This window comes from Enterobacter cloacae complex sp. 6730903, assembly GCF_048283985.1.
In the GTDB taxonomy this organism is placed as follows: Bacteria; Pseudomonadota; Gammaproteobacteria; order Enterobacterales; family Enterobacteriaceae; genus Enterobacter; species Enterobacter hormaechei_C.
In genome coordinates, this window is sequence record NZ_JBLVXX010000043.1 from 1 (window position 1) to 47443 (window position 47443).

Here is a 47443-nt window from a genome sequence, read left to right on the forward strand (position 1 = left end):
ATCAGCAATAGCCAGAGCATTGCCGATAATTGCTTCGGCTGTCTGCTTATTCGAACCCACGGCAGCAGCCAGGCCATCGGCGTTCTCCTTAATTGCATCAGACAGTTCCGCGAATTTAGCGCTACTATCGACCGCATTTTCAATCAAATCCTTAAATACGTCAGAGTCTTTAATCTCCTCCAGGATTGCATCGGTAATGTCGGAAACATCGATGCTGGCCTGTCCCCGCACCCATTCTGTGTAACCTGATTCGTTGCCGCTGCGGTCCACCAGCTGCGCGCGGAACCAGAAAATCTGCCCAGCCTTAAGGCCCATCTGCTGATATTTGCGCTGCGGGTAAGGCACATCGGCCAGCAGCATCGCATCGTCTTCAGAACCGGTCAGGCTGTACTGAATTTCCGTCTTCAGCGTGTCGTCGGTATTCGCCGGGAATCCCCAGTTTAGCTCGATGCCGAAAACCACATTTTCAGAAGCGATGAAGCCAACCGGCTTCGGTGGATTGCCCACTTTACCCGTAAGATTTACTTCTGGTGATGTCGCCCACACTGATGAAACGTCGCTGGCGTTCACCGCCCTGACGCGGACCAGATAGCGACCCGAGTAGATACCCTGCACTTCAAAGCCGAGAGAAGACGTTCGGGGCACACTAATCCAGTTGCCGCTGTCACGCCGCCATTCCGCCTCGTACGCAACTGCACCCTGAACAGCATCCCAGGCAACGCGCATGGTGGTAATCGCAATGTTCTGGTTAACCGTAGAGTAACTGTCTACGACGATATTTCCTGGGGGAGCCTGAACCCCTGGCGGAATGACACTGACTGGCCGCTCGTCCAGTCTTGCGCCGGTATCAACAGCGGAATAGATATCAGGGTTGTAAGTCGTCCCGGTGACCTCGAAAGTACCGTCGTTGTTGTCCCGCGTTCCCGTAACACGGAAAAACGCTATAAACAGATCGTCAGAGTCCACACCCCAGTTACATTCAGCCTCCGGCGTTTCGCTGTAGGGTGTGGTGACAGTGACTGTGTTTCCGTTAACGGCCTGGACGGTTCTGGCCTGAGCTGTGCCTGACGGAAGATTCAAAAACAGCCTGTTACCGGCTTTCACATCAGCAGCGCGATCGAGGGTTATGTTGCGGCCGTTAACCGCACTCACCCTGCCGCCGATAGTTCTTCCGGCCAGCTCGTTAGCAGCCACGCCGATCACCTCACCAACAGGGGGGACGTCCATGCCTGTGCTGAAGGTCACCACCTCGCCGATACCGTTGGTAAGCAGCGCCCAGCGCCCCCGCCGGTTTGCCTCTGACTGCCTGGTGCAGCCGATCGCAGTCATTTCGAGCTGACGATAATCGAAGCGCATGGCCAGATCGCTATCGTAAACAGGCTCAGGCGTATCTTTGTAGTGGTTGGCAGGGTCTGACCAGTTCACCAGCGCGGCAGTGTTTCGGGTGGTTTCACTCGGGTCCGCAAAGGTAAATTTACCCTCAACTACGCTGGCGTGGTTATAGATATGCCACACATCGCGGGGCATATCAGCCAGGACATACATCTTATTGTCACCCCAGTACGTCATGCCGCGAAATATACCCGCCAGATCACGAAGTACGGTCCAGGCGTCATTACGGTCCTGGATATAAACGTTGCAACGAAAACGCGGCTCCGTCCCGCTGCCGCCCTTGCCGTCTGGTACCAGCTGATCGCAATACTGGGCGATGCGATAAAGTTCCCACTTGTCTATCTGAGTCGCATCGATTCTTTGCCCCAGCCCGAAACGCTCGTTCAGAATGATGTCGTAATAAATCCAGGCGGGGTTATCCGTCCATGCCCATTTAAACACACCTTCCCATGTACCAGAGTAAGTGCGGGTTTCAGGATCGTAGGTATCAGGTACACGGATGATTCTCCCCTTCGGATTGCACACAACCTGAGGAATGCCATTAGGGAACTGCTTTGCGTCAAACTCTACATACAGCAGCGCTGTGTTAACGTAGCGAAGTTTGGCGTCAATAATTTCAGTTACAGCTACAACGCGCATGGTGTCCACGATATTCACGCTCGTGGAATCCGGCGTGATTCTGCGAACCCGTAACTGCCAGCCAGTCGAGGATTTTGGAAGGTTAACGCGGTGACTGCGCTCATAAAGCGACGTGGTTTTGTCATCAACAGCACCGTTAACCACCGTTTCATACGGCCCGCCATCGACCGACAGATCGATAGCATACTCGACGCGGGTGCCGACTTTATCACCGTTGTTTTTCTGGAGTAAAAGAGTTGGCCATCCCAGGCGAATTCGCAGCGCAGAGAGCTGCGTGTTGGATACCGCGCGCACGTACGGCACAGCCTGTTTCAGCTCGTATGAAACCTGAAGTTCGTTTTCAATGCCGGGGAAGCCCTGAATGTAGTCCTGGTCCTGAGTACCGGAACGGAACTCATATTTCACATTATTGAAGTTATAACTTCCGTCGGCGTTCTGAAGAGGCGTGTACGAAGATGAGTCACCAAGAAAAATGTTTTTACCATCAAGCCCGCCAGCGAACTCACCCTCTCCAAGCGCAATCAGCACCTTTGCCCTTGCAATGGACTGAATGCTGTCCGGTGCTTCAACGGGTGTTCGGGTCTGATTGCTGCCACCTTTACCGCGGCCTTTGATGATCGTCGTCGTCATATCGCGTCCATAAAAGAAGCCACCGTCAGGTGGCTTGAAATGGGTAGTTTGGTTTATTGCTGATCTTCTGCATAAATCCCGGCTGAGATAATCGCACCGCCTATTTCCCTCTGTCCGTAAAGCAAAGGAACGGGGTTACCGGATGCCGTAGTATTGACGGGTCCGCCAAACGCATAGGAAGGCTTATTATCTGGGTCCTGTCGCATCCTCAGACCAGCAACCTGAGGGGAAAGCATTTGCACTACACCACCCACAGCCATAGAACCAGCTGCGGCATATAGCGCCATTTGTGTACCTGCTGCCCATCCTATTGGGTTCCACCAGGTAAAAGCCGCAATTGCGGCGGCAGTAACAATTTGAAAGAGGCCAGCCCTTTTACTGCCGCGTATTACAGGGATAATGCGAAGTTCATCGCCAGGTCCAAGAAGATCAAACTCTTCCTTTCCTATGTTTATTTGGTTTCGGAAGATGACAAAGTCCAGCCCCTTCGCTCTGGTCTCACGCAGGTAGGCATCAAATCCATCAATTGTGTTAGATAGCGCCCTGAATACCTCACTGGCAGACGTTAACGCGCGGCGGTGGGTCCTGCCAAATCGCTGAGCCATTGAACCACTGAGTTTAATGACGGTTTTTCTTTCCATTACATCAAATCCTTATAGCGCAGAATTTTGATGGTACGGTCACGATAATAGCCACCGTATGGAATGCGCTGACTTAGCTGGCCATACATGTGGTGAAGGAGCACATTACCCTCAAGCAAAATACCCGCGTGGTTTGGGACTGCGGACTGTACCTGCATGATCACCATGTCACCTGGCTGGGAAGGCCCGTCGAACTCCCTGAATCCACACTCATACCAGTTGTCCATGTAGAGGTTTTCGCCCTGCTCCCACCAGTGGCGATCTACGCTGTAGTTGGGCAGTTCAATGCCGTGCTCGATGCGGAAATAGTCCATGATGAGAGACCAGCAGTCTGCATACCCGAGTACAAACTGGCGCCCTGTGAGGGGACGGTCTCCGCGAGGCATGACGGTGCGAATGTCGCCCTCCGGCCACGATGCAATAATCCACGGCAGTTCCGTGGCATCACACATCAGCATGTCGAGCTCGCTCGGTTGGGTTGTTGCACCGTCGCCGGGGTGACTGTGGACGATCGCCACCACAGTGCCCTGCTCTTCGGCGGCCGCATAATCCTCAGGATTGAGTTCGAATTGCTCAGTCGGCGACTCAGCATTATTTTTGCAGGGGATGTACTTCTCCACCCGCCCCTTCTGGATAACCACGCCACAGCACTCTTCAGGGAAGGATGCGGCGGCATGTGCCAGAATGGCGCTAACTGTTTTGTCGCGCATAATTATCCTCTCAGAAGTGAAGCCCCAGGAAACCCGCCATAATCCAGCTGTTCATTCTCTCCGAAGCGAGGTTTACAGCCTGTTGACAGCAGTCCGGAGCAAACATCCTGTGAAGGATCGTCCACCCGGTTGCCGTCTTTATCGAACCAGCCGTTTTGCCCGGCGTAGGTGCAGCCGTTCCCCGTTTTGTACCAGCCCCGCATGCACCACGTGCACATTGGCTGAATTTGCCGGGTCGGAATGAGTTGCCCGCGCAAATCGGCTGGACTGGAAAGCTCAAACTCTACGGTTTCATCGTCTGATCCTGATTTACGGTCGATGTAATAAACCTGTTTGCGCTCCTCGTTGGGATTCGCAGTTGGGTTCCCGTCAGGAAAATTTCTTGCGTCCAGGTAGTGGGCGAAAGTGTCATGGATGATCACCTTTGCCTTAGCCATCCCCTGAAACCTTCGGCACAGCGCGCCAATCGTGCCACTGATGTTTGCCACGGTGAGAGACGGCCGTGAACTCTGGCCGTCACTGCTTACAGATATGCCGGTCAGTTCATACGGCCACGCGCCATACTCCTGCCCCTGCCACCACACCGACTTCGGCTCAAGTTTTGACTCGTCGCCGCCTGCGGCGATGATTTCCGCCTCGGTATGCGGGATTGTCTCGTTGTGAAAGCGAAGAATACCCGCACCGAACGCTGAGCCGTCCACCTCGATCAGGCGGACGCGCTTACCCGGTTCCAGTTTCTGGACATCAGATGAAATGCTCATGGATGGTATGCCTGTATGAATGTGCTGCTGAGGGTGTATTTCTTGTTGCCGTGGGTAGATATCTGGAAGGATTCCGCGCGCCATAAGCCTGAGGGCTCAAGCGGCGGCTTCCAGATAAATGACTTCCACCCTGCATGTCTGTTGAGAAAGTTTTTAATGGCCTGAATGTAAGCCTCGTCGCCGGTAAAGCTCACGCTCCACTGAGGTGTTACCGGGTTGATGCCGTCCCCGGCCACCTGTGTATAGCCATCACCAAACTGCGCCTTTCGGGTACGAAAACTTGTATCAACCTGAGAGGCAACCTTTGGGCACCAGCTGAAGGTTTCGACTGCCATGGTTAAACTCCCTTGATTAATCGCCACAGAGGCGAGCCCGGCATGCTGGCCTGTTCGTTAATGACACCAGTGATGGCATCCTTAAGCTGCCTGCCTGCTGCTCCGGCAGTACCCTGACTGGACGCCTGTGGAGATCCGCCCTGAATATTGATATCGCCGAAGTTAACTGAAGGCACACCGCCAGAGACCTGCGGCATCCCCACTGCGCGAACGGCAAGATCACCATTAGGTGCCCGCGTGAGGGGCATGATTGCTTCAGGACCTGCCTCGCCGAAAATCCCTGCGCCTTTAGCAAAAGCAAACAGCTGAGGTGTCTGAAAAACGCCATTGCTGTAAGCGCTCAGGGACGGAGAGTCGTAAACATTACCCTTCGCATTAAAGGTAAAGTTCGCGCCGGCATTCTGAATAGCGGTACCGCTGCTGGCGGTTGCGGCTGACGAGGCGCCAAAACTGAACAGTGATCCAATTGAGCTGACGCCATTAGCAACAGCCATGTTGACCAGAACGTTCTGGATAATCTTCAGTACGCTCACGCCCCAGTCCTTCCAGCTGTCAACGTTGCCATTGAGCATGTCGGTGATCGTGGTGACCGCGCCACCCATGGCCTGCTTCATGCCGTCAGCAGCCATGGAAGAATAATCAGTAGCTTCGTCCACCCAGTTCGCATACCCCTCAGACAAGCCCGTCATCCAGTCGTCACGCTGCGCATCAGAAGCGACGTAATATCCCTCCTGGTCGCGCAGGCGCTCTTCGAGGTAGCGCTTATTAAGTGCCAGCCCCTGCTGATAGAACGTCTCGTCGATTTCACCAGCCTGGCGCTGGCGAAGAAGATCGGTATTCTTCTGCTCGAACTCCTTACGCAGGTTGAACTGCTCCTGAAGTCTTTCCCGGAACCGGGTACCCTGCCCGTAACCAAGCAGTTGCGCTTCATTAGCTGCGCGGGCGCTGGCGTTACTGTCGGCAAGGTTGGCTTCGTAATTTCGCAGTTGCTCACGCAATTTAACCTGGTCAATCAGCGCTGCATTCTGCAATACCGTCTTTTTCTGGGCTTCCGTCAGAGAAGCAAGTTCGCCCTGGCTGACCTGATATTTAACCTTCGCCAGTTCAGTATTCTGACCTTGCAGGGCGATCTGCTCTTTTTGCTGCTTGATAAGGCGCTTATACACATCCTCTGTTTTCTCTCCTTCGGTTTTACCGCCCTTCGCCTTGGGTTTGTTGGCCTCATTATTCCGCCATTCAGCCAGACCGTTATTAATCAACTCCTGACGTCCAGTCTGGAATTGTGGATCACTGGTTAACCCCAGGTCATCGGCTGCATAACTCAGCCGCAGGCGCTCTTTGGCCTCCCCCTTCAGGCGTGACAACTCCAGATCCCGGCGGCTCTTTTCGATGGCATCGGTTTGCTTTTTGTCGAGGTCTGCCTGCGGGAGTCTGAGCGGGACGTTAGCCAGCCCCTGGCGAGCCATGAGAAGTTGATTGCCCAAACCAAGAAGTTTATTAAATTCAGTATGCTGCCCATTCATCATAATTAGTGACTGATATACAGCATTCTGACGCCAGGCTTGCTCACGTATCAAATCGTTACGACGCCGCTCTATTTCTTCGAGGGCCTGCTGAATTCCGCGAGACTTATCTCGCATATCATTCAATTTTCCCTCTTCAACCGCGAGTTGATCAGTAACAATCGCGATAGCGCTTAAAATATTGGCATCGTTCTCGCTGGTAATGCCCGGCTTACCACGGGAGGCATTAAGATCGTCAATTTGAGACTTCAGGTCACCAACCTTCCTTGCTTGCTCATCAATCAGACGATTTTGCTCGACAAGGGCTCCAACAGTCCTACCACGGTTGTCATCCGTTTCCGATAAGGACATGCGAGATGTTTTCTCTCTAATCTCGTCAATTTGACTGGCATACTCCTGTGCAGAACGACGAGCCTGCTCCTGATTCTGATACATCGCATACCAGGCGCCTGCTCCCAGCATCACCAGCCCAGGCACGCCACCAATCAAGCCAAGCGCACCACTCATCAGCCGAGTACCGACAGATGTTACGCTATTGAGATTGCTCTGAGTCGAAACGCGGTTTGCAAGGTTCCGGCTTAAGGAGGCCTGTGTCGCGGCCAAACGCCTTTCTGCAACAGCCTGGGCATCGGCGTTTTTTGCGGCCACCAGCCCTGCCTGTGCACGTTCAAGCGCAGTTCTGGCTCTGACTTTTTCCGTAGCGGTGCCAGTTGCAAGAGCAGTAGTCAGCCTGGCTTGAGCTGCTGTAACCTTTGCTTCCGCTGCCGCAATTTTCTCTTGCTGAGCAGCTTGGACATCTGCGCTTCGTGAACGCTGAACAGCTTGCTGGGCTCGATAAACTTCAGCCCTTGAAGCTGCAACAGCAGACTGAGCCGCTTTATCCTGCGCAACAGCAAGTGCGACCTCTGACTTAGCCGCAGAAATTAGCGCGCCGGTTGCGCTCGTGGCGCTAGTTACTACTCCACTGAGATACCTTGCCAGCCCAACACCAACAAGCGCACCCGCCACTGTTGTGATCGTGGACATATTGTCTGCAACATCACTCAGTGCGCCACTTACTGCCGATGATGTAAATGAATCAAGCGTTTGGGCAACCCCGTCCAGGCCACCAGATAGCGCATCGGTAGCACCTGTAGCCTGGTTGACACCGCCAACCCATGCCATGAACGAGTTTGTGACTTTTTGCAGGGATCCGGAAACTGTTTGCGGCATGCTGGCAAACTCACCCTGTAATGAGCCCAGCTGGCTCATTAATGCAGGTACAACCTTATCAATCGTAAGTTGCCCCTGGTCAGCCATGCTCTTCAGGTCTTTTCTGGCCACGCCCATTCCGGCGGCAAGTGCGCGAATAACACGATCACCTGCTTCGTTAACGGCGTTGAATTCTTCACCACGAAGAACGCCTTGTGCGAGCGCCTGACTGAACTGAGTGATAACAGAACTCGCCTCCTGAGTGTTAGCCCCAGAAAGCTTAAGACCGGTAGAGACAGCTTCTGTAATTTTCAGAACTTCGTCAGAGCTATAACCGTACTCGCGCATTGAGGCAGCTGCGCGAGAAAAAAGGTTTGCGTTATCTGAAAATGCCGTGCCGGTTCTTTGGCTTATTTCCATTAACTGCCGCTGAGAGGCAGCAAAATCATCAGCAGAAGATGAGGCCTGCTTTAGACGAGCGTTTACTGAATTCCACTCATCGGCAATCTGAACAAGTTTACCTGTCGCAAAGGCAGCTGTAGCAGCGGCTGCTGCTCTCCCTACTGATGCAAATCCATCAGTCAAATCGGATAGAGCCCTTTCGCTCTCACGGGCGGCGGCGGCGGCCTGTCGTCCACCATTTTGCATGGTACGGTAATAGTCTTGCCCCATACGTGAGGCGCGGGAAATTTCCGTCTGGAATGACTGCGAGTTAGCGGAAATTTTGATTATTAATTCGCGTAAGGTTGCCATCACATTTCTCCAGGCGAAAAAAACCCCGCCGGAGCGAGGTTTAATTTGTTGCTGCTGTGCCGGGTGCCTCCCGGTGAGTCCTCCAGTCAAAGAACTCGCGATCTCGTTTACGTTTCTCATCAGAGAAATTTGACTGTACGCCCATCCGCATAGGTGGATTCACAGCAGCAACATTATGCTAACTTAGGAGTTCGTATCTGACAAACTCATTTTGAACAAGTATTGGATTTGAAATTATTGGCTGCGACCCACTGCCAGTTAAACGGATAACCAGCTCGATACTGAGTTTGTTCAACCACCTTACGAATGCCATAAATTTGCACCGTTGTTTCTTGTCCGCCAACCATGGCCACACCAGAACAAATAGGGTCCTGTTTATCAAGCAGGCCGGCACAACCTGAAAGCACGCTAGAGATACCCAGGGCCAAAATAAATCGTTTCATTGCACATCCTCTTAGTTTTTTCTCAGATTAACAGCAATTTATTTTGGATTAAACTCGTGTTAAAGCAGGCTCGGGATTGTAATCACCAAATTTCTTTAGCCAGAGAGTAAAAAGAATGTTCTTACTGTGTCGCAGCTGTAAGTGCAGCCTCAAGTCCTGCAAACGGGTCTTTTGTTGCTGATTGCTCGTCACCACCCCAGCGCAGGATCGCATCGTCCAGCGGTACTTTTGCCCCCTGTGATCCGTAGATGGCAGAGACGAGCTGGGCGGCCTGAATGTCCCCGCGAATATCGCCAACCGGACTTTGCCTGTCGAACTCAATCCACATCAGAAGCTCGCTTGCCGTCATGTTCTGCCGTAGTTCTGATAGCGTGCGCCCCATCCGGAGCGCAAGCGACATCAGAAACTTTATGCCGGGGGTTGAGACTTTTCCCGCGCTTCGTCCGCGTTGTTAATCAGGTCAAGCGCCTGTTTGAGCAGGCGTGAGTGTACGGGTCCGTAGATTTCACGCACCTGCTCTTCTTCATCTACGCTGAATACCGGTTGCTTATCGGTGTCACACAGAACGTCAATGAAGAGCACAACGTCAGCGCAAAGATTACGGTGTGCCTTTTCCGATATTGACACATTTTCATCATCAGCACCCGCTTTCACCACTTCCTGCCAGCGCAGCCAGGCTTCACCTGACGGCTCACGGAGAACCACTTTGACGCCTTCCCACTCAGGAACGGCGACCGTCTTATGACGAAATCCCGACATCTTAGCCAGGGCGAGATTTTTAATATTCTTCATGAGACCTCTCAGGAGCCAGACTCGATGTTTTCAGGCTTACCTTTCAGGCGCAGGGAGAACGTTGCCGCCACTACGCCGTTGGTACCGGAAGACCAGGTGTGCTGGCGGATTTCAGCCAGGAACTTAAAGCCCTTGCCGGACGGGAAGATAACCTGGAAAGCGTAGGTCGTATCGTTGTCATACGCTTCACGCAAGGCGTCCTGCGCCGGATTCTTGTAGAAGTTACCGGATAGAGAGATTTCTGACGGAGAAGGCAGGCCGTTGATGTTCTCCTGCTCGGTAGAGCAAAGCGTTGTTACGTCGATATCCTGCTTCTGACCACCGGTGAACTGAATTTCTTTGATGGTGCAACTCAGATCGAGGAAGGTTGCGGAATCCATCGTTTCTTTGGTGGCTGGCAGAGAGGAAATAAGGATCTTCGTCAGCTGCGATTTTTCATAAAGTGCAGACATAGCTGTCTCCTGGAAAAAGAAAACCCGCCATCAGGCGGGTTCGTTGGGTGAATTAATTGTCAGGGGGTAACCCTGAAATCGAGGGTCATGCGGTAGAGTCGTCGATGGGGCTCGTATCCGGGGAGCCTGGCGACCTCCGTCGGGTTTAGTGGCCGTAGCGCCACTAGAGCATCTTCCACGAGCGCGCGCGCCTCTTTGATGGAGGTTGAGTAAGCATCTACCTGAATGGAAACCCTGCTCTCTGCCTGGCCACACAGCACGTCAGCGGAAACATCATCGACGATGGAAAAAATAATCCAGGGTGGCGAGACAGACGGCTTTCCGTCACTACCTAATGGTGCAACGTAGGGATATACCCGTCCTTGCGCCAGGGGAGAAAGCAAGGCGTAGATATCATCTTCATTCACTTGCTCAATACCTCATCAATAGCCTGATTCATTCTGGCAATAGCGACGCTGGCGGCCTCTTCCTCGCGCGTATCGTAAGCGGGTCGCACAAAAGGATGCGCAGGCATGTTGGCCGTTCCCAGCTCCACAAAGCGCCAGTAAAAGGCGTTTCTCGGGTTATTCGCCTTCATCGTGTTATCGCTGTTACCGGTGCGCGGGTTAACCACACGAATATGGACGCCGGAAGAAATCTCCCCTCGGCGGCGGCTTTTTTGGGTAACCACCACCACGTTTTTTTTCAGTTTCCCGGTGCGCACTGGTGCGCGGGCGATCACCTCTTCCTTAAGCACTTCGGCGCCAGCGCGCGTGGCATCACGCAGGACCTTGTTGTTTTCAGCGCGGCTAAGCGCCTCCAGATCCTTTGCTATGTCATTTAACCCGGAAAAATCGAGGCTCGTCTCAATCATTTTTCGATCCCCTGCTTACAAAGAATTTCGAGCTGAATACCGCGAGAATCAGGTATCGGTGGACCAACGATATTCAAAATGGTCCCTTTGAACGGGCCAGTCATAACCCTGAGTCTGGACGCAGCAGTTATATCGTTACGAAATCGAGTCCATACCCTGATAGTGGCTACGGCCGTTTCTGCACCAGCGGCTACTAACTCACGCCCACTGATGCCCTTAACTTCTGCCCAGGTTTCTGCGCAGTCATGCCACGTTTCAACAGGCTGACCAGAAGGGTCTCTGGATGTTGTTATGTTCTGAATAACCACCCTGTCTCTCAGTCTTCCGGCCTGCATAACCCCTCCTACACTCCGTAAATTCGGTATGGCTGAAGCAGGGATTCAACTGCAAGCGGGACCTCTGCAACGGTTTGCCCGATGGCAACGGATTCCCGGTTTGCATACCAGTGACCGATAAGCAGTAGCATGGCTGCCTTGACATCATCATTGAGCAGGATCGGGTCCGGGTCGTCAGCGTAGCCAGGGCTGCTTTCCTTTTCATAGAGCGTTCGGCGTGTCCATGTCTGGACGTACCGGGCCGCCGCACCTGTGTAAATCTCCAGCAGAGCATCATCACCCGTAAAGTCGGTATCAATGCGGCAATGCTGTTTCACCACATTCTGATCAAGCATTTGTTTGCCCCGAAAAAAGCGGCCCGAAGGCCGCAATAGTTATCAGCTACCCGCGCCGGTGCTGAATGAACCGTACACGAACGCTTCAGGGCGTTTCACAGCCAGCGCCAGACGTTCTTCGCAGCGAATGGAGATCATGTTTTTCTCGAAGTCGTCGGCGTTTTCGGTGGAGATAACCACGTTGGCATCTTCACGATCGAACAGTTGAGCTGCGGCATTGAATGCGCCTGTCAGGAATTTGCCCTGGAAAGCTGCTGCCTCAGTTGCTACCACCGGAAGCCCCCAAAGCGTAGGGCCAGTCAGAGATGCCGGGTTAGCCAGGATATAGCGGCCCAGACTGTCTTTCGTGAGCTCAATTTTCGCCCAGTCGATGAAGTGCAGAACGTGGCCAGATGCAGGGAAACGAGCCAGTTGAGCCTGAAGCATTGCCAGGCGCAGATCATCAATCCCGTTCTGGCTCTCAACAGAAAATGCCGGGTCGAATGCTGAGGCCTGAGGAACGATGCCGTGCAGGTGCACACCAGTTCCGTCGCCGAACAAGATTTCCTGTTCCTCAACATATTTCAGGCCGTAACGCATCTCAGCGTCAACCGTAGACTGGAGTTGAGCGAAATCGTCAAGGATCTGCTTGGATGCCTTAAACATGTGCGCGATGGTTGTCACCGGCGTGATTTTAGTTGCGAATTCAATATCGCTGTAAGGTTTGGCAGTCCCCTCTGCAACGACTTTCGCTGCATTGGTAAAGCCCGTTTGCTGCACCCAGAAAATAGCCGGTGAAGATGTGCGGCCAGGCGCAATCAGATCACGAATGAAGAGACGCTGTTTTGGTGCTGTGTCGATGCCAGGCAGTCGCTGTGGTTCAACCACGCCATCTGCAACATCTGTAGAAAGCAAGGCCGCGTGAACTGGGACGCTTACGCGCTTATTGCCTTCAACGCTCGCGGCAAAGGCCTTCAACGCCTCGCTATTAATCACCACCTGTCCAACAGTTTCGGTAACTTTAGCAGCGTTGTTCAATGGCATTTGGGCAACATGCTGTTCCAGCTCACCAAGGCTGGCCTTAAGGGTTTTTTCAGCTTCCTTAAGAGCATTGAGCTCTGTCGCCATTTTATCTACAACATCTTTGGTCTGAGCTGAGAGCTGACCATTCTTTTTCGCTTCGGTCAGTGCCTCTTCTGCTTTCGCGTTGAATTTGCTGGTTGCATCTTCAATGCTGGCAGTGACTTTTTTCAGAATTTCGTTTACTTCAGACATAAAGGGTCCTTATTTGACTAACGCCGCAAGAGCGCTTTCAAGTGAATTGAGGGTTTCAGGTTTGATCTCTTCGGCAGCGCCCGGCGTACCGTCGTTGGTGGTGACAGCGCCAGGCATGCCACCGGATAAGGCTTTAATGAGTTTTCTGCGCTCAGAGCGCGGGGTGTTGGTTTTAGCCAGCAGCGCATCAAGTTTTCGAAGCGCGGCCGCGGGTGATTCATCGCCATCACTGACCGCATCAGCAGAAAGCAGGCTGTCTGCCAGTCCCTTCGCCACAGCGTCACTGCCACCGATGTAACTCTCGGCATCCATCAGTTTCTGAACGGCTGCCATATCAAGGCCGGAACGCGCCGCGTAGATGTCTGCCATAGCGTTATCGAAGGGCTCCAGAGACTGTGCCAGTTCCGCGAAGTCATGGCGGTTACCCATCGCGTAGAACCAGCAGTTGTGGATCATCAGGAAGGCACCACGACCGATCTGAATATCATCCCCGGCCATCGCAATGACTGAGGCAGCGCTGGCGGCGATACCGAGCACCTTCACCGTCACACGGCCTTCGTATTCACGTAGAAGGTTGTAGATTGCCAGGCCTTCGAACATGTCACCGCCAGGGGAGTTGATATTGACCGTGACGTCGGCGCCATTCATCGCCCGTAGCGCACCGGCGATACGTTTGGCTGTTACGCCTTCACCCCAGTAGTCCTGCCCGATCACATCAAAAACAGAAATACTGTTGTCGTCGGTGGACGCGGCTTTGATCCCGCCATCCCAGCGATCCAGGGCGGAGGGTAAAGTTTCACAGGTGACTCGCGCGCAGGGGCGACCCGCCGGTGCTGCCGGAAGTTGTTTTTTGCTCATCAGGAAAGTGCTCCTAAGCGGCCTGTTTCAGCGGAGATTGTTCAAAGGAAATATCAGGGAATATGTGGTTATGCAGTTCTCTCAGGGCCAGAGCCTGAACAGCAGGATTGCTGCTTTCGAGATTTTTCAGTTGCGTCAGGTTGAGCTGAACGGTGTAAATGTCACCCCCTTCAATCGGTGGCATATTCTCAAGACGGCGCACGTCATTGCGGGACATCCACCCATTCTGGAGCGCGCTGGTATAGTACGCAGCACGGCCCGCGCTGTCGGCGCGCAGCAGTCCTTCTACAGAGAACTCCGCGAACACCTCATCATCGCTGTCCAGCAGGCACCGCCCTATTTCCTGCTCTATGTTCACCAGCAGGGGGCGCAGGGTATGTGTCAGGAACTGGAGGTTCATGCCCTCCAGACTGGATGCCCAGCTGCTTTGCTTCGTGGTGTGACCGACCATGAAAGGCGGAACGCGAAACCAGCGGCAGATCTCCTCAATGCTAAAGGCGCGGCTTTCCAGCATCTGGGCGTCTTCGGGATTCATGGTGACGCCCTGGTACTTCAATCCGCCTTCAAGCACCATGATTTTCCCGGCGTTTTTTGAACCGGTAAATGCAGCCATGTAGCTGCGAAGTCTTTCACGTTGTTCGTCAGTCAGCGCATTCTCAGCGGAGAGAAAACCTGAACTCTGAAGCCCCTGTTCAAATATCTTCGCAGCAGACTCCTCAACCGCCATTGCAGAACCGATCACATCCCGGCCTGTTTTCATCGGCATCATGCCGCAAACGCCGTCAAGACCGAACCCGCGAATGTGCATGATGTTTTTGACGGGAATGACTCGCTCGTTACCGTTTTCAGTGTATTTGTATTCCAGCGCCCCGGTCGTGAGACGTTTAACCACCATGTTCTGCGGCAGCAAAGGCACCAGCGAAACCAGGCGGTTTGCGATGAATTTCTTCTCAATGAAGGCGTTCCCGCGCAGGCAAATACTGGCGACCACCATCAACATAAATCGTGATGGTGTCATTTCTGAATTGGGTCGGCGGCATAGTATCGAGTAGGCCGGATGATCGGTTGCCGCTTTACGCGAACCGTCAGGCTGTCGAACGTATATTTTCAGCGGAAGTGTTGAAATAGACTCGCTTAACAGCCTTACGCATGCCCACACAGCCGATAGCTGGATGGCCTTATCGGCCGTTACCACCTTTCCGCTGCTGCTGGTACCAAACCATTCCTCCCAGAACGTGCCGGTAGTCAGGCTGATAGGCACACCAAGCCAGTTAAGCAGAGCACTTTTAACCCTGCCTGGCCGTTTGTTTTTTTTCATCAGAAACCTACCATGATGGGATTATTGAAGAATCCGGAGAGATCCTGCTGGTCGTTGCCACCGTTAACCAGAACGCGGCTCATTGCTGTGAACAAGGCCGCAGGGCCATCAATCTTGGCCTCAGGTGTGGACTTATTCGGGAATATGTTCTCGTTCCGGTCCGGTTTGACGGTTACGTTGGACATCATCCAGTTCATCACCGGGTGATCGCTGTGATGGAAGCGGCCACCGTATACCAGCGCTTCGACCTCTTTCATCGCCTCAGAGAAATTGCGAACCGTCTGCGGCACTTCCACCAGCGGCAACCCTTCTTCTGCCAGCGCAAGGCTGAACTGCGTCGCACTCCACGGGTCAAAGCCGATTTCTTTCAGGCTCTCGCCAGCAACCCACAGCTGTAGCTCTTCCTTAATCTGAGCATGGTCGATTACATCCCCGTCGGTAAGGATCAGCTTGTCCATCCCGGCCCACTTACGATAGAGCTCTGCCATCTGGCGTGAACATTTCTCAAGGCGTCCTTCCGGTAGCCAGAATTTGAAATCCGCATGAACGTGGCCATCTGGCGCCCGCCAGACTTTAGCGGCCGCACAGATATCAATTTTGTTTGACAGGTCAACGCCCACCCAGGAGGGATAGGTTTTAAGTTCGTGCAGCGGGGCGATAAACTCGCATTTCTCCCATTTCATCATGTCCATCCAGGCTGACTCAGCGGTAACCCAGATATTCATGTGCTTGGTGAAAAAGTTAATTCTGGCTGAAACCTGCTCTTTCGCCTTTTTAGCCAGGCGGCGCAGGTCATCCCAGCGCTTACAGATACCCAGCCCCGGATTCGCCTTCTGCCACACTTTTTCATCAAAGGGATCGTCACCTTCATCTAAGGTGTAGATGATGGCAAAAAACGTATCGTCTTTTACCAGTCCACGCAGCACCTTGATGGCGTAATCACGCAATTCGTAGCAGATGCCTTCTTTGTTGAAACCGGCAGTGGTGATACCGAAAAGCAGCGATTGCAGACGCGCGCCGGTTGCCGTCTCCAGAACGTCCCAGACGTCACGGGTTTTGTGCGCATGCAGCTCGTCGACGATGGCGCAGTGGATGTTCAGTCCATCGAGGTTGTTCGCATCTGATGATAATGGCTCGAATTTGGAGGCCGTTTGCTCCTGGTAGATAGCGAGCTTGTTGAATTCGAAGATCCGCCCAAGAGTGGCTTTCGCCTTCTTGACCATATTCTTCGCGTCTTCAAAAACAATTCGTGCCTGGTCACGGGTGGTTGCAGCGGAATAAACCTCCGCACCGCCCTCGCCGTCGGCACCAGCCATATAAAGCCCCACGCCGGAGCAAAGCGTTGATTTGGCATTTTTACGGGCCACCTCAACATCTGCTGTACGGAAGCGCCGAACCATTACTGGACGACCGCTGCCGTCGTTACGCAAAACGGTTTCTCCCGTTTCCTCGTTAACCAGCGGGATAACAAAACCAAAAATATTAATCAGGATGAAAACATGCCAGTCCATCAGCTCAATAGGCTGGCCTGCCAGCGCGCCCTTTACGTGAGGCACAAACTTATAGAAATTCAGGATGTGCTGCGCGCGGGGCTCACTAAAAAAAATTCCGCGCTCTTCGCCGTGTGCCAGATCGTCAAGAAAACGCTGACAGGCAAGACGCACAAACTCACAGGCAATAATTTCCCCCGCCACCACCCTCTCGGCGTAGCGGATGCCTTCTGCAACCTTAGCCATTAATCCCTCGCTTTCATAAACTCGGCCAGCGGATCAACCGCATCAGGACCTTTTGCATTCACTTTAGAGCGGCTGGCTGGCGTCATGCCGAACTCACCGAGCATGGCGCGCAGACGTTTCCAGGCATCAGCTTTCATAATGGCGGCCGGGTGAGCCTTGATCATGCGAATCTCTCGCTCTTTGCCTTCGTCTGGCTCTTCGTCGCTATAAACGGCGTAGGTGTAGCCTTCTCTCTCCAGCGTATCGCAGTGATGCCGGTACTCGGTGTAAACCTCAACCAGAAGCTCAAGCGCTCTCGCGTCCAGCTGCGACATGACGCCAAGCGCATCGAGCTCTTCAGCCATACGCCTGAACCAGTATTTCCCCTGCTTGTCGAAATGCTTCGGCGTTGGGGGTACCCCTGGAGTTGGCTTTGGTTCGTTTTCATTAATCGGGCGTTTTGATGGGTTACCCCTCACCAAACGTAGATGGGTCGGGGTTTTCGGTGGTCCAGACATAATCGAAAACTCCTATTAATCATCGAGTGGGGGACCCCATAAAAAAGTTTTCTAACCTGCGGCGATGTGAAAAGAGGTTAGGCGGCGGTCCTTTGGCGCGTCGTTCCTGAACTTTCAACCCGCCCTCCCCCCTGGCTGATTCAAATGATAATTGATGTCATTTGAGTCTTTCGACCGCTGTCTTCGCCCTGTGGCAGGGCTTGCAGAGGCTTTCGAGGTTGGACAGGTCATCGGTCCCCCCATTTGCTTTGGCGGTGATGTGGTCCACCGTCTCAGCGGGTGTATACCTTCCATTTCGCAGGCATTCCTGACAAAGGTGTTTATCTCTGTCGAGAACGATTGGGCGCAGCCTGTCCCACTTGCTGCCATAACCTCGCTGATGCCTGCTCTGTCCTCGCTGATGCTGCTGCCAGCCTTCATTAAGGTGCCTGGGACAATAGCCTGAGCGGTCTGTGGTTGTGCCAGGGCAGCCACGCTTGCGGCATGCTCTCGGTATTAACGCAGGCATCAGGCTAACCTCCACGCCCTGCGGCGCTCTGTGCGTGGTGCTGAGTCAGGGTGACACTCGACTGATTCAAAGTCTGCATGGTCCACCAGCGAGTAACACGGATAGACAACTGCACCGCCCCAGGCATCACCAACGGCATAATCAGCGGGCTTACTGCTGTCCCATCGAGACAACACGCGGTTGATATGTTGCGGAGGTACGCTATAGCACACCCCGTGTATCAGTCGCGGCAGCGTGATGTAGTCAGCATTGGTTTTATCAGCAAGAATCAGCCGCTCGGCTATCTGCATTTGATACTGAGGTGGGCGGCCAGTACCGAGATAAAAACTCACCAGAGAATCAGGGAAGCGGTTTAGCCAGTGACCTATCACCAGTACAGTAAGACTGCTTGAAGGCTGAGCATCATCTTCAACAACAATTACCCGGCATGTTTGTTCTGCTGCCCATTCAAGCGCACGCCGATGATTCCAGTTAGCGCCGTGGTTACCGTAATCAATAAGCAGATGAGCATCCAGCAGCGCCGCAAGTCGTTGCGCATGACCTATGCGAGAGTGATGGCCAACCACAACAAATTTCACTTGTGTTTCCACCATGCGGCCTCCTTACCGATACCATGAGTTTTGAACACTGTATGCACCAGAGGGCCGGTGACCAGCCTGCCAGCAAATGACTGCGCTACAATACCGAACGCCAGCATGTCACCCACCGCGGCGCCAGCCTGTTCTTTCTTCCAGAAACGATAACTTTCGATCCGGTAGTAAAGACGGATGATGCCGTGAGCGAACGCCATTACATCAGCGCGTGTGCCACCCAGCAGGCCAGCGTTAAGCATCACATCGCCGCGGTGCGATTCAATGAATTCCTGATAGATGCGCTCAGGATGATTCTGCTTTGCCCAGGTGTCGGAGTAGGTCTTCGGTTCAGAACCGACATACACCTTTCCGGGTTCCATTTCTTCCCACGGCGCGTGAAGCATTTCGACATCGGTACCATCAGTACACCAGACGAACCGGTATTCAGGGTGATCTCGCAGGTGCTGCCAGATGTGCAGCCAGCGACGAAAGTAGACATTCATCTTCACGTCAGGTACGAGATACAGCTCAACATCTGCCGGGGCCGTCAGTAATTCATCCACCAGCGCAATACGGCCACAATTCCGAAGCGATGCCGCCCACCTGGTCAGCATGTCAGGCGAGGCCGTCATTTTCGTATCGCGCTGAGGGTCAGGCTGGCTGGTCAGTAACGTAGTGATAACTACGTCACGCTGACGCCGATATTCAACGTAACCGGTAAAGCCGGTATCACGTCGTTCGTTGTGGATCTTCACATTACGTTCCACCAGCGCCTGGCGGTCGGGCCTCGGTACCGAACGATCCACAGCTTCATGCTCATCGAGAGAATGGATCAGCTTTTCGGAGCCTTTCACATCGGCATAAGCCCAAGTAGTCAATCCAGCGTTATGAATGCGCAGGGCGAGGTCGCTGTGCTCGTACATGCCGCGACCATAAACCGGATCGAATCCGCCCACCTTCTCGATAGCGCTGCGGTGGTAATACAGCATCACGCCGCGCTGCCCGGTATACGCCACATGCTGATCGTCACGGTAAAGCACCGAAAGGTCATTCAGCTTATTGCGGCCAGCCAGATCGAGAAACTGATAAGCCAGGTGTGGCTCGGGTGATTCGATGTAGGGAAGATGCCAGTTATCTGCAATGGGCCAGGCATCATCATCCCACAGAAAAAGATGCTCGCACCCGGCATCCATCAGGGCTGACAGACTGGCGTTCTTCGAAGCAACAATGCCTAGGGATGTTTCATGGCGAAGCAGCTGAACGCCGTCTGGAACTACCGCCGCAGGTTTTGAACCATCATCGATAACAACCACCAGCGCGCCGGTTGGTAAAAATTGCAAATGTTGAATCAATGCGCGGCTCAGGGCGTTAGCGCGATTATGCGTGGTTATGGCTATACCAATACGAGCATAAGAATTATAGACGGGGGCATACTGGACACCGTTAATTGTGACATTCATCGCAACTCCAGCGATTTAGCATTTATGCAAAAATACAGAAAGGATCTTGCATTGCGGATAGGGTAAAATTTTTAATCTCAGTAAGACATTATTACTGAAACCCCACACAGCATTAACTAAGAGATAATCGATATGGTCAAAGCTAGACTTTTTGGTAATGTTTTTATTGATAATGGTGTTGGAATTAAAGCTTCAGGTGATGTAGACATCGAATCACATGGTTCCATTTTTCAAGGCAATGGCAAAGCGATGGAGCTTGATTCAGGTGTGCCTGAAGAAGTTTTAGCTTTCTTTAAGCAGGGTGTTAACATTCAAAAATTACGTCTTTTGATTGAAGAAACCCAAAAAACAGAAGACCCGAAACCTGAAACCTTAGCCCGAAAGCTCAAGAAATCAGGTTTAAGCGCCTGGATAGCTAACGGAGCAAACACCGTTACTGTTGCCACAGCGATTATTGAGTTCATTAAATTTATCTCACGATAAAAAACATATCCCCTTAAGAGGATTAATTACTATCTTTACGAGGGGGTATATTTATTTCACTCTGGCAGTTAGCCTGCCACGCTTTGTTATGCGCCAGGATGTCTTTCTTCGTCTGGCGGTCAAGAACGTCGATGTCGTGATCGGTCAGGTAGATTGGCTTTACCCAATCACAGGCGGTATCAACCACCACCGGGACGCTTCCACGTGTCACGCAGCTCGCGATCAACATCGTCGCCAGGCATATGGTTAACAGTCTGCTGTACATTGCTGGCCTCTTTCGTTGTCTCTACCCTGCGTTCTGCTGCTGCGACCGTTGCCGCGGCCTTTTCTTCGGTGCGCTGCTGGTCTGCTTTGGCTTCCGCTTTGCTGGTGCCTCGTGAATGACCAATGCCAAAGGCACCAGCTATAGCAGCCATGACCAGTGCAGCAATACCGATAATCGTTTCTAATCCCATATCAACCTCACACCAGTAACGTTTTGGCCTGCCCGAAGCGAGCGCGACGATCTTCCAGTCCATTCGTTCCGCCGTTGATAATCTTCGTCACCTGCAGCAGGTTATCTGAATAGTTCAGGCATCCCTTTGTAACGAAGAACCATGCCGCGCTTCTGGCTGCATAAATGGGTTCGGCTAACAGCTCAGGCTGCTGAACCAGATCAACCTTCAGGGCATTGCCGCAGTCACGATAGTTATCCAGGAACGTGATGCCAATGAGTCCACGCCCACGGTATTTCCATCCATCACCTGGCGCGTTGTTACCGTAGCGTTTGCTGTATACCAAGTTAGCAATGGCACGCTGACGCTCAATTGGTAATGCTCGTTCATCAGGTCGGCGCCCCAGCGTATTAGCCTGGTCCTGTGTGATGCGTCCAGCTCGAATGAAGTTTGCCAACCCGACTACGCTGTAATTGAAGTTTTCCTGCAGCCGGGTGAATCCTGTCGACTCATGCCCAGCCTGCGCAATGAACATGGCCTGGTCTACCGGCTTGGTGATGCCGAATTCTTTCATCGCATCACTTACTGGCTGAAACCAGCGCGCAGCTAACTCGGCGCTTAGCCCTGCCGCCTTTTGAAATTGTGATTGGTTCATTAGTGCCTCAGTGCATCAACCAGGCGCGCTACATTTCCCCGAGCCCAGAGAACGGCGGCGCAAATGAGGACGTTCACCAGCACCACGAACCAGTGTGATTCATGGTACAGGCCGAACAGGTAACGGAAAGGGACGCTGGCGTAAACCAGCACCGTGAAATAAGCCATCAGCGATATCAGAGGGCGATGTCTCGCCCCGCCGCGCTGGTAGAACATCAGTGCAATAACGATAACAGCAGAGATAATTGCGTTTGCCATCGCACTCGGATCACTTGTTACCATTGCTGGCCCCTCCACCACGTAAACGCGAGAGAATTCCAAACAGGCTACCCAAATCCTGGCTGTTGACGAACGTCAGCAGCTTAATAGCAATAGCGGCTACGATTACCGCGCCCAGCGCATCAAGTGGCCTGTCGCTATACCCCGTCCACTTGGAGAAGTAAGAGCCAAGCAGTGGAGCGCCGATAACGCCGAAGATGAATGAGGTGATGAAGTAGCCCACCAGCTTAAGTCGGCTGATATTAACCGCCGTAGCGACGTAGAACACCGCACCAGCGAATGCGCCAAACACCACACCGTAGTCTATGCCGGTTGCCAGGCCGAACATGCTGGCTCCCATCAGACCACCAGCCGCTACTGTAGTGCCAGAAACAGGATCGGACATTTAGCCCCCTCTTATTGCCGTGAGTCCTCTCAGAACGAGGGGAAACAAAAAAGGCCGCCCGTAGGCAGCCCTTAAAATAAAAAACCCGCAGCAGTGGCGGGTTTATGTTTTGTTCTGTTGCTCAGTACGCTTTACTGTCCCGAGCCTAACACAATTTAAGCACTTTCTTGCTCACTCTGCAACTTAAATCTGTCGCTATTTGTGCCAAACGCATCACAAAGTGGAGCGTACAGGATCGATTCTGCCAAACTTACCCATGTGTCGATACGGCGGCGGCAAGTGATTAGGGTCCAGTCAGGGTGTTTTGCATTCAGCTCATTTGCCATCTGCAGTTTGCTCTTGCGCAGCCGGTGACGGTCAACTATTACGCCATACAGCCCACGGTATTCATCATTCATCAGGACCGAAGCAATAACGCCATCCACCTTCAGGCCCTCTTCGTCGGAACAGAACGCCAGCCCACTTTTGTTTTTGCTGTCGAGGATTTCGCGAAGGTATGCTTCCAGTTCAGGTTTAGTGATACCGGATTTCTTCATGCGGCGAAGCGCATCGTTGATTGCTGTCTTAGTGATTTTCCCGGATGCAAGCAACTGGTTAAACATGTTTCCGCCAGAGCCGCCACCGATATAAGACCAGCGGCCCCACATGCGGAGCTTACCCTGTACCCAGATGCTTTCGAGAGTGCGAAGGCGAACCATCTCGCCTGATTTGCCAACTTCTGAAGGATTGATCATGTTGCGTCTCCACTTACGCCAGTACGCCGATTTCCAGCGCACGATCTAAAAACCGAAACAACAGCACCAACTGGTCGCCGTGCTTCGCTTCAAATGCCACAGGATCAGCGTGCAACTCATCGTGATGCGCTCTGCACAGCGGTATCACAAACAGGTCGTGCGCTTTGGTACCCATTCCACCCTGCCCGTGGCCTATTAGGTGGTGGGGGTCGTCTGCCGGGTTATTGCAGCAACTGCACTGCTGCGACTTCACCCAGCGGGTGTATTTATCGTTCTCCCAGCGGCGGCGCTTTGGCCTCAGCATGAAAGATTCCGGTGATTCAGGGTCTACCTTAACGGAGACAACCTTTTTCACCTTCTCCTGGAGGATTTCAGTCGCCGGTAACGAAGGAATAATGTCACTTTCCCGCATTACGGAACTATGCGATTCAGGCTTAATCCTGAGGGCTTTGCTCGCCACTGACTCAGGAATAAGGTCAGCCAAATCGTTGCGTACCATCCACCAGCAGAACTCCGGCAACGTCAGGGTGTGGTCAGCACTGAAACCCAGCATAATATTCACCCTTTCGAGTAGCCATTTTACCAGGTTCTGCATGGCAATTCCTGCCAGTCTTTCAGTCGTTTGTTCACGCAACTGGTTATCACATCCCCAGCAAAGGCGAATGCTTCCTGGTGCGTGACGCATCACCGTAAAGTCTTTTGAGTGCCAGTCATTGTGGGGCCACTGACATTCGAATTTTCTTTCCAGCCAGGCATCAAGACTGCTGAGCCCACCAGCACGCTGAATAACCCGATCGTTCAGGAATAGCTCCTGCATACTGACATCATCTGTCAGTGGCTGATGCGCTTCAGGAATCAGGCCAGATGGCAGGTGCTGGATTGCCTCGGAAGGCGTTTCAATCACCACCCGGCCACGACGAAACAGCCACAGCAATTCGTTACCTGGGCGGAACAGTACCACCCCGGACATTGGCGCTACTTCAGGTGTCAGTATGGCTCTCACGCAATTTGCCCCTTAGCGATATGTTCAGCCCACAGGCCACCAATCCAGCGCACGCCCTTCGCGGTGAAGCGAGACTGATTGAATGCGTAGTTGGTCTGATTGGTGGTTCCGGTCTTCACTTCAAAGCGCCCTGCTTCGATGTGCTTGCTCTTCGGAGTAAGCACGCGGTTCAGGCGGTACATGATTCCGTTCTCAATGAGGAACATTGCGAACTCTGGTTCTTTAGCGTTCAGGAGCTTGGCAACCTGCCGGAAGGTCATTGAGCCAGTTGCTTTGACGTAGCGATCAACAAATTCTGCCTTTGGCGCGGCGATGGCCAGCTCTTCACTCAGGCGCTGTTTCTGTTCGGCAAGATCGGCGGCCAGGCGGAGTGCTTCAGGTAAAGTTTGAGGCACAACAATCCCGGCTCCGCTCTCCAGTTCCTGCCAGCGGTCAACAAGGCGGGCGGTAAACTCAGGGCAAAGCTGCGCGACGATAACGTAGCTATCGCGCTTGTTAACTTCGTAGTAATGGTAAACCTGCTGGTTTTGAGGGTGGGTGTACTGCATTGCAGCATACCCCCCAATGACACCAGAGTTCATGAGGCGCTCAATGGTTACGCAGACGTTGCTATGACGAGAGTCGACCAGCTTAGCAATCTCACGGCTGGACATAGTTATTTGCTGTCCCATCGCGGCGACGGGGTGAGTAGGACACATTACGGTGATATTCATCTGATTCATGCTCTTCTCCACTTATCAGGCGGCTGCACCCGCCAGAGGTTCATGTTTCTTGATCGATATCTCTACTCGTCCACCGGGTACTTTAGGGCCCCACTCCACCAGCATTCGCTGCACCTGACTGTCATCCTCCCAGATGCCAGCGTGAGTAAGAGCGTCAAACAGAGCCTTGTTGTAGTTGTCGATATCGCGGCGGCGTTCATCTGGTGGGTACAGCATAATTTCCACGGCGGCCGGTGCTGCTGAAGGCTTTGGAAGGAAGCGAAGCTGCTCGACGATTGCCACACAGGCAGCGCTTTGATATGCCCTGCCTTTGGCGCTGATAAGATGGCGACCTTTTAACGGCCCCTTGTTCGGGGCTCGCCAGTATGTGTTTACGCTCGGCGGGAACGGGAGCACTAGTTTCATAAGGTCACTCCCTGCTTTTTCAGCCATTCCACCGCGTTATCTCTGGCCATGTCTCCACCGGATAACAGGCCTTTAATGATCGCTACCGGATCAGCATCCAATTCTGTTTTGACGACGGTAATGCCTCTGGCAACGCCAGGAGCAATGGAGAGGTAACCTTTTTTCTTTAGCGCCTTCACATGCTCAGCAGCAGCGTTCTGCGATGAGCAACCAATCAGTTCAGCAAGCTCTATCAAAGTTGGTGGGAAGCCAACCTTCTCGATGTGAACCTTGATAGCTTCATACACTTCACTTTGACGTGGCGTTAACTCGTTCATAAGTCCTCCCCAATGCGGCCCTTGTAGCGGCCAAAGCGACCGTTAAGCCGCCCGATGATGCTGTAGAACATAATTAGGCTTACCCCCATGGGCTTAACCTTCTCGTGATATTCCTTCAGGATCGGCGTTGCTATTGAGTTCCACCCTGCTGAGGGATTATCAGTGATGGCTTTCTTAAGCGCGGTGCTGCATTGACGAGCAACATCACGAACCGCGTTATCCTGCTCGGTTGATAGTTTCTTCATGCTGCATGCTCCCGGTTAATTGCCACCGGAACAGCAATGCCGGGAATCAATTCAACTGCAGCTGACTCGGCCTGATTACCCCAATGGTCCCAGCCAGGCGCGCCACAACGGCTGAAGAGTTCGATGCGAGGAACACCACCGTAAAGCTTCTCCAGACGGAAACGCGCCTCTGCAGGTTTCTGGCTGTGCTCACCGAGTGGGCTGTAGATAACCTGCTTGATGCTGGCGCACTTCCGCTCAAGTCCGTTCCCCCTGGTGGCGATTAGCATATCTTCGGTGTTGGCTCGGGTGTAGTTTCCGCCGTTCATGCGGGTCTGCTCGTTAAGCAGGTGTAGGAAGTCGTAAAAGTCCTCTACTCCACCAGCCTGAAGAGCTTTGTTGATGTGCTGCTCTGCTAGCTGGTTGAGCTTCACCCAGGTGAAGCCCTTCATCGTGCGGACCTTAAAGCCCCACGCCTCAGCAAGCTCGATTGCCTCGCGGGTATGCGTGCCGGTGAACCACATGGCCAGAACGGCATCATCTGCAGCAAGGTCCCAGACCGGAAGACGCTTCATGTCGATAAGCTTCATCGTGCCGTAGTGATTAGTAGCCGCGCCGTTGCTGACGGTGTTGCCGTATTCCCAGGCTGGGTCAGCGTAAATCAGAGAGTATTTCATCAGACGTTCCTCGCTCGGCCAGCCAGACACCAGCCATCACCGGTGGTTTTAACCCTCGGTGCCATACTCAGGCAGCGCTTACGCTCTTTGAGAATTTTGGCTCGCATGGTTTCGTTCTTTGAGCGATTGAATGCCTCCATCAGAACGGTAGCAGCACGCAGATAAAGCCCCTTGTCAGATAACTCTTTAGCCTTGTCCATCATCGCAATGACAGCTTGGTTTGGTGCTGTTTCCTGTTTTGGCTCAGGGATTACTTCAGCTTTTTCCATCGGCGCGCGTGGGATGATCGGCCCAATAGGTCCTGTCGGAGCTTTTGCGTAGTAACGGAAGTTAGGACGCACACCTTTGCGCTCTGCGCGGTTAAGCATGACCAGGCGGCATACTGCGCGCTGAACACTGTGCAATTCGTACTCTGGCAGTGCTGCGGCGATCTGCTTGTTCGTCAGTCCAGGATTTTTGGCTACGAACAACTGAATTGTTTTGAGAAAGCTCATGAGTTCGCTCCTCTGAAACCGTTGGGGATTTTGCTGTAGTCAGTGTTCTGGAAGCTGGAACGGAAAACGCCATCTTCTCGGGCCCACTCTCCGTTGACGCGTAGAGGACGCCCAGCTTTGGCCCAGCTGTTCGCTGACTTCAGATAGCCAGGGAACTTTGTTGGCTGGAAAAGAGTCTGGGGACGAAGGTAGGCAGACATCGTCAGGTCTTCGCTCCACTTTGCGTTGCAGTAGTCCACCACCAGCGATAATTCGTCAACGGTGTAACCTTCCCCAATTCGGGCACGAATGTTTTGCAGCGAGGTTGTTGAAACCTGATAACGCGAACTGGTCACCTGGTTCAGGTGGGTTAAAACCTGTTTAGCCTGATCGGTGATCAACACATCACCGTCTGGTTGCGGCGCAACCGGACAAATAGGGTTTTTAATATCTGTAGTATTCTCTGTTGTATTCTCTGTAAGAACATCAGTGCAATTTGACCTGATGAGAGCGGTTCGTTTTGACCCGATGGAGCGTTTCACTTTGACCTCTTCCATCGGTTCATTTTGACCTGATGGAAGAGTGCAATTTGAACTCTTCGATTTAGTCACTTTGACCTCATCTAAAAGCTCACTTTCGTAGTTGATCGTGTAGTAGTTAGTCATGTCGCGCTGAGACTTATTCAGCTGCTCAACTTTGAGCACGCCGAGGTTCTTCAGGCGGGTGAATGTGCGCTTCAGAGTAGACTCAGACCAGAACGGGAACTGCTCCAGCCACTGCTCGTTGGTGTTGTAAATCCAGCGCACGCCGTCACGCTCCAGTCCGGAGGTGGTTTCTTTAAGCCAGTAGTTAACCTGCTGCAACGCAATGGCCTCATTAAGGCCAATGCTGTACGCAAGGTCAGGGTTTATCACTATTGGCCGGGATGGCATCAACAGGCTCATGGTCGTCCTTTAACTCTGTAAATTTACGCTGGAATTGTTCAAGAGGGCTGAAGCACTCATGATCGTACCCTTCTCGAAGGTATATAACGCGTCGAGTCTGTGGCTCCCACCTGACGACGTGGACGGGGATGCCTCTGTGGTCTCTGAATCGCCGGTCAACTTCAGCCATTCCTCACGCCCCTTCTCGTTCATCTGAGCAAAAGCCTCTACCATCGCGTTCTCAGGCTGGTAGTTGTTCGCACAAGCCTGGTCGTTTAATCTCTCCACATAGCCGAACGGGGAGTCTTTTCCCACCAGTGGAAGGCATCTGAATTGCTTCGCTGGTCTCAATCGGTTTAAACTGTTCATGCGTTAGTTTCTCCACTGAATACGACACGCCACGACGCCCGGAGCTGCACACTCGCGGGCGTCACTTCTTTTGGCTTTTCTTACGGCTAAACAGCGCGACAATCGCGCGGATTTCTTCTTCACGCGCTGCCAGGTGACGGCGGTGATGTTCGTGAATCTCATCGGCTTCATGCGGTTCAATCACTCCGTCTTCCAGGGCTTTCTGGATAATCTGATCAACCTGACCGCGCGCTGCCGCAGTTCTCATTGCGCGGGTAAACAGATCGACACGGTCCAGGTCTTCAAGTTGGGGAACGTCCACCAGCAAAGCGCCTCGGCGTTGAGCGAAGTAATCCGCCAGGAGAGATGTGTTTGAAATATCTTCCATCGCTTCCAGCTCGTTCACTTCGAAGAACCGGCAGCCATTCTTTTCGTACAGGTTGTTGTTGAATTGCGTTACTGACATGCCAAGAGCACCGGCCATAGCCTCACGGCCACCGGGGTACGCTTTGCACATCGCTTTCACTACTTCTTTCAGGCTTTGCTCTACCATGTTGTTTTTCCTTTGGTAGTTACGTAATGCTGGTTGCTGGGTTACGGTGTTACTGCAACGTCAGGATCAACAGGTTTGTTTTTGTTAGGGAATGGTCGAACTTCCTCGGCTTCAATTTTCCCGTCTTCGTTAACCAGGATATTTACCCGGCGATTACGCTTGAGGGCTTTACTGATGGCGCTTTGGTATACCCCAAGAGCCTCAGCGGTTTTGGCCTGACCGTTTTCCAAAACATATTCAGAGAGCGGAATAATCTTCATTGGTTTTCCTCGTGGTTTGCACATAAGGAGTATCACTGCTAGTGATAAATATGTCAACACTAGCGGTGATTGGTGATTATGCCGTGCGGTGATAAATTATGAGAATGAAAAAGAAACCATTGACCGCCGAACAAATCGCCGATGCCAACAGGCTGAAAGCTATCTTTGAGTCCAAGAAAAAAGCGCTTGGGCTCTCACAGGAGACTTTGGCTGAGCAAATGGGTATGGGACAAAGTGGTGTCGCTCAGTTACTGAATGGCACAAATGCTATCAATGCTACTCATGCCGCGCAGTTCGCTAAAATTCTCGGAGTAAAAGTCGATGATTTCAGTCCTTCCCTTGCAGCTGAGATATCAGCTATGTTTGAGGCGATTGCGAACGGAAGGAATTATTCCTCTGTATATGAGTACCCACTGTTAACTGAAGTGCAGGCGGGCTCATTTTTCCCTGTTAATTCATACACAGAACGCGACGCGAAGGAATGGGTCTCAACCACAGTTAAAGCCAGTGATTCTGCCTTTTGGCTTGAGGTATCTGGCCATTCAATGACTGCGCCTCCAGGAGTAAAGCCAAGCTTTCCTGAGGGAATGCTTATACTCATAGATCCAGAACAGGACGTTGAGCCTGGTGATTTCTGTGTTGCTGGTATATTCAACGATTCAGAGGTGACTTTTAAAAAATTTGTTCGTGAAGACGGTAAGCCCTGGCTCGAACCTCTAAACCCCAGTCCTCGCTATCAGGCCATTGAATGTAATGAGAATTGCAGGATAATTGGCAAAGTCGTCAAGGCACAATGGCCTGAAACCATCTTCGAATAAGGAGCCAATCGGCTCCTTTTTTTTGCCTATTTTTTCATATTACTAATCATAAAGTTAACACTAAACGTGATATTTTTATCACTACAGGTGTTGACCATTTAATTACTATTGGTGATACTCATTATGCGCCGGGGTGATGAGGTTTAAGACCATCGGTAGTTGCAGTACGGCATATGGCACATGTGCCGCAGCGGTCCTGGGATTCCTTAGGCAGTATCCCGATCCAGCGGGTAGCCGGAATGTGCAAGCCAGTTGTGTACGACAGCCAGAGACGTTTCACCAGCGTGGCGATCAGGTGTGACACCTCGGAAGAGACGAGGATATCAGCCAATCACGCTAAGCATCTCGACGGGTGCTTAGCGGGACTGGAAGAGTTACCACTTGGAGACGGTCCCTTTAAATGTCCTGGACAGTGGCGCTTCGGCAGCGATAACCGCCGCGACAAGATTATGCAAACGGGAAAGGTCGTTAAAACTCGTTAGGCCGATGAGTTCAAATGGCAATAAAGAACTGACAGCCGGGAAAGACCGGCACACAACATGAAAGCGCATTCCTCTTTCACTGATGGGGATCGGTTTGTTAACTGGCGGAGTGCGCTTCCAGTTGTGGTGAATGGCGGGGCTGACCGTCAAACGGTTGAGAAAAGATAAGCAGGCGAAACGTTCTAAGCGAGCATACGGACTGATCAAACGCGGATGGAACGGGCGGTTACGATATTGAAACACCGCGCCACTGAGCTGGAGTTCAGCACCAGCCACCACAAAAGAATCACGTTAGGACCGTGGTAAACCGTAGTAGCTGTACCAGATGCTGTGTGTAGTCTTGGCGGTCGGCAGTTGTGAATGTCCTTAATGTCGACCGCCCCTTTTACACAACTGAAAGCGCGTTCAGCCGGTTCCTTGAGAGGCCGCAGTCGTTAAATCAACTCAGGAGAACGCGCTCTCAATTGTGGAGAAGTAACGTGTCGGCATTGCAGTGTCGATTATGGCTGCCAGCCTCAAGCATCCTCCGGGTGCTTGGTGATGGTAATAACGCCATCTCAACCAACAGGAGACGATGAGCCTGTTCTGGTTGGATTGGAAAAATGTTATTAGCCCGCTCAACGGCGGGCGCTTTTTCTGGAGGTAGCATGTCTGCAAATGATTTGGCGGTTAAGTATGGTACTTATCAGCCCGAAAATTTACTGGTCATTCTTCCACTTGAAGAAGCTTCAGACATTATTCGTGAAAGTCTTCGCGCTGAGGTTCGCCACGAACTGGAATATGAATACGATGACCGTATTTCGTCTGCTGAAGAAGAGGCATCTGATTGGGAATCACGGGCAGACAGCTACGAATGCGATGCGATTAATTTTGCCCGAGCGATAGAGAAAGCCTTGCTTGCACCAACCTTGGATGAAGCAAAAATTATTCTCGAACGCGTTCGTTCTGATAATCGCGAATATTTTTAATACCTAATGAATAAATACGAATTTGGCAGCATTTAAGTGCCGGGACTCGTGCAACCAAAATTCAGCGCTGTGCAGAGCGCGTAAAACACGGAGAAACTAACCATGACGAACACACAGAACGTCACCGAGTTACAACCACGCATGACCAGGGAACAACTGATCGACGCAGCACGTACCGCAGCAAAGTTCCTGCCAATTGCATCAGCTCAGCTTATGAATGAGCTTGCCAACCGTCTCGACTATACGGGCGTAGCGCTTTGCGAAGCGATGGCACAGCGCCAGACACTAATTGACGCTTTAACCACCATAGCCAATTCTGAGCCGCTTGAAGGTGAAACTGTAGTTTGTGATTTTTCTTCATTGGTCTCTGTGGCGGCAGGTGCATTGCACAAAATCTACAACAGCCAATGCAAGCAAGGCATTGAAGAGGTCACCAACAATGGCTAACTCATTCAAACAGATGACCCGTGACGGGAGCATTAAGCGTACCGACACCGGGATGTTTATCGCCCTGTCTGATATCCATGTGCGGGAAGGATTCAATAAGCGTGAAGACGATCAGCGCACCCGCCAGGCTGATGATGACCTGTTTAACTACCTGATGAACGGCGGTTCCGTTCCGCCACTGGAAGTTATCGCCCGCGATGAAGGTGGTGTCTGGGTTGTTGAAGGTCACCGCCGCCGCCGTTGCTATGCGCGCTGTGCTGAAGCTGGTAAGCCAGTAGACCGCATCCACATCATGCCGTTCAACGGTAGCGATGTTCAGCGCCTGGCACGCATCATGACCAGTAACAACCAGCTGCCTCTTTCAGATATGGAACAGGCAGCAGTTATTCAGGAGCTGCATAACGCTTTCAACCAGACCACCAGCGAGATCGCAAAACTGGTCAATAAGTCAGTGGTCACGGTAGAGAAGTTGCTGCTTCTGAGCACTGCTAACCATGACGTTCAACAGGAAGTTAAATCAGGTGCGGTGTCAGTCGACGTCGCGGTTGATCGTGTTATGGAGTATGGCGAACAGGCCGGAAAAGTTCTTCAGCACGATAAGGCTGTAGCGGCTGCCCAAGGCAAAACGAAAGTTACCCGCAGTTCTATCGCTCCGGAACTCAGCGTAAAGAACGCGCGCCGTTTCGTTGAGCTGATGGCACAGGCAACCATCAGTGATGAGGGTGTATTCACTCTTGAAGGCGCTGCCCTTGCCGAAGCGCTGGCCATTATGGACGAGCACAAAGCGATTGCGGAAGCGCGTGAAACATACCGCCTTTCACAGCCAGTGCCTGAAACAGAGGTAGTAGGCAAAACGCTTTACGTGAAACTGGAAGGCATTGAGATCGGTACAGCTCAAATCTATCGCGGCAAAAACGTCATCCTGAATGGGGTCGTCACTAGCCAGTCAAAAGCTGTGGCCCACTTCGTTAAGCAACACAAACTGCAGCAGGAAAATAATCATGACAGCCAATAAACCAATGACCGGCGAACAACTGGATGAGCTGATGACTGCTGCAGTAAACATGCAGCGCGATGCTGAGACAGACTGTAACCGCCCTTCCGCTATTTTCGCTTATGCAGTTCAGGTTGCTGTTCTGGAACTGCGCAAAGTTCGTGATGATTCTGCGGCGCTGGCTGCGGAGAATGCGGGGCTGAAGGACTTTGTCAAAACCTGTTTCCGCGCAGCGGCTGATGGTGCATCGCTGGATGGTGCTGATATTCAGGAGCTTGGCGAACGTCTTGGCTTGTTTGGGCGGGAAACCTATCAGCCTGCACTGCATGGTTACATCTGCGGCCATGAAGCTGGAGAAGATACTGTGTACGTCATGAAGAAAACCCCAGCGATCGACGCTTTTCTGGCTGAAGTGCGGGCGCAGGGCGTGGAAGCAGCTATCGCAACAGCAAAAAACGTGGTGGCTCAAGAGTTTCAGTACAAGGACTTCGAGAAAGCACAGCGTGTTTGCAGCAAATTCCCGGAGTCTGACCTGGTTGGCAAGGTTGAAATGGTTGAGTGGCTGGAAGACTTCGCCGACCAGCTTCGCAAAGGAGTGCAGCCATGAGCAAATCACTTAATTCTCGTTGCATTCGTCGGTGGGAAGTTGAGTTTAAGGGCGTCTGCGATTCGAAGTTAAATCCATGGTGGCGCAAGCGAGACCTGCGCGGTTATATCCGCGATGCTGCGCTGACAACCGCTGACTGCATGGTTCAGAGCATGGCCGAAAGAAATGCCAGGGTTGATTTTTGTGGTGTCGATAACGGATGGTCTCCGGAGTTCTCTGCCTGGTATGGCGAACGTCGCGAACAATACCTAAAAGAGGCGCGAGACTACCTCAACGAAGAAGCCAGCAACGATGAAATCGACGAAGAGATTCAGAACGAGCTGGAGGCCTGGAATGACTAACCTGCAGTTAGCTGTTAACGGTGAATACTTCGACCAGATGAAGTCTGGTGATAAAACAGAAGAGTATCGGCTGGTAAATCGCTACTGGTGCCGCAGACTATCCCATGGCCATAACCAACAATTACCGCGTCGCTTTGATCGCCTGATAATCACCCGTGGCTATCCAAAGCGCGATGACGCGAGCAAGCGCATCGACATTCCGTATGACGGTTACGAAGTGAAGGTGATAACACATCCGCACTTCGGCCCAGACCCGGTGAAGGTTTTCGCTATCAAGGTGAACATCCATGCCTAACCCATTCGACGCAGTAATGTTCGTGCTGCTGGTCATCGGCGCACTTCAGGGTATGGTGTGGCTGCCATGGTGAGCAAACTCAAACAGCGGCGCGTGCGCCGCCTTAAAGCCGACGTAACCTGGTGGCGTGAAGAGGCAGAGTATTGCCGTTCCCGCATGCTGGAGATGGCCGGGGAGGTCGACAGGCTCAAAAAGCTGGTTATCCGCGTGCCGATGCCGGTTCTCGTAACGAAGGAGATGGTCCACCAGCTTTATTACACCGAAACAAAAAGATGTCATACCTGCAATGATGGGCTCCGTGGTGGTTGCTCATCTTGCATTTTCTATAAGAGATAACCGGGTGCAGCCGGTTAAGTGGAGAATAGCCATGGCCAAGTTGATGAAAGCGAGTCTGTGGGGTAAGCGAGAGTTTGAACCAGGCTCTGTTCCAGATAACAGAACTATCCGACGCTGGATTGAAAACGGTAAGCTTCAGGGCCGTATCGTAGATGGTACGATCCTGGTTAGTTCCTCAGAAAAATGGGGCGTTGACTCAATGGTCAGTGAAAGAGTTCGTCAGTTAATTCAAGAGGATTAACATGGCCGCAAGACCACGCAAAAGGGAGAATCGCAATCTCCCTGATTTCCTGCTTTTTGATAAAGCAACCGGGCAATATCGCTTTACGCTTATAACCGGCAAACGTAAAAGCATTGGAACTGATCGCGTAATGGCAATCGCTATTGCCAAAGAATATAACCTCAGAATGAGACCTGAGAAGGTGCCGTCGGTAGAAAGCTTGATTAGAGACTCGGGCGGACTTAATGGAGAAGCCAAACCATTCAGTGACCATGTTGATCGAATTATGGTCCGCGCCGTTGCCGATGAAAAACCATCACCAAGTACCTTGGATGATTGGAATAATGACGCACTCCGGGTAAAAGAATTTTTTACCGACATCCCGGCTTGTGACATTGAACTTGAGCATGTGAACCAATTTATTAATCGGTACCATGCTGATGCATCCGCTAACGTTCAAAACAGAAAGGTAAGCTTTCTCAAAAAGCTGTTCTCTTATGCAGTTGATGAATCATTAATGATGGATAACCCGGCATCGCGTAAAAAAATGCGTCGTGTCGAAGAGAAAAAGCGTAAACGCCTTCCTTTAGACGTCTTCATTACCATGAGAAGCGCTGCTGAACCATGGTTAAGAACAGCTATGGATTTAGCACTGCAGACGACACACGCTCGCCTCGAAGTTTCGCGAATTAAATATTCGATAAGAGAACCGAAAAACGGGGTTTGTGGATGTGTATGGTTAGATGAACCTGAAAACGGGATATACGGTACGTTGTACATCCATCGTCAGAAGGTTCAAAAGAAAGAGGCATCACACGTTGCGATCCCAATTGGAGGGGAGCTGAAGAGGATTATTGACGATAGCCGGGATAGTGTTGCCAGCCCGTATGTCGTACACCGAATACCAGAACGAAATAACAAACGTAGTAAAGAGGTTTCACATCCTACTCAGGTAGCACCTGATTATCTTAGTCGTTCGTTCTCTTCACTGCGTGACAAGCTTGGATTATGTGATCATCTTCCGTTGGATGAGCGGCCAACATTTCACGAGATAAGGGCACTGGCTGCGCATTTGTTTGATAGCCAGGGCATCGATCCTCAAGGCAGGATGGCCCATAGTGACGCCAAATCAACGAAGATTTATACCAGTAATCATATCGACTGGGTTATGGTTCCACACGGTGAGATCAAGGCAGGCTAGTTAATGGCGAAACTACCCCCTAACTCATTGATGTGTATAGTGCAGATAATGCATAAAAACCACTGTTTGTTTAAACAGTGGAAAATCCTACAACCCAGTAACTATGCGGCTTAGAAGCATTTTACGCAGGTGACATGGGGTGTCGGGGGTCGGAGGTTCAAATCCTCTCGTGCCGACCAAAACTACACAAAAAAACCAGCCGCTTATGGCTGGTTTTTTATTGCCTGTCTCCGCATGCGCAATGCTTAGTGTTTTTCACGCCCACCGAGAAAGAAAATCCCCAGCGGAATCGCCAGCAGCACGGTGAACACCAGGCTGTAAACAAAGATCATCGCCGATTGCAGGACAAACATGCTGGTTGTCCAGGCAGAGAGCGGGATGTTGTACTGCTCAATCACACCGACAATGGTTGCTCGCCCCACGCATGCAGCAGCAATCATAAACACAACCAGTAACGCCAGCAGGAACTTGCGGCCTTCAGGTGTCTTCAGTTTTTCCCGTACCATCTCCCCTCCCTTTACAGATGAATAACAATAATTAACGCGTAAAATAACACGATTGCCGCATCTACTCCAACACAGCATTAAACACCAATAAAGGAACATAAAAGCAGTGCATTACTCCATTTAAAATGAAAATGTGAGTAAATTACGCCAACCATTCACGTACATTATGTTAGTCTTTCCAGGATCGTTTTAACAAAAAGGAATGACAGTGAAAAACGCACCTAAATTTGCCATCGCCCTCATCGCCGCTGCGTGCGCCAGCACCAGCGCTTTTGCCAGCGAAACCCGGAAAGAGCAGCCGCTGGAAAAAGTTGCTCCGTATCCGCAAGCGGACAAAGGGATGAAGCGCCAGGTTATTCAGCTCCCGGCTCAGCAGGATGAAGCAAATTTCAAAGTTGAGCTGTTAATCGGCCAGACGCTGGAAGTGGACTGCAACCAGCATCGCCTGGGCGGCCAGCTGGAAAGCAAAACGCTGGAAGGCTGGGGCTATGACTACTATGTCTTCGACAAAGTAACCTCGCCAGTCTCCACCATGATGGCGTGCCCGGACGGCAAGAAAGAGAAGAAATTTATTACCGCGTATCTGGGTGATAACAGTCTGCTGCGCTATAACAGCAAGCTGCCGATCGTCGTATACACGCCGGAAAACGTGGATGTGAAATATCGCGTCTGGAAAGCGGATGAGACGGTAGGACAAGCGGTAGTTCGTTAAAAATAAGTCGGGTGGCGCTCTCGCTTACCCGACCTGGAAAGGGTGCGTTCTGGTGCCCTCACCCCAACCCTCTCCCACCGGGAGAGGGAGAAAACACTAAAAACGGTAACAGATGTTACCGTTTTGCGTTTACCTTACAGCGCGATATCCGCTACCGGCTTGCTTTCCGCCTGAGGCTTCAGCTCTGCCTGTGGCGCAGCATCCGCAGCCTGCGGTTTGACGTATTGCAGTTGCAGAACGCGGCTGGTGTATTCCAGCTCTTGTTCCGTGGCTTCAACGTTACCGTTCAGCTTCGTACCGTAGGATGGAATAATGGTTTTCAGCTTCGCCTGCCATTCCGGGCTGGATACTTTGTCCTTAAACACTTTTTCCATCAGGTGCAGCATGATTGGCGCAGCGGTAGATGCCCCCGGAGATGCCCCCAGCAGCGCGGCAATGGTGCCATCCTTATCGCTTACCACTTCGGTACCCAGACGCAGCACGCCGCCCTCTTTCGGATCGCGTTTGATGATCTGCACGCGCTGACCCGCCTGCCACAGACGCCAGTCTTCTTTCTTCGCCTGCGGATAGTACTCTTTCAGCGCCTCGAAGCGCTCTTCATCAGAGAGCATCACCTGGCTAATCAGGTATTTCACCAGATCGAAGTTATCCAGCCCCACGTCCATCATTGGCTTGACGTTTGACGTCGTGGTCGCGCTCAGCAGATCCCACAGGGAACCGTTTTTCAGGAATTTGGTGGAGAATGTGGCAAACGGCCCGAACAGCACTACGCGCTTACCGTCCAGCATGCGGGTGTCGATATGCGGAACGGACATCGGTGGTGCGCCCACAGAGGCCTGACCGTACACTTTAGCCAGATGACGGTTAACCACTTCCGGGTTTTCCGACACCAGGAACTGGCCGCCGACCGGGAAGCCCGCGTAGTCGTCCGCTTCCGGAATACCGGACTCCTGCAACAGTTTCAGCGCCGCGCCGCCCGCACCGATAAACACGAACTTCGCCTTAATCACATGCTCGGCTTCGTTGTTTTTCAGATCGGCAACGGTCACGCTCCAGCTGTTATCCGCGTTGCGCTTGAAACCACGCACTTCGGAGCTGAGTTGCAGGTTAAAGTTCTCTTTTTTCTTCAGAGAGGCCACCAGCTGACGGGTGATTTCACCGTAGTTAACGTCAGTACCAATTTCAGTGCGGGTCGCCGCTACTTTCTGGTTCGGATCGCGGCCTTCCATGACCAGCGGCGCCCACTCTTTGATTTGAGCATGATCTTCAGAGTATTTCATCCCGCGGAACAGCGTGCTCTGTTGCAGGGCAGCATAGCGCGCGCGCAGGAAGTTGACGTTTTGATCGCCCCACACAAAGCTCATATGCGGTACGGTGTTGATGAAGGAGTGCGGATTGTGCAACACACCGCTGTTCACCTGGTGAGACCAGAACTGGCGTGAGATCTGGAACGCTTCGTTGATCTCTACCGCCTTCTCGATACTAATGGAACCGTCCTTTTTCTGCGGCGTATAGTTCAGTTCCATGAGTGCCGAGTGCCCCGTCCCGGCGTTGTTCCAGCCGTTAGAGCTTTCCTGTGCCACGCCATCAAGGCGCTCGACCATGGTCATGGACCAGTTCGGCTCTAATTCCTGAAGATATGTTCCCAGCGTGGCGCTCATGATGCCGCCACCAATTAAAAGGACATCCGTTTCCTGCTCTTTTGGTGCGTCAGCCTTCGCCGCCAGCGAGACGGCGTTCAGCCCCACGGCCAGAGAAAAGAGCACGGCAGTCATTTTTTTCATCATTTATGCCTTAGTTGAATAGTGCTTGATGCGTGGAAATTACAGGTGAAACACGCTGCGGTGGCACGGTAGCAACTTTTAAATATTGTTTAAAGGTTACGAAATTATTGTAATTGTGAAATTTAATGATGGATTGTTTGTAGGGTTTTGGCAGACAGGCTGGCACCCGACGATTTTCCTGGCTATGATGCTGCACTTTGTGATCGCGCGCACGGAAGCCTGCCCCTACCAGCGAATTGTTATGTCATTACCCCACTCGTCTGTACCTCAAGAAGGCCATGTCGCCACTGTTTTACGTTCGCCTCACCGTCTGATGCGCGAAACCCTGGCCGGTGTGATTACCGCGCTGGCGCTGATCCCGGAAGTGATTTCGTTTTCCGTAGTCGCGGGCGTGGATCCGAAAGTGAGTCTTATCGCCTCCGTGGTGCTCTGTTTCGCCCTTTCCCTGCTCGGCGGGCGTCCGGCCATGGTGACGGCGGCGGCAGGTTCCGTCGCGCTGGTGATTGGCCCGATGGTCCATCAACACGGCGTACAGTACATTCTGCCCGCGGTGGTGATGGCAGGCGTGATTCAGATCCTGTTCGGCGCGCTGGGTATGGCGCGGCTGATGCGCTTTATTCCCCAGTCGGTGATGACCGGGTTTGTTAACGCCCTTGGCATTTTGATTTTCTTTGCCCAGGTGCCCCATTTCTGGAGCCGAAGCCCGCTGATTGTGGGCCTGTTCGTGCTGACGCTGCTGATTGTGCTTTGGGTGCCACGCTATATCAAAAGCGTGCCCTCCCCGCTGATTGCCATTGTGCTGCTGACTTTGTTCACCGTCACCAGCGGACAAATTCTGCCGACGGTAGGGGATGAAGGCTCCATGAGCGGCGGTTTGCCAGGCTTTACGCAACTGCTGGTGCCGCTCAATCTGGAAACCCTGAGCATTATCTGGCCGTGCGCACTTAGTATCGCTTTCGTTGGCCTGCTGGAATCCTTGCTGACGGCAAAACTGGTGGACGAACTGACCGCTACCCCCTCAAGTAAGCGCCGCGAGAGCATCGGTCTGGGCGTGGGGAATATTATGGCCGGGTTCTACGGCGGCATTGCGGGCTGCGCGATGATTGGGCAGACCATCGTTAACGTGGAGATGGGGAAAGGCAGAAGCCGTATCTCCACCCTTGCGGCGGGTATCGTACTGCTGGTGCTGGTTACGGCGCTCAGCGAGGTGATGGCCAAAATCCCGATGGCGGTACTGGCGGGTATTATGGCCATTGTGGCCGTCAAGACCTTTAGCTGGCATAGCGTTCAGCCCGGAACGCTGAAAAACGCGCCGGTGGCTGAAACCGTCGTGATGCTGGTGACGGTTGTGGCAACGGTTTCCACCGGCAACCTGGCGATTGGCGTGCTGGGCGGGATTGTGATGATGTTCATCCTCCCTGCCCGACTTAAGCAAAAAGCGCTGGCTACAGAAGAAAAATCGTCGCCAGTCCAAGAAAAATAAAGAAACCGCCGGTATCGGTAATGGCGGTGATCATCACGCTCGACCCCACCGCGGGGTCGCGCCCCAGCCGGGTCATGGTCAACGGGATAATCACGCCCATCATCGCCGCCACCAGCAGGTTCAGCACCATCGCCAGCATCATGACCCCGCCCAGCGCCATATCATCATACAGCCACCAGGTAATGCCGCCCATGATGCCGCCCCAGACCAGGCCATTAATCAGCGCAACGCCCATCTCCCTGAAAATCAGCCACGAGAAATTACCCGGCTGTATGTTTTCCAGCGCCAGGGCGCGAACGATCATGGTGATAGTCTGGTTACCGGTGTTCCCGCCGATCCCCGCCACAATCGGCATCAGCGACGCCAGGGCCACCAGCTGGGAAATGGTATGTTCGAAGCCGTCAATAACGCGGGACGCCACGAACGCGGTGCATAAATTGATGGCGAGCCACGCCCAGCGCGTTTTGACGGCCTTGCCGACGGAGGCATGAACGTCATCTTCGGCACTGATCCCGCCAAGGGCACGCAGGTCGTTATCGGTCTCTTCATAGACCACGTCAACGATCTCATCGATGGTCAGACGCCCCATCAGCTTGCCCACCGAATCCACCACCGCCGCGCTCACCAGGTCATCACGTTCGAAGGTACGCGCCGCTTTTTCGGCATCGTCTTCCGGCGAGAAGACCATCGGCTCGGTTTCCATGACCTCACTCACCCGCTGCTGGGTGCTGTTCAGCAGGATCGTTTTCAGCTCCAGCTCCCCGAGCAGGGTTTTATCCCGCGAGGTGACGAACAGTTTATCGGTGTTGTCCGGCATACTGCCCAGGCGACGAAGATAGCGCTGCACCGTACCCAGGGTGACGTCCGGGCGCACGGTGATGACGCCAAACTCCATGATCGCGCCGACGCTGTTTTTCTCGTAGTGCATCACCTGACGCACGCGCGCCCGCTCTTCAGCAGGCAGGGAAGCCAGCAGGCGTCCGGTCAGGTTGCGCGGAAGATGCTGAACGAGGTAAATCTGCTCATCGATATCCAGCGTTTGCAGGGCGTCAAGGATGTCCCGGTCGCTCATCTCATCGATAAGGTCATCCCAGACGTTTTCCGAGGCTTCAAGCAATACCTGACCGCGCTCGTGATCCTGCACCAGCCGCCACAGGGCGTGGCGCTCCTCGGAAGGCAATGCCTCCAGGGTGTCCGCCAGGTCCGGGGGCGGTAAATGTGCAACCAGCGCACCTACCTCAGCAATATCGTCGGCCAGCGTGCCGACATCATATTGCTCAGCCAGGGTTAGCTTACCCAATAACGTTGACGTGACCGCTTTATCGGTCGTCAGGAGCCAGATGAGCCGCGCACGCTCCTGGTCACGCTGCCTGGCGCTGTTTTTCTTTAATACCGACATCAATCATAAATCCATTAAATGAGTTGGCGTTAAGCATAGCGCGGGGATATGTAAATAAGAATAAACGGCGGGTCGGGATGGAGAAAAAAACGGCATATATGAAAAATTAGTGTGCCGGGCGCCACCCGGCACAATTGCAATCAGGCCGTACGCGCCACCGCGTCCCGTGACGCCGCATCGCGCTCATCGCCGGTCAGCTCGCTCAGCTTGCCGTCGCGCATCTCCAGCAGACGGTCGGCGTGAATGAAGTAGTGATCGTCATGGCTGATGGCAAAAATGGTTTTTCCCATCGCCTGCATCAGCGGCAGCAGGACCTGATAAAACTCGCGACGGAAGTGCGGGTCCTGATCGGCGGCCCACTCATCCAGCAGGATGATGTCACGCTCCTCGGCCAGGGCCAGCAGCAACGCCACGCGCTTCTTCTGCCCTTTCGACAGCTTCAGATTCAGGATTTTGCCATCCTGGAGCTCCAGCTTGTGCGACATTTGCAGGTGCGCAAGCCACTTCTCCACCAGCGCCGGATCCGCCTGCTGCCCTTCCGGTCCCAGCAGCCGGTCGAACAGCCAGACGTCGGTAAATACCGCCGAGAAGAGCTTGCGGTAGTCCTCCGGTTTCTCCGCGCTCAGCGCTTTACCATCCAGCAAAATTTCACCCGCCTGCGGCTGGTAGAGGCCCGTCAGCAGCATCGCCAGCGTAGATTTGCCGCTGCCGTTGCCGCCGATAAGGAACAGCAGTTCGCCGCGGTGAATGGTCAGGTTTATCGGCCCTACGGAGAAGGCGTTATCCTGATAGCGGAAGGTAACGTTACGCAGCTCCAGCGTTTGCCAGTTCGGGAAGGCCTGCGGGCGCGGGAACTCAGCCTTAAACGGCGCAAGGTCGAATTTCTTCAGCTTGTTGAAGGCCACCTGAGCGCTCAGCAGCGTCGGCAGTGCGCCAACGGCCGACAGCAGCGGCGTGCGTAAAAACAGCAGCGTCAGGGAGTAGGTTGCCGCCACGTTGGTATCGGCCCACCCCAGGCTGTTCGCCATCCAGAACACCAGGCCAATCGCGCCCAGCATCATGATATTGGACCAGTTCACGGCGCTCAGGTGGAACGTATCGGCGCGGATAATGTGATGACGATATTCGTGCGCATCCGGGATATAGAGATGGTTGAAGATATGCTCGGCACGCTCGCGGTTCAGTGTCAGCTCTTTGCGCCCTTCCAGCACCGTCTGATAATCGTTATAGAGCTTGTCTTCCGTTTCGCGCAGCACCGCCATGTGCTTATAGACGCGTGATACCAGCAGGAACCCGCCCCAGATGGTAATAACAATCCACAGCGTCGTCACCGCCAGCATTTTGCTGGAGAGCCAGGCGAGATAGGCTGCCGAGCCAAAGGTCAGGATGATCCCCTGCACCAGCTCCGGCAGGCGCACAAAGGCGATGGTAATGGCGCGCACATCGCTGGTCAGCCCCGCCAGCAGAGAGGCACTTCCCAGCTGTTCGATGCGTTCCACCTGAGTATCAAGAATACGTTTGATGAACTCGCTGCGCAGACGGAAAACGAAGTGGTGGCCGAGCGCGGTCAGCGCCAGCTGTGACCCGAGCGTGACCGCCATCAGCAGCAGCAGTAAACCCAGAAATTCCGGCAGGACGGAGAGTGACGTGTCGACCATTTCGATCAATCGCACGTTAATGAAGGCAATCAGGCCGATCCCCAGCGCCGCGCTGGCAAGGCTTAACGCCATCACCGCGATAAAAGGCCAGCGATACTGCCGCCAGACAAGAAGAAGTAGTTGCATGCAGAGCAATCCGGACAAGAAAAATCAGCCAGCAGTGTAAACTGCCTTTCACACACATCAAGAATAATTCTTATTTTTATTCTCTGTACGCTGCCTGGCGGAACGTGAGGTTGTAGCGAAATGCCCCCGCCACCGGGTGATCGCCAGGTTTAAGCGGCTGAATACCGTGATAAAAAAGCCGTGATTCACCGCCCCAGACCACCACATCGCCATGCTCCAGCATCAGCCGTTTGAGCGGGTCGTTGCGCCGCAGGCCGCCAAACTGAAAGACAGCGGGCAGCCCAAGGGATACCGAGACGATCGGCGCGCGCAGGTCCGGCTCGTCCTTATCCTGATGCAAGGAGAGCTTTGCCCCAACGGCATAGCGGTTGATAAGACAGGCATCGGGTCGAAAATCAGGATAGCCGGCCGCCACGGCGGCAGCATGACACAGCGCCTGAAACGCCTCCGGCATCGGCGGCCACGGCTGATCCGTCAGCGGATCGTTCGCGGCATATACATAGCCCCGCGCATTCGTCGCCCATCCCAGTTCGCCGCAGTTGGTCATCGCCACGGACATGGTATACCCGCCCGGCGTAACCATATGGCGAAACGGCGAACGGGCGGTGACGGCATCAATACCGTCGAACAGCGCCGCCGCGCGGGAAAGCGCGAATCGTCTCAGGATCGTCGCCCCCGGCGCGAGCGGCTCCTGCCAGGGTTCAGCATCAGCAAAAAGATCGAGCATTATCCCTCCGGGTTGTTCGCCTCACGTTTTAATAATAGTACCTTACGCGCTGCCCCCCAGCGATAGCCCGAGAGCGCACCGTCGTTACGCACCACGCGGTGACAGGGGATGACTATCGCCAGTTTGTTGGCACCGCAGGCCCCCGCCACGGCACGTACGGCATTGGGTTTGCCAATGGCCTTTGCGACCTGCTGATAGCTTGCCGTCTCACCGCAGGGGATAGCCCGCAGCGCCTGCCAGACCTGCTGCTGGAAGGCGGTACCCCGGATATCCAGCGGCAACGTCAGCGGCGTCGCGCGGCTGTCGACAGAGGCAATAACCTGCCGAACACGCCCGGCAAACGCGCCTTCCATCGGTTCACGGACGGCAAGCGGAAACAGTGACAGCAGCTCAGCCGTCAGCCCGGCGTCGTCATCACCCAGCAGTATTGCGCAGATCCCGCGCTCGCTTTCCGCCACCAGACAGCGGCCCAGCGAGCAGTCACTGATGGCATAGCGGACCGCAGCCTCTCCGTTGCGGTACTGTTTTGCCGTCATGCCCAGCGCGCCATCGGCTTTACGGTAGTAGCTGCTGCCGTCCGGGAAGCCAGCCGCCAGTACGGCGTCGGTGATTTTACCGCCCTGTGCAAGCAGACTGCGCAGGCGTTGTTCACGCGCGGCCTGCTGCCATGCTTTCGGCGTCATGCCGGTGACGGATTTAAACAAGCGGTGGAAATGGAACGGACTCATGCCAACCTGCTGCGCCAGTGCCTCCAGGTTCAGCGCGGCATCCTGTTCAAGCAGTCGACAGGCCAGCGCAATGCTGGCCTTTTTCTGCGCCATAGGGTCGACCTGGTCCGGCCTACAGCGCTTACAGGGGCGGAAACCCGCCTGCGCGGCCTGGTGAGCATCAGGATAAAAGCAGACATTTTTACGCAGCGCGTGGCGGGCGCGGCAGGACGGACGACAATAAATGCCGGTCGTCTGCACGGCAAAGACAAACTGGTTATCCGCACGCGGATCGCGGGCCAGAACGGCCTGCCAGCGATCCTCATCGGTAAGATAGGTTGTGTTTTTCATCATCGGCTCCTCTTACAAGCATACGCTCAGCTTGCCTGAGCGCCACCGAACAAAAACCCGCAACCTTGCTTTTTAATTTTTTTCGCTCACCAGGAAGCTGTTGAACTGCGGCGAACTCCAGGTTTTAAACCCGTCAGCCTCTTTGGTGATCATATAGACGGCCAGCCCTTCCTGACGCACCACCTCTTTGGCTTTCTCCGTGCCGAGCACCATCAATCCGGTATCCCAGGCATCCGCCTCCAGCGCGGTTGGGGCTATCACCGTCACGGACACCAGGTTGTGGGTAATCGGACGTCCGGTTTGCGGATCAATCACGTGCGAGATACGTTTGCCATCCAGCTCGTAATAGTTACGGTAGCTTCCGGAGGTGCTGATACCGTGCCCGTTGATGTCGACAATCGCCTGCACCGCGTTCTGCTGATCGGTTGGTTTTTGGATGGCCACACGCCACGGCCTGCCGCTGGCGTTCATGCCCCGGCTGACGAGCGCGCCCCCGACGGAAACCAGATAACGGGGAATGCCTTCCTGCGCCATCAGGGCCGCGAGATGATCCGCAGCATACCCCTCGCCTACCGTGGAGAGATCGACAAACAGGTCGGGAATATCTTTTTGCAGGTATTGCTGACCGTACTGGGAGATCACCGCCAGATGCTGTAACCCTGTACGCGCGCGGGCGTCGTCGATGGCGGCTTGATCGGGTGTAGTCACCGGCTGCTTGTTGGGGCCAAATCCCCACAGGTTCACCAGCGGCCCCACGGTCACATCCATTGCGCCGTTGGTTTTGTAGCCCACGCGCATGGCTTCCGTGACGATATCGGCCATCGCTTCGCTCACCGGCCACAGCGAGGTGCTGCTGGAGCGATTGAAACGCATCAGCGCTGAGTCATTTTTATAGGTAGAGAGTAGCTGATCGTCGGCATCCAGCTGCGCCTGAATTTTACCGCGTAGTTCTTCAGCGCGGGACTTATCAATATCCATCACGCTGACGCGCCAGAAGGTCCCCATGGTTTTCCCTTCCAGCACCGTCGCGGCGGGTGCGTCGATTTTTGCGGGCTGTGTGGAAGAGTCACACGCGGTCAGGAGTAAAAAAGTCGCCAGAACGCTGGCGCGTAAAAAAGTCATATCCATTGGTTATTATCCTCATGCCAGGGCGGCAAGAGTACACTAAAACAGCGTATTTGAAGACCCTAAAAAAGCATGAAAAAAGGGGCCTGATGGCCCCTTTGTTGCAGTATGAGCAATTAGAACTGGTAAACCAGACCCAGCGCGACGATATCGTCGGTACCGATACCTGTCTGACGGGTGAAGTCATTTTCATCCAGCAGGTTGATTTTGTAATCAACGTAGGTGGACATGTTTTTGTTGAAGTAGTAAGTCGCGCCAACATCAACATACTTCAGGATATCCTGATCGCCATAGTTTTCGATGTCTTTACCTTTAGATTGCAGGTAAGCCACGGATGGGCGCAGGCCGAAGTCGAACTGATACTGAGCAACCACTTCGAAGTTCTGTGCTTTGTTAGCCCAGCCCTGATCGCCAACGCGGGTCGCGTTGTAAGTCTGAGTATACTGTGCAGCCAGATAGATGTTGTTCGCGTCGTATTTCAGACCACCGGTGTAGGTCTCTGCGCGATCGCCGTCACCGAAGTAGCCTGGCGCGTTCTGGTCAGCAGTACGTTTAGAGCTGGTGACTGCCGTACCGAGTGCGAAGCCTTCGCCCAGATCGTAGGTCAGAGAGCCGCCGTAGCCATCACCGTTCTGACGCAGTGCCTCACGACCGTTGTTGGTCTGGCCTTCGCCGCTTGCGCTGCCGTTTTTACCCTGGTACTGCAACGCGAAGTTCAGACCATCAACCAGACCGAAGAAGTCCTGGTTACGGTAGGTCGCGAAGCCGTTACCACGCTGCTGCATGAAGTTGTCAGAACCGTAGGTGTCGCCGCCGAATTCCGGCAGAACGTCAGTCCAGGAAGTCACATCGTAAACAACGCCGTAGTTACGACCGTAGTCGAATGAACCCGCATCAGCGAATTTCAGACCTGCGAACGCCACACGCGTCCATGAGTTGTTTTCGTTCTCACCAGAGTTACCCTGGATCTGGTATTCCCACTGGCCGTAACCGGTCAGCTGGTCGTTAACCTGAGTTTCGCCTTTGAAGCCCAGACGCATGTAGGTCTGGTCGCCGTCTGCGCTGTCGTCATCAGAGAAATAGTGCAGGCCATCCACTTTACCGTACAGATCTAATTTGTTGCCGTCTTTGTTATAAATTTCAGCCGCATTTGCTGCGCCTGCCACCAGCAGAGCTGGTACCAGGAGGGACAGTACTTTAAGGAAGGTGCGAACAAGTTCCTGATATGAGATCATCATATTCATCCGGAGCGCATCCCAGAGGGACATCATGAGCCATCAACTCACCTTCGCCG

General features: G+C 53.3%; 60 protein-coding genes and 1 pseudogene. 13 read left to right on the forward strand and 48 right to left on the reverse strand.

Features of this window, described 5'->3' with window-relative positions:
- The 22 genes and pseudogenes from ACNQ0W_RS19355 to ACNQ0W_RS19460 all read right to left on the reverse strand — a co-directional run.
- Positions 1–2661, reverse strand: a 2661-nt coding sequence (locus tag ACNQ0W_RS19355; protein WP_417933227.1) for a host specificity protein J, incomplete at its 3' end; no start/stop codon positions are given.
- A 53-nt stretch (positions 2662–2714) separates the two neighbouring features.
- A complete protein-coding gene (locus ACNQ0W_RS19360) occupies positions 2715–3302 on the reverse strand; it encodes a tail assembly protein (protein ID WP_001549121.1) in 588 nt (195 codons plus the stop codon).
- Entirely contained in the window at positions 3302–4012 is a 711-nt protein-coding gene (locus ACNQ0W_RS19365) for a C40 family peptidase (RefSeq protein ID WP_022648744.1), read from the reverse strand. The genes ACNQ0W_RS19360 and ACNQ0W_RS19365 overlap by 1 nt, the downstream gene beginning before the upstream one ends.
- A 2-nt stretch (positions 4013–4014) precedes the next feature.
- Positions 4015–4773 (reverse strand): phage minor tail protein L, encoded by a 759-nt coding sequence (locus tag ACNQ0W_RS19370; RefSeq protein WP_006809150.1) that lies wholly within the window; start codon positions 4771–4773, stop codon positions 4015–4017.
- On the reverse strand, positions 4770–5108 hold the full coding sequence (locus ACNQ0W_RS19375; protein ID WP_022648745.1) for a phage tail protein: 339 nt from the start codon (positions 5106–5108) through the stop codon (positions 4770–4772). The genes ACNQ0W_RS19370 and ACNQ0W_RS19375 overlap by 4 nt, the downstream gene beginning before the upstream one ends.
- Before the next feature lie 2 nt (positions 5109–5110).
- Positions 5111–8575: a phage tail tape measure protein gene (locus tag ACNQ0W_RS19380; RefSeq protein WP_417933228.1), complete on the reverse strand. Its 3465-nt coding sequence runs from the start codon at positions 8573–8575 to the stop codon at positions 5111–5113.
- A 206-nt stretch (positions 8576–8781) separates the two neighbouring features.
- Positions 8782–9018, reverse strand: coding sequence for a phage exclusion lipoprotein Cor (gene cor, locus ACNQ0W_RS19385; protein WP_042863304.1), 237 nt, complete (start codon positions 9016–9018; stop codon positions 8782–8784).
- 121 nt (positions 9019–9139) lie between these two features.
- A complete protein-coding gene (locus ACNQ0W_RS19390) occupies positions 9140–9418 on the reverse strand; it encodes a phage tail assembly protein T (RefSeq protein ID WP_058691912.1) in 279 nt (92 codons plus the stop codon).
- Between the two features lie 8 nt (positions 9419–9426).
- Positions 9427–9810, reverse strand: a complete 384-nt coding sequence (locus ACNQ0W_RS19395; RefSeq protein WP_213320040.1) for a phage tail assembly chaperone — start codon at positions 9808–9810, stop codon at positions 9427–9429.
- A 32-nt stretch (positions 9811–9842) separates the two neighbouring features.
- A pseudogene (locus ACNQ0W_RS19400) lies at positions 9843–10262 on the reverse strand (phage tail tube protein); the annotation flags it as partial.
- A 59-nt stretch (positions 10263–10321) separates the two neighbouring features.
- The gene (gene gp17 / locus ACNQ0W_RS19405; protein ID WP_042863305.1) at positions 10322–10669 is read right to left on the reverse strand and encodes a tail completion protein gp17; all 348 of its coding nucleotides are present in this window, start codon (positions 10667–10669) and stop codon (positions 10322–10324) included.
- Positions 10666–11115, reverse strand: coding sequence for an HK97-gp10 family putative phage morphogenesis protein (locus tag ACNQ0W_RS19410; RefSeq protein ID WP_417933229.1), 450 nt, complete (start codon positions 11113–11115; stop codon positions 10666–10668). The genes gp17 and ACNQ0W_RS19410 overlap by 4 nt, the downstream gene beginning before the upstream one ends.
- The gene (locus tag ACNQ0W_RS19415) at positions 11112–11450 is read right to left on the reverse strand and encodes a phage head closure protein (RefSeq protein WP_058691913.1); all 339 of its coding nucleotides are present in this window, start codon (positions 11448–11450) and stop codon (positions 11112–11114) included. The genes ACNQ0W_RS19410 and ACNQ0W_RS19415 overlap by 4 nt, the downstream gene beginning before the upstream one ends.
- Before the next feature lie 8 nt (positions 11451–11458).
- Positions 11459–11785 carry a head-tail connector protein gene (locus ACNQ0W_RS19420; protein ID WP_058691914.1) on the reverse strand — a complete coding sequence of 109 codons (327 nt, stop codon included), beginning with the start codon at positions 11783–11785 and terminating at the stop codon, positions 11459–11461.
- Between the two features lie 42 nt (positions 11786–11827).
- Positions 11828–13039 carry a phage major capsid protein gene (locus ACNQ0W_RS19425; protein WP_023296252.1) on the reverse strand — a complete coding sequence of 404 codons (1212 nt, stop codon included), beginning with the start codon at positions 13037–13039 and terminating at the stop codon, positions 11828–11830.
- Positions 13040–13048: 9 nt separating this feature from the next.
- A complete protein-coding gene (locus ACNQ0W_RS19430; protein WP_417933231.1) occupies positions 13049–13897 on the reverse strand; it encodes a head maturation protease, ClpP-related in 849 nt (282 codons plus the stop codon).
- A gap of 13 nt (positions 13898–13910) precedes the next feature.
- Complete coding sequence (locus ACNQ0W_RS19435) at positions 13911–15215, reverse strand: phage portal protein (RefSeq protein ID WP_053504436.1); 1305 nt, start codon at positions 15213–15215, stop codon at positions 13911–13913.
- Positions 15215–16951: a terminase large subunit gene (locus ACNQ0W_RS19440; protein WP_417933232.1), complete on the reverse strand. Its 1737-nt coding sequence runs from the start codon at positions 16949–16951 to the stop codon at positions 15215–15217. The genes ACNQ0W_RS19435 and ACNQ0W_RS19440 overlap by 1 nt, the downstream gene beginning before the upstream one ends.
- Positions 16951–17448: a phage terminase small subunit P27 family gene (locus ACNQ0W_RS19445; RefSeq protein ID WP_080327451.1), complete on the reverse strand. Its 498-nt coding sequence runs from the start codon at positions 17446–17448 to the stop codon at positions 16951–16953. Before ACNQ0W_RS19445 ends, ACNQ0W_RS19440 begins: the two co-directional genes overlap by 1 nt.
- Before the next feature lie 157 nt (positions 17449–17605).
- Positions 17606–17956, reverse strand: a complete 351-nt coding sequence (locus ACNQ0W_RS19450; protein WP_143346703.1) for an HNH endonuclease — start codon at positions 17954–17956, stop codon at positions 17606–17608.
- On the reverse strand, positions 17956–18549 hold the full coding sequence (locus ACNQ0W_RS19455; protein WP_219240934.1) for a hypothetical protein: 594 nt from the start codon (positions 18547–18549) through the stop codon (positions 17956–17958). Before ACNQ0W_RS19455 ends, ACNQ0W_RS19450 begins: the two co-directional genes overlap by 1 nt.
- Entirely contained in the window at positions 18531–19988 is a 1458-nt protein-coding gene (locus ACNQ0W_RS19460; RefSeq protein ID WP_219240936.1) for a glycosyltransferase family 2 protein, read from the reverse strand. The genes ACNQ0W_RS19455 and ACNQ0W_RS19460 overlap by 19 nt, the downstream gene beginning before the upstream one ends.
- A 132-nt stretch (positions 19989–20120) precedes the next feature.
- Here ACNQ0W_RS19460 and ACNQ0W_RS19465 point away from each other — a divergent pair, with 132 nt between their 5' ends.
- The gene (locus ACNQ0W_RS19465) at positions 20121–20471 is read left to right on the forward strand and encodes a hypothetical protein (RefSeq protein ID WP_219240938.1); all 351 of its coding nucleotides are present in this window, start codon (positions 20121–20123) and stop codon (positions 20469–20471) included.
- A gap of 22 nt (positions 20472–20493) precedes the next feature.
- Here the strand turns inward: ACNQ0W_RS19465 and ACNQ0W_RS19470 are convergent, their stop codons facing one another.
- The 17 genes from ACNQ0W_RS19470 to ACNQ0W_RS19550 form a co-directional block, all read right to left on the reverse strand.
- The gene (locus tag ACNQ0W_RS19470) at positions 20494–20700 is read right to left on the reverse strand and encodes a hypothetical protein (RefSeq protein ID WP_246616019.1); all 207 of its coding nucleotides are present in this window, start codon (positions 20698–20700) and stop codon (positions 20494–20496) included.
- Entirely contained in the window at positions 20651–20926 is a 276-nt protein-coding gene (locus ACNQ0W_RS19475; protein WP_219240940.1) for a hypothetical protein, read from the reverse strand. Before ACNQ0W_RS19475 ends, ACNQ0W_RS19470 begins: the two co-directional genes overlap by 50 nt.
- A gap of 7 nt (positions 20927–20933) precedes the next feature.
- Positions 20934–21560: a glycoside hydrolase family 19 protein gene (locus tag ACNQ0W_RS19480; RefSeq protein WP_395236738.1), complete on the reverse strand. Its 627-nt coding sequence runs from the start codon at positions 21558–21560 to the stop codon at positions 20934–20936.
- Positions 21560–21841 (reverse strand): phage holin family protein, encoded by a 282-nt coding sequence (locus tag ACNQ0W_RS19485; RefSeq protein WP_022648766.1) that lies wholly within the window; start codon positions 21839–21841, stop codon positions 21560–21562. Before ACNQ0W_RS19485 ends, ACNQ0W_RS19480 begins: the two co-directional genes overlap by 1 nt.
- A complete protein-coding gene (locus tag ACNQ0W_RS19490; RefSeq protein WP_022648767.1) occupies positions 21828–22223 on the reverse strand; it encodes a phage holin family protein in 396 nt (131 codons plus the stop codon). The genes ACNQ0W_RS19485 and ACNQ0W_RS19490 overlap by 14 nt, the downstream gene beginning before the upstream one ends.
- A gap of 155 nt (positions 22224–22378) precedes the next feature.
- The gene (locus tag ACNQ0W_RS19495) at positions 22379–22957 is read right to left on the reverse strand and encodes a DUF1133 family protein (protein WP_126328277.1); all 579 of its coding nucleotides are present in this window, start codon (positions 22955–22957) and stop codon (positions 22379–22381) included.
- A 13-nt stretch (positions 22958–22970) separates the two neighbouring features.
- Positions 22971–23960 (reverse strand): DUF968 domain-containing protein, encoded by a 990-nt coding sequence (locus tag ACNQ0W_RS19500; protein WP_219240943.1) that lies wholly within the window; start codon positions 23958–23960, stop codon positions 22971–22973.
- Entirely contained in the window at positions 23957–24658 is a 702-nt protein-coding gene (locus tag ACNQ0W_RS19505; RefSeq protein ID WP_417933233.1) for a phage antirepressor KilAC domain-containing protein, read from the reverse strand. Before ACNQ0W_RS19505 ends, ACNQ0W_RS19500 begins: the two co-directional genes overlap by 4 nt.
- Positions 24659–24697: 39 nt before the next feature.
- Positions 24698–25087, reverse strand: a complete 390-nt coding sequence (locus ACNQ0W_RS19510) for a RusA family crossover junction endodeoxyribonuclease (protein ID WP_032619898.1) — start codon at positions 25085–25087, stop codon at positions 24698–24700.
- Positions 25084–25404, reverse strand: coding sequence for a LexA family transcriptional regulator (locus ACNQ0W_RS19515; protein WP_219240947.1), 321 nt, complete (start codon positions 25402–25404; stop codon positions 25084–25086). Before ACNQ0W_RS19515 ends, ACNQ0W_RS19510 begins: the two co-directional genes overlap by 4 nt.
- Positions 25401–25649 carry a hypothetical protein gene (locus ACNQ0W_RS19520; protein WP_219240949.1) on the reverse strand — a complete coding sequence of 83 codons (249 nt, stop codon included), beginning with the start codon at positions 25647–25649 and terminating at the stop codon, positions 25401–25403. The genes ACNQ0W_RS19515 and ACNQ0W_RS19520 overlap by 4 nt, the downstream gene beginning before the upstream one ends.
- Complete coding sequence (locus ACNQ0W_RS19525; RefSeq protein WP_219240951.1) at positions 25646–26305, reverse strand: MT-A70 family methyltransferase; 660 nt, start codon at positions 26303–26305, stop codon at positions 25646–25648. Before ACNQ0W_RS19525 ends, ACNQ0W_RS19520 begins: the two co-directional genes overlap by 4 nt.
- The gene (locus tag ACNQ0W_RS19530) at positions 26305–26799 is read right to left on the reverse strand and encodes a hypothetical protein (RefSeq protein WP_219240953.1); all 495 of its coding nucleotides are present in this window, start codon (positions 26797–26799) and stop codon (positions 26305–26307) included. The genes ACNQ0W_RS19525 and ACNQ0W_RS19530 overlap by 1 nt, the downstream gene beginning before the upstream one ends.
- Complete coding sequence (locus tag ACNQ0W_RS19535) at positions 26796–27722, reverse strand: conserved phage C-terminal domain-containing protein (protein WP_219240955.1); 927 nt, start codon at positions 27720–27722, stop codon at positions 26796–26798. The genes ACNQ0W_RS19530 and ACNQ0W_RS19535 overlap by 4 nt, the downstream gene beginning before the upstream one ends.
- Positions 27679–27891, reverse strand: coding sequence for a DUF4222 domain-containing protein (locus ACNQ0W_RS19540; RefSeq protein WP_219240957.1), 213 nt, complete (start codon positions 27889–27891; stop codon positions 27679–27681). Before ACNQ0W_RS19540 ends, ACNQ0W_RS19535 begins: the two co-directional genes overlap by 44 nt.
- 240 nt (positions 27892–28131) lie before the next feature.
- A complete protein-coding gene (locus ACNQ0W_RS19545) occupies positions 28132–28602 on the reverse strand; it encodes a YmfL family putative regulatory protein (RefSeq protein WP_219240959.1) in 471 nt (156 codons plus the stop codon).
- 41 nt (positions 28603–28643) lie between these two features.
- Positions 28644–28862, reverse strand: a complete 219-nt coding sequence (locus ACNQ0W_RS19550; RefSeq protein ID WP_023337114.1) for a Cro/CI family transcriptional regulator — start codon at positions 28860–28862, stop codon at positions 28644–28646.
- Positions 28863–28960: 98 nt separating this feature from the next.
- Between ACNQ0W_RS19550 and ACNQ0W_RS19555 the strand changes: the two genes are divergently transcribed.
- Entirely contained in the window at positions 28961–29680 is a 720-nt protein-coding gene (locus ACNQ0W_RS19555) for a LexA family protein (RefSeq protein ID WP_219240961.1), read from the forward strand.
- A gap of 374 nt (positions 29681–30054) precedes the next feature.
- Here ACNQ0W_RS19555 and ACNQ0W_RS19560 read toward each other — a convergent pair whose 3' ends face one another.
- Entirely contained in the window at positions 30055–30441 is a 387-nt protein-coding gene (locus ACNQ0W_RS19560; protein WP_219240963.1) for a hypothetical protein, read from the reverse strand.
- Between the two features lie 368 nt (positions 30442–30809).
- Here ACNQ0W_RS19560 and ACNQ0W_RS19565 point away from each other — a divergent pair, with 368 nt between their 5' ends.
- The 9 genes from ACNQ0W_RS19565 (at position 30810) to ACNQ0W_RS19605 (ending at position 35571) form a co-directional block, all read left to right on the forward strand.
- Positions 30810–31130: a hypothetical protein gene (locus tag ACNQ0W_RS19565; protein ID WP_206462073.1), complete on the forward strand. Its 321-nt coding sequence runs from the start codon at positions 30810–30812 to the stop codon at positions 31128–31130.
- 102 nt (positions 31131–31232) lie between these two features.
- Entirely contained in the window at positions 31233–31577 is a 345-nt protein-coding gene (locus ACNQ0W_RS19570) for a hypothetical protein (RefSeq protein ID WP_241238640.1), read from the forward strand.
- The gene (locus ACNQ0W_RS19575) at positions 31570–32592 is read left to right on the forward strand and encodes a chromosome partitioning protein ParB (protein ID WP_126304569.1); all 1023 of its coding nucleotides are present in this window, start codon (positions 31570–31572) and stop codon (positions 32590–32592) included. The genes ACNQ0W_RS19570 and ACNQ0W_RS19575 overlap by 8 nt, the downstream gene beginning before the upstream one ends.
- Positions 32579–33178, forward strand: a complete 600-nt coding sequence (locus tag ACNQ0W_RS19580) for a hypothetical protein (RefSeq protein WP_246616020.1) — start codon at positions 32579–32581, stop codon at positions 33176–33178. The genes ACNQ0W_RS19575 and ACNQ0W_RS19580 overlap by 14 nt, the downstream gene beginning before the upstream one ends.
- Positions 33175–33519: a hypothetical protein gene (locus tag ACNQ0W_RS19585; RefSeq protein ID WP_219240965.1), complete on the forward strand. Its 345-nt coding sequence runs from the start codon at positions 33175–33177 to the stop codon at positions 33517–33519. The genes ACNQ0W_RS19580 and ACNQ0W_RS19585 overlap by 4 nt, the downstream gene beginning before the upstream one ends.
- Entirely contained in the window at positions 33512–33814 is a 303-nt protein-coding gene (locus ACNQ0W_RS19590) for an ASCH domain-containing protein (protein WP_219240967.1), read from the forward strand. The genes ACNQ0W_RS19585 and ACNQ0W_RS19590 overlap by 8 nt, the downstream gene beginning before the upstream one ends.
- A gap of 66 nt (positions 33815–33880) precedes the next feature.
- Positions 33881–34150: a hypothetical protein gene (locus ACNQ0W_RS19595; protein ID WP_219241167.1), complete on the forward strand. Its 270-nt coding sequence runs from the start codon at positions 33881–33883 to the stop codon at positions 34148–34150.
- A 31-nt stretch (positions 34151–34181) separates the two neighbouring features.
- Positions 34182–34391 carry a hypothetical protein gene (locus tag ACNQ0W_RS19600; protein ID WP_022648789.1) on the forward strand — a complete coding sequence of 70 codons (210 nt, stop codon included), beginning with the start codon at positions 34182–34184 and terminating at the stop codon, positions 34389–34391.
- 1 nt (position 34392) lies between these two features.
- Positions 34393–35571, forward strand: a complete 1179-nt coding sequence (locus ACNQ0W_RS19605; protein WP_219240968.1) for a phage integrase Arm DNA-binding domain-containing protein — start codon at positions 34393–34395, stop codon at positions 35569–35571.
- Positions 35572–35816: 245 nt separating this feature from the next.
- On the opposite strand, the gene ACNQ0W_RS19610 is transcribed toward ACNQ0W_RS19605, so the two are convergent.
- Positions 35817–36077 carry a DUF2534 family protein gene (locus ACNQ0W_RS19610; RefSeq protein WP_006811332.1) on the reverse strand — a complete coding sequence of 87 codons (261 nt, stop codon included), beginning with the start codon at positions 36075–36077 and terminating at the stop codon, positions 35817–35819.
- Between the two features lie 202 nt (positions 36078–36279).
- Here ACNQ0W_RS19610 and eco point away from each other — a divergent pair, with 202 nt between their 5' ends.
- Positions 36280–36789, forward strand: coding sequence for a serine protease inhibitor ecotin (gene eco, locus ACNQ0W_RS19615; protein WP_015572295.1), 510 nt, complete (start codon positions 36280–36282; stop codon positions 36787–36789).
- 134 nt (positions 36790–36923) lie between these two features.
- Here the strand turns inward: eco and mqo are convergent, their stop codons facing one another.
- Positions 36924–38573, reverse strand: a complete 1650-nt coding sequence (mqo, locus tag ACNQ0W_RS19620) for a malate dehydrogenase (quinone) (RefSeq protein ID WP_047729304.1) — start codon at positions 38571–38573, stop codon at positions 36924–36926.
- 187 nt (positions 38574–38760) lie between these two features.
- Between mqo and ACNQ0W_RS19625 the strand changes: the two genes are divergently transcribed.
- Positions 38761–40056, forward strand: a complete 1296-nt coding sequence (locus tag ACNQ0W_RS19625) for a SulP family inorganic anion transporter (protein ID WP_062932914.1) — start codon at positions 38761–38763, stop codon at positions 40054–40056.
- Here the strand turns inward: ACNQ0W_RS19625 and mgtE are convergent.
- The 6 genes from mgtE to ACNQ0W_RS19655 form a co-directional block, all read right to left on the reverse strand.
- Positions 40019–41455, reverse strand: coding sequence for a magnesium transporter (gene mgtE, locus ACNQ0W_RS19630; RefSeq protein ID WP_006811337.1), 1437 nt, complete (start codon positions 41453–41455; stop codon positions 40019–40021). The genes ACNQ0W_RS19625 and mgtE overlap by 38 nt on opposite strands.
- 140 nt (positions 41456–41595) lie before the next feature.
- Entirely contained in the window at positions 41596–43239 is a 1644-nt protein-coding gene (locus ACNQ0W_RS19635) for a multidrug ABC transporter permease/ATP-binding protein (protein ID WP_062932751.1), read from the reverse strand.
- Between the two features lie 76 nt (positions 43240–43315).
- Positions 43316–43966: a DNA oxidative demethylase AlkB gene (alkB, locus tag ACNQ0W_RS19640; RefSeq protein WP_062932750.1), complete on the reverse strand. Its 651-nt coding sequence runs from the start codon at positions 43964–43966 to the stop codon at positions 43316–43318.
- Positions 43966–45024 carry a bifunctional DNA-binding transcriptional regulator/O6-methylguanine-DNA methyltransferase Ada gene (gene ada, locus ACNQ0W_RS19645; RefSeq protein WP_062932749.1) on the reverse strand — a complete coding sequence of 353 codons (1059 nt, stop codon included), beginning with the start codon at positions 45022–45024 and terminating at the stop codon, positions 43966–43968. Before ada ends, alkB begins: the two co-directional genes overlap by 1 nt.
- 72 nt (positions 45025–45096) lie before the next feature.
- Entirely contained in the window at positions 45097–46152 is a 1056-nt protein-coding gene (gene apbE, locus ACNQ0W_RS19650) for an FAD:protein FMN transferase ApbE (RefSeq protein ID WP_023300605.1), read from the reverse strand.
- A 113-nt stretch (positions 46153–46265) separates the two neighbouring features.
- On the reverse strand, positions 46266–47384 hold the full coding sequence (locus ACNQ0W_RS19655) for a porin OmpC (protein WP_116329881.1): 1119 nt from the start codon (positions 47382–47384) through the stop codon (positions 46266–46268).
- Positions 47385–47443: the final 59 nt, after the last annotated feature.

Bases quoted from the DNA above. Each gene is read 5' to 3' on its own strand.
- ACNQ0W_RS19485 (WP_022648766.1), bottom strand. From the start codon at position 21,841: ATGGTAACAAGTGATCCGAGTGCGATGGCAAACGCAATTATCTCTGCT.
- ACNQ0W_RS19490 (WP_022648767.1), bottom strand. From the start codon at position 22,223: ATGTCCGATCCTGTTTCTGGCACTACAGTAGCGGCTGGTGGTCTGATG.
- ACNQ0W_RS19365 (WP_022648744.1), bottom strand. From the start codon at position 4,012: ATGCGCGACAAAACAGTTAGCGCCATTCTGGCACATGCCGCCGCATCC.
- ACNQ0W_RS19460 (WP_219240936.1), bottom strand. From the start codon at position 19,988: ATGAATGTCACAATTAACGGTGTCCAGTATGCCCCCGTCTATAATTCT.
- ACNQ0W_RS19430 (WP_417933231.1), bottom strand. From the start codon at position 13,897: ATGAGCAAAAAACAACTTCCGGCAGCACCGGCGGGTCGCCCCTGCGCG.
- ACNQ0W_RS19475 (WP_219240940.1), bottom strand. From the start codon at position 20,926: ATGGGATTAGAAACGATTATCGGTATTGCTGCACTGGTCATGGCTGCT.
- apbE (WP_023300605.1), bottom strand. From the start codon at position 46,152: ATGGATATGACTTTTTTACGCGCCAGCGTTCTGGCGACTTTTTTACTC.
- ACNQ0W_RS19580 (WP_246616020.1), top strand. From the start codon at position 32,579: ATGACAGCCAATAAACCAATGACCGGCGAACAACTGGATGAGCTGATG.
- eco (WP_015572295.1), top strand. From the start codon at position 36,280: ATGACAGTGAAAAACGCACCTAAATTTGCCATCGCCCTCATCGCCGCT.
- ACNQ0W_RS19585 (WP_219240965.1), top strand. From the start codon at position 33,175: ATGAGCAAATCACTTAATTCTCGTTGCATTCGTCGGTGGGAAGTTGAG.
- ACNQ0W_RS19570 (WP_241238640.1), top strand. From the start codon at position 31,233: ATGACGAACACACAGAACGTCACCGAGTTACAACCACGCATGACCAGG.
- ACNQ0W_RS19540 (WP_219240957.1), bottom strand. From the start codon at position 27,891: ATGGCTGAAGTTGACCGGCGATTCAGAGACCACAGAGGCATCCCCGTC.
- ACNQ0W_RS19655 (WP_116329881.1), bottom strand. From the start codon at position 47,384: ATGATCTCATATCAGGAACTTGTTCGCACCTTCCTTAAAGTACTGTCC.
- ACNQ0W_RS19600 (WP_022648789.1), top strand. From the start codon at position 34,182: ATGGCCAAGTTGATGAAAGCGAGTCTGTGGGGTAAGCGAGAGTTTGAA.
- mgtE (WP_006811337.1), bottom strand. From the start codon at position 41,455: ATGTCGGTATTAAAGAAAAACAGCGCCAGGCAGCGTGACCAGGAGCGT.
- ACNQ0W_RS19535 (WP_219240955.1), bottom strand. From the start codon at position 27,722: ATGAGCCTGTTGATGCCATCCCGGCCAATAGTGATAAACCCTGACCTT.
- ACNQ0W_RS19595 (WP_219241167.1), top strand. From the start codon at position 33,881: ATGGTGAGCAAACTCAAACAGCGGCGCGTGCGCCGCCTTAAAGCCGAC.
- ACNQ0W_RS19360 (WP_001549121.1), bottom strand. From the start codon at position 3,302: ATGGAAAGAAAAACCGTCATTAAACTCAGTGGTTCAATGGCTCAGCGA.
- ACNQ0W_RS19610 (WP_006811332.1), bottom strand. From the start codon at position 36,077: ATGGTACGGGAAAAACTGAAGACACCTGAAGGCCGCAAGTTCCTGCTG.
- ACNQ0W_RS19380 (WP_417933228.1), bottom strand. From the start codon at position 8,575: ATGGCAACCTTACGCGAATTAATAATCAAAATTTCCGCTAACTCGCAG.
- ACNQ0W_RS19550 (WP_023337114.1), bottom strand. From the start codon at position 28,862: ATGAAGATTATTCCGCTCTCTGAATATGTTTTGGAAAACGGTCAGGCC.
- ACNQ0W_RS19605 (WP_219240968.1), top strand. From the start codon at position 34,393: ATGGCCGCAAGACCACGCAAAAGGGAGAATCGCAATCTCCCTGATTTC.
- ACNQ0W_RS19370 (WP_006809150.1), bottom strand. From the start codon at position 4,773: ATGAGCATTTCATCTGATGTCCAGAAACTGGAACCGGGTAAGCGCGTC.
- alkB (WP_062932750.1), bottom strand. From the start codon at position 43,966: ATGCTCGATCTTTTTGCTGATGCTGAACCCTGGCAGGAGCCGCTCGCG.
- ACNQ0W_RS19435 (WP_053504436.1), bottom strand. From the start codon at position 15,215: ATGAAAAAAAACAAACGGCCAGGCAGGGTTAAAAGTGCTCTGCTTAAC.
- ACNQ0W_RS19465 (WP_219240938.1), top strand. From the start codon at position 20,121: ATGGTCAAAGCTAGACTTTTTGGTAATGTTTTTATTGATAATGGTGTT.
- ACNQ0W_RS19415 (WP_058691913.1), bottom strand. From the start codon at position 11,450: ATGCAGGCCGGAAGACTGAGAGACAGGGTGGTTATTCAGAACATAACA.
- ACNQ0W_RS19530 (WP_219240953.1), bottom strand. From the start codon at position 26,799: ATGAGCTTTCTCAAAACAATTCAGTTGTTCGTAGCCAAAAATCCTGGA.
- ACNQ0W_RS19470 (WP_246616019.1), bottom strand. From the start codon at position 20,700: ATGTTGATCGCGAGCTGCGTGACACGTGGAAGCGTCCCGGTGGTGGTT.
- ACNQ0W_RS19375 (WP_022648745.1), bottom strand. From the start codon at position 5,108: ATGGCAGTCGAAACCTTCAGCTGGTGCCCAAAGGTTGCCTCTCAGGTT.
- ACNQ0W_RS19575 (WP_126304569.1), top strand. From the start codon at position 31,570: ATGGCTAACTCATTCAAACAGATGACCCGTGACGGGAGCATTAAGCGT.
- ACNQ0W_RS19525 (WP_219240951.1), bottom strand. From the start codon at position 26,305: ATGAAATACTCTCTGATTTACGCTGACCCAGCCTGGGAATACGGCAAC.
- ACNQ0W_RS19480 (WP_395236738.1), bottom strand. From the start codon at position 21,560: ATGAACCAATCACAATTTCAAAAGGCGGCAGGGCTAAGCGCCGAGTTA.
- ACNQ0W_RS19625 (WP_062932914.1), top strand. From the start codon at position 38,761: ATGCTGCACTTTGTGATCGCGCGCACGGAAGCCTGCCCCTACCAGCGA.
- ACNQ0W_RS19510 (WP_032619898.1), bottom strand. From the start codon at position 25,087: ATGAAACTAGTGCTCCCGTTCCCGCCGAGCGTAAACACATACTGGCGA.
- mqo (WP_047729304.1), bottom strand. From the start codon at position 38,573: ATGAAAAAAATGACTGCCGTGCTCTTTTCTCTGGCCGTGGGGCTGAAC.
- ACNQ0W_RS19590 (WP_219240967.1), top strand. From the start codon at position 33,512: ATGACTAACCTGCAGTTAGCTGTTAACGGTGAATACTTCGACCAGATG.
- ACNQ0W_RS19545 (WP_219240959.1), bottom strand. From the start codon at position 28,602: ATGGTAGAGCAAAGCCTGAAAGAAGTAGTGAAAGCGATGTGCAAAGCG.
- ACNQ0W_RS19455 (WP_219240934.1), bottom strand. From the start codon at position 18,549: ATGGTGGAAACACAAGTGAAATTTGTTGTGGTTGGCCATCACTCTCGC.
- ACNQ0W_RS19420 (WP_058691914.1), bottom strand. From the start codon at position 11,785: ATGCTTGATCAGAATGTGGTGAAACAGCATTGCCGCATTGATACCGAC.
- ACNQ0W_RS19495 (WP_126328277.1), bottom strand. From the start codon at position 22,957: ATGATCAATCCTTCAGAAGTTGGCAAATCAGGCGAGATGGTTCGCCTT.
- ACNQ0W_RS19555 (WP_219240961.1), top strand. From the start codon at position 28,961: ATGAGAATGAAAAAGAAACCATTGACCGCCGAACAAATCGCCGATGCC.
- ACNQ0W_RS19390 (WP_058691912.1), bottom strand. From the start codon at position 9,418: ATGTCGCTTGCGCTCCGGATGGGGCGCACGCTATCAGAACTACGGCAG.
- ACNQ0W_RS19565 (WP_206462073.1), top strand. From the start codon at position 30,810: ATGTCTGCAAATGATTTGGCGGTTAAGTATGGTACTTATCAGCCCGAA.
- ada (WP_062932749.1), bottom strand. From the start codon at position 45,024: ATGAAAAACACAACCTATCTTACCGATGAGGATCGCTGGCAGGCCGTT.
- ACNQ0W_RS19395 (WP_213320040.1), bottom strand. From the start codon at position 9,810: ATGAAGAATATTAAAAATCTCGCCCTGGCTAAGATGTCGGGATTTCGT.
- cor (WP_042863304.1), bottom strand. From the start codon at position 9,018: ATGAAACGATTTATTTTGGCCCTGGGTATCTCTAGCGTGCTTTCAGGT.
- ACNQ0W_RS19520 (WP_219240949.1), bottom strand. From the start codon at position 25,649: ATGAAGAAACTATCAACCGAGCAGGATAACGCGGTTCGTGATGTTGCT.
- ACNQ0W_RS19425 (WP_023296252.1), bottom strand. From the start codon at position 13,039: ATGTCTGAAGTAAACGAAATTCTGAAAAAAGTCACTGCCAGCATTGAA.
- ACNQ0W_RS19635 (WP_062932751.1), bottom strand. From the start codon at position 43,239: ATGCAACTACTTCTTCTTGTCTGGCGGCAGTATCGCTGGCCTTTTATC.
- ACNQ0W_RS19505 (WP_417933233.1), bottom strand. From the start codon at position 24,658: ATGTGTCCTACTCACCCCGTCGCCGCGATGGGACAGCAAATAACTATG.
- ACNQ0W_RS19410 (WP_417933229.1), bottom strand. From the start codon at position 11,115: ATGATTGAGACGAGCCTCGATTTTTCCGGGTTAAATGACATAGCAAAG.
- ACNQ0W_RS19515 (WP_219240947.1), bottom strand. From the start codon at position 25,404: ATGAACGAGTTAACGCCACGTCAAAGTGAAGTGTATGAAGCTATCAAG.
- ACNQ0W_RS19440 (WP_417933232.1), bottom strand. From the start codon at position 16,951: ATGGCTAAGGTTGCAGAAGGCATCCGCTACGCCGAGAGGGTGGTGGCG.
- ACNQ0W_RS19445 (WP_080327451.1), bottom strand. From the start codon at position 17,448: ATGTCTGGACCACCGAAAACCCCGACCCATCTACGTTTGGTGAGGGGT.
- ACNQ0W_RS19450 (WP_143346703.1), bottom strand. From the start codon at position 17,956: ATGCCTGCGTTAATACCGAGAGCATGCCGCAAGCGTGGCTGCCCTGGC.